Below are 57,671 nucleotides of genomic sequence, written 5' to 3' on the forward strand. Positions count from 1 at the left end.
CCGCCGCCAAGGTCCAAGCATTGGTTCCATCGTGTTTCCGCGTGGGTATCGCTGCGCTCCACCCACCCTACGGCGGACGGTCTTGTAGGGTGGGTGGAGCCGTAGGCGATACCCACCAAACCCCGCCGACACCGCTGCCACGGCGCGGCGCGCACGCAAAAAACGGGGCGGCCTTGGGCCGCCCCGCTTCACTCAAGCGGCTACGCTTATTCCTGCAACAGCGCCGCCCTGCGCTCAATCCCATTCGCGTCCACCTTCAAGGCCTTGGCCAGACGCTCGCCGTACTGGCGGTCCGCCTTGTAGAAGTGCGACAACATCACATCGCGGGTCTCGGCATTGCGCACCTTGGCCAAGTCGCCGGACAGATTGCGAATCAGGTCCGCCTGGTCCTGCGCGCTCAGCGAGCGGTAGAACTCGCCGGCCTGCTGGAAGTTCAGCGTTTTGGCGATGGCCTCTTGCTGGGTGTTGCCCTGCAAGGGCAGGCGGCTGTGCTTGAACTGCGGGTCTTGCGGCTTGGGAGCCAGCCGGCTGGGCTCGTAATTGACGCTGCCCTGACGGCCGGAGGCGTTTTGCGCGCCGTCCTGATTGTTGTTCACCACCTCAACCCGCGGGCGGTTGACCGGCAGCGCCTGGAAATTGGTGCCGACGCGGTGCATCTGGGTGTCCAGATAGGAGAACAGCCGGCCTTGCAGCAAACGGTCTTCCGAGGCCTCGATGCCCGGCACCAAGTTGGCCGGCGACATCGCCACTTGCTCGGTGGCTTCGAAGAAGTTGGCCGGCACCTGGTTCAGCGTCATGGTGCCCACCTTGCGCTCCGCCACGCCGGTCCACACCTTGGTGGGGTCTAGCGGGTTGAAGGCGAAACGGTTCATGTCCTCAGGCTGGATCAATTGCACGTACAAATCCCAGGACGGGTAGCGTTTCTGTTCGATGCTTTGCAACAGGTCCGCGGTGGCGTGGCCGACCGATTGGCCTTGCACCTTGGGCAGTTCGTCCGGGCGCAGGTTGCGCTCGCCCTGATGCGATTTCCAGGTGAACTTGGCGTATTGGGAGCGGCCGTCGGCAGCCACCAGTTTCAGTGCGTGCACGCTGCTGCCGTTCATTTCGCGGTAATTGGCCGGGGTGCCGTAGTTGGAGTACACCCGGGTCAGCATGTGGGTGGATTCAGGCAGGTGGGAGAAGAAGTCGAAGACGCGGTTGGGGTCTTGCTCATTGCTCACCGGGTCCGGCTTCAGCGAGTGCACCATGTCCGGAAACTTGATCGCGTCGCGGATGAAGAACACCGGCAGGTTGTTGCCCACTAGATCCCAGTTGCCTTGCGCGGTGTAGAACTTGGTGGCGAAGCCGCGCGGGTCGCGGTCGGTTTCCGGCGCGCCGCGGCTGCCTATCACGGTGGAGAAACGCACGAACACCGGGGTTTGCTCGCCCTTGCGGAACACCAGGGCGCGGCTGACGTCCTGCAAGCCCTCGCTGGCGACGAAGACGCCGCCGGCGCCCACGCCGCGCGCATGCACCACGCGTTCCGGGATGCGCTCGCGGTCAAAGCGCTGCAGCTTTTGCAGCAGTTGAATGTCTTGCAGCAGGGTGGGGCCGTTGGGGCCGGCGGTTTGGCTGTTCTGGTTGTCGCCCACCGGCGCGCCGTTGTCTTGGGTGAGGTTGGCGGCCTGGGTCAGAGCGGCGCTACAAGCCAACGCCACGGTGAAAAGCTTGCGGTTCACGGAAAAGGTCAGAGCGTTCATCTGGACTCCCAATAAATTTTTAAGACATTCACTAAGGGAGCGGCCATTATCGGAACTGACGATAGTTTTGTTAAATCTTAAATTACAATTTGTTTGATAGTGTTTATTAATGGAACGAAGACGGCCTCATTTCTCGGCCAACAGCCGCTCTATGCGCCGGTCCGGCACTAGCCAGATCAGAGCCATCAGCACGTACATCGCCGCGGACAGCCATTCCCAGTAAAAGGCGGCGGCGATGCCGATCAGATAGCACAGCGGGGAGATCTTGCCCTTGATGTCCTTGCCCAGCGCCTCGGACAGCCGGGTGCGGTTGCCGGGCAGGCACAGCAGGGATTGCTGCATCAGCCACCAGGCCAGCGCGCACATCAGCAGCACCACGCCGTACAGGGCCAGCGGCAGCGGGGCGAAGTGGTTTTCCCCCATCCAGCCGGTGACGAAGGGGATGAGGGATAGCCAGAACAGCAGGTGCAGATTGGCCCATAGCACGCGGCCGTCCACGCGCTGGATGGCGTGATAGAAATGGTGGTGGTTGTTCCAGTACAGGCCCACGTAGATGAAGCTGAGCACGTAGCTGAGGAAGACCGGCCAGCGGTCCTGCAACGCCGTCCAAGTGGTGTCGTGCGGCACTTTCAGCTCCAGCACCATGATGGTGATGATGATGGCGAGCACGCCGTCGCTGAAGGCTTCTAGCCGGTTCTTTCCCATGATATCCCTATCAGCTGTTTCAAGTGGATGATAGGGCAGTATAGACGGCTTTCAGAGCGTGTTTACGATCTAGCGAGCAAGAGCGAGACAAGGCGAAAACGGCTGAAGAAGCGGAATGTACATGTGGTACATGAGCATTCTGAAGTCGTTTTCAACGCCGTATCGCCGACGCGCAGCAGATCGTAAACAGGCTCTCAGCCCGGCTGCTGGGTTGGCGCCGGGCGGTAAGGCAGGCGGATGCGGGTGACGTAGCGTTCGTCGTCCAGCCGGACGCTGAGCGAGGCCTCGGCGTCGAAATACAGCTCCAGCCGCTCGGCCAGGTTGTCCAGCGCCATGTGGTGTCCGAATGTGGCCGCCGCCGGTTCCGGGTTGACCGGATTGCTCAGCGTCAGCTCCAGCACTTGCTCATGCTGGCGCGCCTGGATGCGGATCTCGCCGCCGTCGGCCAGCCGTTCTATGCCGTGGAACACCGCGTTTTCCGCCAGCGGCTGCAGGATCAGCGGCGGCAGCGCGGCGTCCAGCGGCGCTTGCACGTCCCAGCTCACTTGCAGGCGCGCGCCCAGCCGCTCGGCCTCGATCGCCAGATACATGGCCGCCAGTTCGATTTCGCGGCCCAGCGTGGATTGTCGCGCCGGGTCGCCCAGTTGGGCGCGGAACAGGTCGGCCAGGTTTTCCAGCACCATTTCCGCCTTGTCAGGCTGTTTGCCGATCAGGGCGATGGCGGCGTTGAGGCTGTTGAACAGGAAATGGGGGCGGATGCGGGCCTGCAACGCGATCAGTCGCGCTTCGGACAAGGCCGGGGACAGCGCGCGCGCGCGCAGATTGAGGTAGTGCTGCATCAGCCCGCCCACCGCGCCGGCCAGCAGCACCTGGCCCCAGGGCATGGGCGCCAGCGGGTTGAGCAGGCGGCCGCAGAAGGCGAAGGACAATAGGCAGATGGCGGCGGCGGCCAGCGCGGCGCGGCGCCCGTGGTGGAGGCGGCGGCCCAGCAAGGCCAGCAGGCCCAGGCTCAGCAAGGCGCCGGGCACGAGCAGGCTGGACAGGCGCAGCAAGCGCCAGGGCAGCGGTTCTCCGCCCTCGTCCAGCAGCAGGCCGCCCAGCAGGAACAGGCCCAGCAGCAGCAGCGCGCGCAGCAGCACGCCCAGGTTGCGGTAGTCGGGCAGGTCGGGCGAGGGCGGTAGCGGCATGGCGGCGCGGGGAGGGGTGAAATAGGATAGCAGCATCATAGCAAGGAAAACCCGCACTGGCCGAAGGCGCTCGCCGCTGGCATAGTAAGAGATTCCCGGCAGCGTTGCGCGTGTCCGGGGTTTCGCCAAGTTTTTCGTCCGCAGCCATCGTAGAAAGCATTGCCATGCAAGATCAACACGCCTGGTCCGGCCGTTTCTCGGAGCCGGTATCCGAACTCGTCAAGAAATACACCGCCTCGGTGGATTTCGACCGACGACTGGCCGAATTCGACATCGAGGGCTCGCTGGCCCACGCCGCCATGTTGCAGCGCGCCGGCGTCTTGTCCTCCGAAGACCTGGAAGCGATCCGACGAGGCATGGGCGAAGTGTTGGACGATATCCGCGCCGGCCGCTTTGAGTGGAGCGTGGATCTGGAAGACGTGCACATGAACGTGGAGCGCCGGCTGACCGACAAGATCGGCGACGCCGGCAAGCGCTTGCATACCGGCCGCAGCCGCAACGACCAGGTGGCCACCGATATCCGCCTGTGGCTGCGCGCGCAGATCGACGCCATTGTCGGCCTGATCGGCGAGCTGCAGCACAGCCTGCTGGACCTGGCCGAGCAGCATGCCGAAACCGTGCTGCCCGGCTTCACCCATTTGCAGGTGGCGCAGCCGGTGACCTTCGGCCACCACATGCTGGCCTATGTGGAAATGCTGGCGCGCGACGCCGAGCGCATGAGCGATTGCCGCAAGCGCGTCAACCGCCTGCCGCTGGGCGCGGCGGCGCTGGCCGGCACCACCTTCCCTATCGATCGCCATTACACCGCTCAGCTGCTGGGCTTCGACGATGTCTGCCACAACTCGCTGGACGCGGTGTCCGACCGCGATTTCGCGATTGAATTCACCGCCGCCGCCAGCCTGGTGATGGTGCATCTGTCGCGGCTGTCCGAGGAGCTGATCCTGTGGATGAGCCCGCGCGTCGGCTTCATCGACATCGCGGACCGCTTCTGCACCGGCAGCTCCATCATGCCGCAGAAGAAGAACCCGGATGTGCCGGAGCTGGTGCGCGGCAAATCCGGCCGCGTGGTGGGCCATCTGATTGCGCTGGTAACGCTGATGAAGGCGCAGCCGCTGGCTTACAACAAGGACAATCAGGAGGACAAGGAACCGCTGTTCGACACCGCGGACACCTTGATCGACACCCTGCGCATCTACGCGGACATGATGCGCGGCGTCACCGTCAAGCCGGAGGCGATGCGCGCGGCGGTGCTGCAAGGCTTCGCCACCGCCACCGATCTGGCCGATTATCTGGTGAAGAAGGGCGTGCCCTTCCGCGACAGCCACGAGGTAGTGGCGCTGACGGTGCGCCACGCCGAGCAGCAGGGCGTGGACATCGCCGACCTATCGCTGGCCAAGCTGCGCGAGTTCTCGCCGCTGATCGAAGACGACGTGTTCGCCGTGCTGAGCCCGGAAGGCAGCCTGGCGCAGCGCGACCACGTGGGCGGCACCGCGCCGCGCCAAGTGCGCTTGCAGATTGAGCGCCATCGCCAACGCTTGCAGCAGCCGCGCTAAGCGCCCCGCATGGCCGTCAGGCCGCGCCCCGCCCACCCCGGCGGCGCGCGGCCTGATTGCGTTTTGGGCTGCGTTGATTGCGGCAATTTATATCAAATACAAGTCAATCAAAGACATTTTATTAAATAAATCTTTCTAATTAGCTTTTCTGTCTCCGGCTAAACCGTTATCTTTAGCGCCAGACTTGCGGGAGCTTTGAAAAATCGCGACGGCGGCCGGGCACGCGCCGAGCGGCCATGCCCGCCTATCCCTCATCCTGGCAGTCCCCGTCCATCCATGCTGTTCTCGCCAGCGTCAGCCGTGTCGCGGATTGGCGCGCGTCGTCATGGCCGGACGCCGGGCTGCTTCTTGTCATTCAGTCACGCCGGGGAACCATGTGTTTTGTCGCCATCGCTTCCGTCACCTGATCAGCCGAGGCAATCAGTTCCGCGGCAGCCTCAACGCCGCGGAATGGGCCTTGGTCTTGCTGGTGGCCGTGTTGCCGGCGGCGATAGGCCTGCCCCTGACCTGGAACCGCTACCAGCTGGATGTGCAGGCGCAGCTGCAAAGCGCTGCGGGGCGCGCGGTCAATTCCGTGGACCGGGTGTTTGGTCAGGTGGATCGCTCGTTGCGCGAAGCCGCGCCGCTGGCCGGCCTGCCCTGCGCGCAGGCGCGCGGCAAACTGGTGTCGCTGGCGGCTTTCGACCCCTATATCCGTTCGCTGGGGCTGATGGACGGCCGCCGCCTGTACTGCACCTCGGTGCTGGGCGCGCAGGACACGGTGCTGCCCTTCACCCCGTCGGCGCCGCAACAGCTGATCCATCGCCAGGGTTCCGGGCCCCTGTATCCCAAGCGGCCCTTCCTGATGCGTTCTTTGCTGGGAGAGCGGGGACAGGGCATTGTCGCCAGCGTGGAGCTGGCCTATTTCAGCCCCTTGCTGCCCTGGCAGGCCGACGACGGCCACAGCGGCTCGTTGCTGGTGTTGAACCACAAGGAAGCGGTGCAATCCACCTTGCCGGGCGTCGCCGAGGTGCCGGGCAGCGCGGTGCTGCGCGTGATCGCGGCGTCTCAGCACTATCCGCTGGCGGTGCACAGCTGGGTGGACGCCGAGTACCTGTGGCGCGGCGCGTCGGCGCGTCTGCTGCGCGCCTTGTTGTTGTTGATGCCGGTGGGCGTGGTGGGCGCGGCCCTGCTGCTGGGCTATCTGCGCAAGCGCGGCTCGGTCAGCGGGGAGATACTGCTGGCTTTGCGCAATCAGGAGTTCCTGCCTTACTACCAGCCAGTGTTCGACGCTTGCGGCCATCGCTGCATGGGGGTGGAAGTGTTGCTGCGCTGGCAGCATCCGCGCCAGGGCCTGGCGCCGCCGGATTTGTTCATCCCGGTGGCGGAAGCCTCCGGCATGATCATCCAGATCACCCGCTACCTGATGCGGCGGGTAGCCGCGGACATGGAGTCGCTGTCCTTGCCCGAGTGCTTCTTTGTGGCGCTCAATCTGTCGCCCAGCCATTTGCAAGATGCGCAGCTGGTGGAGGACTGCCAGGCGTTTTTGCAACACTTCTCAAAGACGCCGCCGCGCTTGGTGTTGGAAGTGACCGAGCGCGAGCCTATCCAGGTGACGCCGCAAAGCCAGCAGGTGATGGCCGAGCTGCGACGGATGCGGGTGCAGATCGCCATCGACGACTTCGGCACCGGCCACAGCAGCCTGGCCGAACTCAACCGCATTCACGCCGACCATCTGAAGATAGACCGCGTGTTCGTGGCGGCGATAGGCAGCGATTCCATTGCCAACCGCATTCTGGAAATGATCATCGACCTGGCCAAGCAACTGCGCATCTCCATGGTGGCCGAGGGCGTGGAAACCGAACAACAGCGCGCCTATCTGCAGCAAAGCGGCGTGCATTACCTGCAGGGCTATCTGCTGGCGCGGCCGATGCCGCTGGAGCAGTTGCGCGATTTCCTGTGGGGGCGACGGAAGGGCCAGCCGGCTTCCTGAGTAAAAAATGCGCAATAAACGAACACTATTGGCCGATATCAAGTCGGAATAGTGGTTCTGTTTGCCGCTGACCCGCAAAATATGTTACTAAAGTGACGTGATTTTCGATTCCGAATAGTTATGAGCCGCTCACCCCGTCACGACAAGATTCTGCAGCTGGTCCGCGAAAACGGCTTCATGCCGATCGAAGAGCTGGCCAGACTGCTCGATGTCACCCCGCAAACCATTCGCCGCGATATCAACCAGCTGTGCGAGGCCAATTTGTTGCGCCGTTACCACGGCGGCGCCGCCTTGGGCAGCAGCGTGGAGAATGAGGACTATTTCGCGCGCAAAGGAAAATTCCAGAGCGAAAAAGCGCATATCGCGGACATGATCGCCAGCAGCATTCCCGATCATGCCTCGCTGTTCATGAGCATAGGCACCACCATAGAGGCTGTGGCCCAGGCGCTGACCAGCACGCACAAAGGCTTGCGGGTGATCACCAACAACATTCACGTTGCCTCCATCATGTCCACCAATCCGGATTTCACGGTGATGATCACCTCCGGCACGGTGCGCGCGTCCGATGGCGGCATCACCGGCGTGGCCACGCTGGACTTCATCAATCAGTTCAAGGTGGACTACGCCATCATCGGCGTATCCGGCATTGAACCGGATGGCTCGCTGCTGGACTTCGATTACCGCGAAGTGCGGGTGGCGCAGGCGATGATGTCCAACGCCCGTCACCGCTATCTGGCGGCGGATCACAGCAAGTTCGGCCGCAACGCCCTGGTGCGCATGGGCCACATCAGCGAATTCCACACCGTGTTCACCGACGCGCTGCCGCCGGAGCCGGTGACCAAGCTGCTGGAAGAACAGGGCGTGCGCCTGGTGCTGACCGAGGCCTGATGACCCGCGTGTAAGAGCCTGTTTACGATCTCGCTCTTGCTCGCGAGATCGTGAACAGGCTCTAAGCGTGCGCGAAAAAAGCCGGAGCGTCCTTGACGCCCCGGCTTTTTCATTGCCCGCGTCAGGTTCAGCTTGGCATGGTTTCCACCCGGTTGCGGCCGTTGGCCTTGGCCCGGTACAGCATTTCGTCGGCCTGCTGCACCAGCTCCGTGCTGTTGCCGGCGGTGTCCAGCGAGCTGATGCCCACGCTGAAGGTCTGACGGAAATCGCCGTCCGGCGCGCGCTGCTGAATCTGGCTGAAGTCCTGACGCAATTGGTCCATCAGTTCACGCGCCTGCGTCTGATTCGTGCCCGGCAGCACGATGGCGAACTCCTCGCCGCCGTAGCGGCCCACCAGGTCGCTGCTGCGCAGCCGTTCCTTGAGAAAGCGCGCCAGATTGATCAGCAACTCGTCGCCGGCCGGGTGACCGTGGCTGTCGTTGATGGTTTTGAAGAAATCCAGATCCAGCATGGCCAGCGACAGCGGCCGTTGATCGCGGCGCGCGCGCTGGATGCCGTACTCCAGTTGGCCGTGCAGATGGGAGTGGTTGAGCAGGCCGGTGAGGCTGTCGTTGATGATGTAGGAGCGCAGCTTGCGGTAACGGCGCGCGCGGTTGATCACGGTGACGATGAGCTCCTCAGGCGCCACCGGTTTGGTCAGGAAACCGTCTATGCCCAGGGTCAGCGCGTCCAGCTGCACCGCTTGGCGTTTTTCCACCGACAGGAACACCACGGGGATGCCGTCCAGCAGCCGTTGCTGGCGGATCACCTTGGCCAGCTCCATGCCGCTGCATTGCGGCATGTACATGTCCATCAAGATCAGGTCCGGGCGGAACTGCTCTATCATGTCCAGCACCCGTTCCGGCTGGGTCTCCTCTCGGGTTTCCACCCCCTGGGCGTTGAGCACGCTGGAGTAGAGCCCGGCCAGCGACTCCATGTCTTCCACGATCAGCACGCGCAGGGGCTCGCGTTTCTCGCCCAAATCTCCGAAGCTCAGTTGATCTATCAGCTGATGCGCTTGCAGCGGCCAGTCCAGCAGGCTGCCGGCGCCGGCGCGCACCGCCGCCAGCCTAGCCTGGAAATCGTGCAGCGGCGAGGTCAGGATCAGCGGACAGATGCTGCTGATGGTGGGCGCCAGCAAGAGGATGGGGTCGTTGGCGGCGAATTCGGTGAAGGCCACCACGGCTTCCGGCGCCATGTCCTGCAAGGCTTGGGCCAGTTTGGCCGCCTGCTGGATCACTTTGGCGTGGATGCCGTAGCAAGACAGCTGCTGGATCAGCGGCGTGGCGTCCACGTCTTGCGGCAGCCATAAATAGAGAGTGACCAGATCGCCGCTCAGCAGCTTCTCGTAGTCGATCTCCGGCAGGCCGTCCTTGCGCTCCATCATGCCCAACTGGCTGACCAGGCCCAGGTGGTGGCGCAGGCGGTTGTATCGTTCGCTTTCCGACGGCGCGGTCTGCGGTTGTTGGATCCAGCCCTGCAGCAAGCGCGACAGGGTTTGGATTTCCCCCGTGATTTCGTTGAGGTCCTGCTCGCGCACCATATCTTCCAGCCGCAGGATCAGCGACAGCAGGTGGGCGGCCAGCGGTCGTTCCCAGCGAGTGACCAGCAGGTGGCCGATGCGATCGATTTCCTGCGCCAGATGCACGCGTTGTTTGAAAGCCTGATGTTGCGACATGATCAAGTGTTCCCCGGTGGACCCGGTTGTCCGATATTCAAGTTCTGAAGCCGCGCCTTGGGCGCGCTGTTATAATTCGCCGTTGGATTGCAACGGCCTGGCAAAAATTTTTAATGAACGTTTTTTACGAAGAGAGCGGCGGCTTTAAGGTCGGCAGCATCGTTTCGCGCAATGACGCTAGTCTGCAAGTGGATACCCAGCATGGCAAGCGCGCCAAGATCAAGGCCGCGAATGTTTTTCTGGAGTTTAGTTCCGCATTGGGCGATTTTCTGCCCATAGTAGAGCAACTTGCCGCGGATATTGACCTGGATTTCCTGTGGGAATGCTGCCCGGACGACGAGTTCGGCTATGAGGCGTTGGCGGCCGATTACTGGGGCCGCGCGCCGTCGGCGGCGGAGGCCGCCGCCATCGTGTCGCGCCTGTACGGCGCGCCGATGTATTTCTACAAAAAGGGCAAGGGCCGCTACAAGAAGGCGCCGGAAGACGCGCTGAAGGCGGCGCTGGCCGGGCTGGAACGCAAAAAGCGCGAGCAGGAGCAGATCGACCAATGGGTGGCGGAGCTGAAAGCCGGCCAACTGCCGGAGGCGATCCGCGGCCAGCTGATGACGCTGTTGTGGAAACCCGACAAGAACACGCTGGAGTTCAAGGCCTTCGACCAGGCCTCGCGCGAGCTGAGCCTGCCGCCGCTGCGGCTGGCGGACAAGGTGGGCGGCATCTCTTCGGTGCCGGATTACCTGATGGCCGGCTTCATGCTGGAGTTCTTCCCCAAGGGCCGCGGCTTCGGCAAGTACGAGTTGCCGGCGCTGCCGGAGGACTTGCCCTTGTCGCCGGTGAGCGCCTTCTCCATCGACGACGCCAACACCACCGAGATCGACGATGCCTTGTCGGTGCAGGACCTGCCCAACGGCAATAAGCGCGTGGGCATCCACATCGCCGCGCCGTCGCTGGGGATAGAGATAGGCTCTCCGCTGGAGAAGCTGGTGCTGTCCCGTCTGTCCACCGTGTATTTCCCCGGCGACAAGATCACCATGCTGCCGGACGATCTGGTGGACATGTTCACCCTGAAGGAAGGGCACGACTGCCCGGCGCTGAGCCTCTATGTGGAGGTGACGCCGGAGTTCGAGCCGGTCGCCTACGAAAACCGCATTGAAAAGGTGCATATCGCCGCCAACCTGCGCCACGCCGCGCTGGAGCAGTTCTTCAACGAAGAAACGCTGGCTTGCGATCCGGGCGTGGACTATCCGTTCAAGCAGGAGCTGATCTGGTTCTGGCAATTCGCCGAGGCCTTGGAGAAGCGCCGCGGCAAATACGACCCGACCCGGCCGGTGCAGATGGACTACAACTTCGACGTGGTCGACGGCAAGGTGTTGATCACCTTGCGCAAACGCGGCGCGCCGATGGACAAGCTGGTGTCCGAGCTGATGATTCTGGCCAACAGCGAGTGGGGCCGGATGCTGGCCGAGGCCGACATCCCCGGCATGTACCGCGCGCAGAGCATGGGCAAGGTGAGGATGACCACGCGGCCCGAGCCGCACACCGGCTTGGGCGTGGCTCAATACGCGTGGGCCACATCGCCGTTGCGCCGCGCCACCGACTTCATCAACCAGCGCCAGCTGATGTCGATGATCCGCGAGGAGAAGCCGCAGTTCGAGCAAGGCGACGCGATGTTGTTCGCCATCCTGCGCGATTTCGACACCACTTACTCCGCCTACCTGGGCTTTCAGGACCGGATGGAGCATTTCTGGTGCCTGCGCTGGTTCAGTCAGGAAGGGGTGTCCAATCCTACCGCCGCCTTCATCAAGGAGGACCTGGTGCGTATCGACGGCTTGCCGATGCGGGTGCGCATCCCGGGCCTGCCGGAATTGGCGCGCGGCGACCGCATCCAGCTGTCGGTGATTCGCATCGACGAGCTGATGCAGGAGATCGAGCTGCGCTGCGTCGGAGTGCTCGGCCATGTCGATGCCGCCGAGGACGAGGAGACCGAAGCGGAGACGACGGGCGAGGCGAGTGGCCAGGCTGGTTGAGTCCGCAATGCGAGACGTGCGAAAGGCGGCCTAGGCCGCCTTTTTTGCGTCCGGCTGGACGGTTCCTAGAGCAGTTTCAACGCTGTATCGCCGATGTGCAGTAGATCGTAAACAGCTTCTTAGAACATCTCGTCCAGCGAGGTGCAGGCCTCGCGCAACTCCGGCAGCGCTTCCGCCAGCGCCTCGCGGTGCAGGCCGGCGCGTTCCATCACGCTGGCCGGCAAGGTGGCCAGCATGTCTTCCTCGCTCATCTCGTGGCAGAAGCCGGAAATCATGAAGGACGCCAAGCCGATCAACAGCGCGTACGGCGACACTTCCTCATTCAGCAGGTCGTGCTGATTGAAGATGGCCTCCTGGATTTCGTCCGGAAAATTCCAGCGCCGCGCCAGCTCGGCTCCCACCTCGGTCAAATCCATGCCCAGCAGCATGCGCTCGGTGGCCACCCGGTCGGCGCCGCCGGCGACGATGCGGTCTATCTGCAGCGCCTGTTCCGGCACCGCCACATAGAGCACCAGTTCGCCGATATTGGACAGCAGGCCGCAGGTATAGCCTAGTTGCGGGTCCAGCTTGGCCAGCCTGGCCAGCCGCTTGGCGGCGTTGGCCATCGCGAAGCTGCGCTGCCAGAACGCTTTCATGTCGAAGCCCTGGATGCCCAGCGTGGCGCCGGTGACGCCGGAGGCGATCACCAGCACCCTGAGATTGTCGAAGCCGAGCAGAATGATGGCGTCGTCTAGAGAGCCCACGCGTCGGCTGCCCCCGAAGCGCGCGGTATTGGCCAGGCGCAGCACGCGCGCGGTCAACACCTGGTCATGTCCCACCTTGTCGGTAATTTCATCGATGTTCACGTCGGTGCGGTGAAAACTGGCCACCAGCTCCTGGACCACCTTAGGCACCATGGGCAGCTTGCCCGACGCTTTTTCAAATATTTCCGCCACTTGCATATGGGTCTCCAATATGAGGGTCTGTTGACGCCTGTTTTCCAGCGGAAAAACAGGCGTCAACAGACCCAACGGTGCCGGCGCGGGCGTGGGCCGGCGGCGATGAAGTCCTGCTCCTTGAGCTTAGGCAATTGGCGGGGGAAAGGAAGGACAAAACCGGACAGGGGCGCGCCAGCGGCGGACTGCCCCAAAAAAAACAGGGCCGGGAGGCCCTGTAAAGAAGCAACGTCGTTTAATTCCTCTGCAGCTGGCTGGCTTCCCGCGCCAGCTGGGTGATGCGGTCCCAATCGCGGTTGGCGATGGCGTCGTCCGGCGTCAGCCAGCTGCCGCCCACCGCCAGCACATTGGGCAGCGCCAGGTATTCCGGCGCTTTCTTGATGTCGATGCCGCCGGTGGGGCAGAAACGCAGATCGGAAAACGGGCTGGCCAGCGATTTGAGCAGCTTGACGCCGCCCACGGCCTCGGCCGGGAACAATTTCTGGATGGTGAAGCCTTCGTCTTGGGCGCGCATCGCCTCGGACGGGGTGGCCACGCCGGGAATCAAGGTCAGATTGGCGGCGCGGGCGGCGGCGCCTAGCTCCGAGGTGAAGCCGGGGCTGACGCCGAACTGCGCGCCGGCGTCGATGGCGGCTTCCACATGGGCGCGGGTGCGCAGCGTGCCGGCGCCCACGATGGCGCCCGGCACTTCGTCGCGCATGCGGCGCATCGCCGCCAGCGCGGCCTTGGTGCGCAGCGTCACTTCCAGCACGCGCACGCCGCCGGCCACCAGCGCCTGGGCCAGCTCCACGGCCACGGCCGCGTCGTTGACGATGATCACCGGAACAACCGGGCCTTGGCGCAGCAGGGTCAATGCGTCCATATTCATTTTCTCCAAGAAGCGGGGTGGAAGTCGGGATGGCGGAAGCTGGTGGCGCCGGCTTCGGCGTGGTCTGCCACCGAGCGGAATACCGCGAACAAGTCCCGGCCCATGCCAAAATCATTATGCGTCAGGTCGGCCTGCGCCTGTTCGCGCGCGGCCCATTCGGCGTCGTCCACCAGCACGGTCAACTCGCCGCTATTGGCGTCCAGCCGCATCGGGTCGCCGTCGCGCACTTTGCCGATCGGCCCGCCGGACAAGGCTTCCGGCGAGACGTGGATGGCGGCCGGCACCTTGCCGGAAGCGCCGGACATGCGGCCGTCGGTGACCAGGGCCACCTTGAAGCCGCGCTCCTGCAAAATGCTCAACGCCGGGGTCAGCTTGTGCAGTTCCGGCATGCCGTTGGCGCGCGGCCCCTGGAAGCGGATCACCGCGATAAAGTCTTTTTCTAGCTCGCCGCGCTTGAAGGCGGCCAGCATGTCGTTTTGGTCGTGGAAGATCAGCGCCGGCGCTTCCACCAAGCGGTGTTCCGGTTTGACCGCGGACACCTTGATCACCGCGCGGCCCAGTTTGCCGGACAGCAGCTTGAGGCCGCCGTCTGCGGAGAAGGGGTCGGCGGCGGTGCGCAGCACGCTGTCGTCGCCGCTGTCGGTGGGCGCGTCGCGCCATTTGAGCTCGCCGTTGTCCAGCCACGGCTCTTGAGCGTAGCGCGACAGGCCGCGGCCCGCCACGGTGCCCACGTCTTCGTGCAGCAGGCCGGCGGACAGCAGTTCGCGGATCACGAAGCCCATGCCGCCGGCGGCGTGGAAGTGGTTCACGTCGGCCTTGCCGTTGGGGTAGGCGCGGACCAAGAGCGGCACCACGGCGGAGAGTTCGTCGAAATCGTCCCAGTTCACGGCTATGCCGGCGGCGCGGGCAATGGCGACGATGTGCATGGTGTGGTTGGTGGAGCCGCCGGTGGCCAGCAGGCCGACGATGGCGTTGACGATGGACTTCTCATCTATCATCTCGCCCACTGGAGTGAAGGCCTTGCCCTGGGCGGCGATCCGGGCCGCTTGATGGGCGGCGGCGCGGGTCAGCGCCTCGCGCAGCGGGGTGCCCGGATTGACGAAGGCGGCGCCGGGCAGGTGCAGGCCCATGATCTCCATCAGCATCTGATTGGAGTTGGCGGTGCCGTAGAAAGTACAGGTGCCGGGGCCGTGGTAGGACTGGCATTCGGATTCCAGCAGCGCGTCGCGGCCCACCTTGCCTTCGGCGTACAACTGGCGCACCTTGGCTTTTTCATCGTTGGCGATGCCGGTGGTCATCGGGCCGGCGGGAACGAACACCGCCGGCAGGTGGCCGAAGGACAGCGCGCCTATCAGCAGGCCAGGCACGATCTTGTCGCACACGCCCAGATAAAGCGCGGCATCGAACATCTGGTGGGACAGCGCCACCGCGGTGCTCATCGCGATGATGTCGCGCGAAAACAAGGACAGCTCCATGCCCGGCTGGCCCTGGGTCACGCCATCGCACATCGCCGGCACGCCGCCGGCGAACTGAGCGGTGGCGCCGGCCGCCAGCGCCGCTTCCTTCAGCTGCGCCGGATAGGTTTCCAGCGGCTGGTGGGCGGACAGCATGTCGTTGTAGGAAGAAACGATTGCCAGATTGGGGCGGTGTTCTTCCTTAAGATGTATCTTGATGCCGTCGGGCATGGCGGCAAAGGCGTGAGCCAAGTTGGTGCACGACAATTGCGAGCGCTCCACCCTTCCCTGATGGGCTGCTGCGCGCAAGCGGTCCAGGTAGGCGGCGCGCGTTGCCTGGCTCCGGTTGACGATGCGCTCGGTAACGGCGGACAGGGTGGAATGCAAGGCCATGATGACGTTCCGTGTTGAAGTGGGTTGATAGTAGTTTTACTACACTCAAAATGCAAGACGCGCTCCAGCGCCGTCTGGCCATGATACGCCCGGCGACGCTGGGCAACACCCGCCGTTGCTGCGATTGAGAGAATTGTTTGCTTTGAGGCAAAAGGTGTTGCAAAAGCGGCCTGCGTCAGCGTGATGACATGGACAAGGCAAAAGCTGGTGGTAATATAACTACATCTACAAACATCTCGAGATGGAAGATCAGGATGGATACCCGTACTACGCCAACCCCGGCCTTCGATATGGTGTTGTTCGGCGGCGCCGGCGATCTGGTGATGCGCAAGCTGCTGCCCTCCTTGTATCAGGCGCACGCGGCCGGCCTGCTCAATCAGCAGGGCCGCATCCTGGCGCTGGGCCGCAAGGAACTGAGCCGCGACGACTACCTGGCCTTTGTCGAGAAGAACTCGCGCCAGCACGTCAAAGCCCATTTCGACGCCGCCGCCTGGGACAGCTTCTGTGCGCGGATCGAATACCTGAAAGTGGACGCCTCGCAGCCGCGGGATTTCCCGGCGCTGGCGGACAAGCTCAAGGGCGACGACGGCCGCGTGGTGGTCTGTTATCTGGCCACCGCGCCCAATCTGTTCGCCGGCATCTGCGAGAACCTGGCGGCGGTGGGCCTCAATAGCGGCAATGTGCGCGTGGTGCTGGAAAAGCCGCTGGGCACCGACCTGGATTCCTCCAACGAGATCAACGACGACGTGGCGCGCTTCTTCAAGGAAGAGCAGCTGTACCGGATCGACCACTACCTGGGCAAGGAATCGGTGCAGAACCTGATGGCGATCCGCTTCGCCAACGCGCTGTTCGAGCCGCTGTGGCGGCGCGAATGGATACACGACGTGCAGATCACCATCTCCGAAGACTTGGGCGTGGGCAGCCGCGGCGATTTCTACGACGGCACCGGCGCGCTGCGCGACATGGTGCAGAACCACCTGCTGCAACTGCTGTGCATCGTGGCGATGGAGCCGCCGGCCAATATGGAAGCCGACGCGGTGCGCGACGAAAAGCTCAAGGTGCTGAAGGCGCTACGCCCGTTCAGCGAGCAGGACGTGGCGGCCAAGACCGTGCGCGGCCAATATAAGGCCGGCGCCGTGGGCGGCCAGCCGGTGGTGGGCTATCTGAACGAGCAAGGCATCCCCGCCGACAGCCAGACCGAAACCTTCGTCGCGCTCAAGGCCGAGATCGACAACTGGCGCTGGGCCGGCGTGCCCTTCTTCCTGCGCACCGGCAAACGGATGCAGGAGCGGGTAGCCGAGATCGTCATCAACTTCCGCGACGTGCCGCACCAGCTGTTCAACGGCCCGATGAGCGGCAGCCACACCGCCAACCGGCTGGTGATCCGCCTGCAGCCGGAAGAAAGCATCCGCCTGTACTTCCTGGCCAAGGAACCGGGCGACAATATGCGCTTGCAGCCGGCCTATCTCGACCTGGACTTCTACAAAGCCTTCAAAGTGCGCCGCGCCGACGCCTACGAGCGCCTGCTGCTGGACGTGATCCGCGGCAAGCTGGCGCTGTTCATGCGCCGCGATGAATTGATCGAAGCCTGGCGCTGGGTAGAACCCATCATGGACAGCTGGAGCCGCAGCAGCAATCTGCCGCCCAAGCAGTACACCGCCGGCACCTGGGGTCCGGCGGCGTCCAGCGCTTTGCTATCGCGCGATGGGATAGGCTGGCACGAGGAATGCTGATCCATCTGCTGCGCGTCCCGATCTCGAATGCTGCGGTGCTCGCCGTACCATTGTACGGCTGCGCGTCTCGCTTCGACCTTGGGCCGCTCGCGACGATGGCTGCTCCATGCTGACCGTTTGCTGCGCGTTCCGATCTCGAATGCTGCGATGCTCGCCGTACTACCGTACGGCTGCGCGTCTCGCTTCGATCTCGAGGCGCTCGCGACGATGGCTGTCCCATGCTGACCGTTTGCTGCGCGTCCCGATCTCGAATGCTGCGGTGCTCGCCGTACTACCGTACGGCTGCGCGTCTCGCTTCGACCTCGAGACGCTCGCGACGATGGCTGCTCCATGCTGACCGTTTGCCGCGCGTCTCGATCTCGGGGCTGCGATGCTTGACCTTAACTTCTTACCCGCGGAGCGCCGCTGATGAACTGCGTAGAATTTTCCGATAGCGAGCAACAGTCCACCGCGCTGGCCAATAGCGTGGCCTCGCGGCTATCCGCCGCCATCGCCAGTCAGGGCGCCGCCGTGTTGGCGGTATCCGGCGGCAAATCGCCGATTCCCTTCTTCCACATGCTCAGCACCATGGCGATAGACTGGTCCAAGGTGACCGTCACCCTGGTGGATGAGCGTTTCGTGCCGGACAGCCATCCGGACAGCAATGCCGCGCTGGTGCGCGCCCACTTGCTGCGCGACCGCGCCGTGGAGGCGGGCTTTCTGCCTTTGGTCGGCGACGCCGCGGACATCGACGCCGAGGTGGCGCGCGCCAACGCCGGCTTCGTTCCGCCCACCGTCGCCATCCTGGGCATGGGCGAAGACGGTCACACCGCCTCGCTGTTCCCCGGCACCGACGAGCTGACGGCCGGGCTGGACCCGGCGTCCGCCGCGGCCTTCCTGGCGGTGACGCCCAAGACCGCGCCGCACCGCCGGGTGTCGATGAGCTACGCCGCGCTCTTGCGCGCCGGCTGTCTGATTCTGTCCATCCAGGGCGACAAGAAGCGTCAGGTGCTGGACGCCGCCGCCAAGGGCGTCAGCGACGCGCTGCCCATCAGCCATTTCCTGGCCCAGAACAAGGTGGAGCTGGATGTCTACTGGTCTGCCTGAGCAATGGCCGCGGCTGCTGGCCGACATCGGCGGCAGCAACGCCCGCTTCGCGCTGGAAACCGCGCCCGGCGTGATAGAGGACATCGAGGTGCTGCCCTGCGCCGGCCATCCCACGCTGCTGGACGCGGTGCGCGCCTATCTGGACCTGGCCGGCGCGCGCGCGGTCGCCCACGCGGCTTTCGGCATCGCCAACCCGGTGCTGGGCGACTGGGTGCAGATGACCAATCACCATTGGGCCTTCTCCATCGAGGCCACGCGCCGGGCGCTGGGCCTGACCACGTTGTTGGTGATCAACGATTTCACCGCGCTGGCGCTGGCCCTGCCGCATCTGCCGGCCAGCGAACTGCTGCAAATCGGCGGCGGCGAGGCGGAGGCCGGCGCGCCGCTGGCGCTGATCGGCCCCGGCACCGGCCTGGGCGTGTCGGCGCTGATTCCCTATCCGGGCGGCCATGCGCCCTTGTCCGGCGAGGGCGGCCACGTCGGCTTCGCCCCGTTTGACGAGCGCGAGGCCGATATCTGGCGTCACGCGATGCGGCGCTTTGGCCACGTGTCCGCCGAACGGCTGCTATCCGGCTCCGGCATCCCCTTGATTTACCAAGCCTTGTGCGAGCGCGCAGGCGAAACGGCCGCGGAATTGGACCCGGCCGAGGTCACCGCGCGCGGCTTGTCCGGCGCCTGTCCGCGCTGCCGCGAAACCCTGGAAGTGTTCTGCGGCATGCTGGGCGGCGCGGCGGCGAATCTGGCCCTGAATCTCGGCGCCCGTGGCGGCGTGTATCTAGGTGGTGGTATCGTGCCGCGTCTACGCGGTTTTTTTGAACAATCACCATTCCGCCGCCGCTTCGAGGATAAGGGACGGATGTCCGGCTATCTGGCCGCGATTCCGGTCTATCTGATCGTCAGCTCCTACCCGGCCTTGCCGGGCGTGGCCGCCCATCTGGCGGCCGAACTGGCGAGCGCCCGCGCCCGACCCCGGGCGCATCCTGACGACGGCGCGGCAGGAGAGTAAATACATGCTTGAACGTATCAGGAGCCAATTGGAGATCCTGTCCTCGGCCGAGCGCAAAGTGGCCGAGCTGGTGCTGGAACAGCCTTACACCGTGATCCAGGCGGCGGTGGCCGACATCGCCAAGAACGCCGGCGTCAGCCAGCCCACCGTGATCCGCTTTTGCCGTACCGTGGGCTGTTCCGGCCTGCCGGATTTCAAACTGAAACTGGCCGGCAGCCTGGTCACCGGCGTGCCCTATGTGCACTCCAGCGTGCGCCCTGAAGATCCAACCTCGGAAATCGTCGCCAAGGTATTCGACAACACCGTGTCCGCGCTGCTCAAGTGCCGCAACGATGTCAATCCGCAGTCGATAGAGTCCGCGGTGAGGTTGCTGACCGACGCGCGCCGCATCGAATTCTACGGCCTGGGCAACTCCGGCATCATCGCCGCCGACGCCCAGCACAAATTCTTCCGCTTCGGCATCCCCACCGTCGCCTATTCCGACACCCACATTCAGATGATGGCGGCGTCGGTGCTGGGCCCGGGCGACGTGCTGGTGGCGATTTCCAGCTCCGGCCGCACGATGGAGTTGCTGGAAGCCGTGGACGTGGCCTTGGCCGCCGGCGCCAGCGTGGTGGCGCTGACCACCAGCGGCTCGCCGCTGGCGCGCCGCGCCACCGTGGCCTTGATCGCCGACACATTGGAAGACAATGAAACCTATAGCCCGATGATTTCGCGCATCGTGCACCTGGTGCAGATCGACATCCTGGCGGTGAGCGTGGCGCTCAAGCGCGGGCCGGGCCTGATCAGCCAGCTGGAAAAAACCAAGCACAGCCTGAAGAACCGAAGGCTGGACAACAAAACCGAAGAGGATTGACCATCATGAGCGAACTGACCGAACTGCCGGCCTGGCAGGCACTATGGGACCATTTTGCCGAGGCCAAGCACCAGCACATGCGCGATTTGTTCGTCTCCGATCCGGAGCGAGCGGAGCGCTATGCGCTGGAGGTGGGCGGCCTGTTCCTCGACTATTCCAAAAACCGCATTACCGACGACACCCTTAAGGGCTTGATGCAGCTGGCGCGCGAGTCCGGGCTGCCGGCCAAGATCAAGGCCATGTTCAAGGGCGAGAAGCTCAACAGCACCGAAAACCGCGCGGTGTTGCACGTGGCGCTGCGCAACCGCACCAACTCGCCCATCCATGTGGACGGCGAGGACGTGATGCCCAAGGTCAACTCGGTGCTGGAGCGCATGGGCAAGTTCGCTCACGCGGTGCGCTCCGGCGAATGGCTGGGCTATACCAACCAGCCCATCACCGACATCGTCAACATCGGCATCGGTGGCTCGGACCTGGGCCCGTTGATGGTCTGTAGCGCGCTCAAGCCCTTCGGCCACCCGCGGCTGAACATGCACTTCGTCTCCAATGTGGACGGCGCCCAGCTCAAGGAAACGCTGAAGAAGGTTCATTCCGAGACCACGCTGTTCGTGGTGGAGTCCAAGACCTTCACCACGCAAGAGACGCTGACCAACGCGCTGACCGCGCGCGACTGGTTCCTGCAGCGCTCGCGCGATGAAAGCGCGGTGGCCAAGCATTTCGTGGCGGTGTCCACCAACCAGAAGGCGGTGGCGGATTTCGGCATCGACCCGTCGAACATGTTCGAATTCTGGGACTGGGTGGGCGGCCGCTACAGCCTGTGGTCGGCGATCGGCCTGCCCATCATGCTCTATCTGGGCGAGGAGAACTTCACCGAACTCCTCAACGGTGCCCACATCATGGACCAGCATTTCAGAAACGCGCCGTTCGAACAGAACATGCCGGTGCTGCTGGCCATGATTGGGGTCTGGTACATCAATTACTACGGCGGCGGCAGCCATGTGATCGCACCCTACGATCAATACCTGCACCGCCTGCCGGCCTTCATCCAGCAGCTGGACATGGAGTCCAACGGCAAGCAGGTGATGCTGGACGGCCAGCCGGTGAACTTCGAAACCGCTCCCATCATCTGGGGCGAGACCGGCATCAACGGTCAGCACGCCTTCTTCCAACTCTTGCATCAAGGCACCCACATTTCGCCGATCGACCTGATCGCCTCGGTGCAAAACTGTTCCAGCCTGCCCGGCCACCATGAAATCCTGCTGGCCAACGTGTTCGCGCAGGCCGAGGCTTTCATGCGCGGCAAGACCGCGGACGAGGTGCGCGCCGAGCTGAAGGAGCAGGGCCTCAAGGGCGAGGCGCTGGAAGCGCTGGTGCCGCACAAGGTGTTCGGCGGCAACCGCCCCACCAACACCCTGCTGATGAGCCGTTTGAACCCGCGCAATCTGGGCTCGCTGATCGCGCTGTACGAGCACAAAATCTTCGTTCAGGGCGTGATCTGGCATATCAACAGCTTCGACCAGTGGGGCGTGGAACTGGGCAAGCAATTGGCCAAGACCATACATGCGGAACTGACCGGCAAGCTCAAGCACGCCGAGCACGACAGTTCCACCCGCCGTTTGATCGAGCTGTACCGCCAGGTCAACGCCGACGACTGCAAGTGCTGAGCCGGACGGCGGACCAATGAAAACGCGAGGCCTTGGCCTCGCGTTTTGTTTGGGTCACGCGCATCGCTGCGCACGATCTGCTGCGCTTCGTGAGATGCCCCACGGTGAGTACGGCTTCAGAATGCTCATGTACCACTTGTGCACTCCGCTTCTTCAGCAGCAACGCCTTGTCTCGTCTTAGCTCGCGAGATCGTGAACAGGTTTTAAGACTACGGCGACGGACAAGCTCGGGGGGAGGCGGCATCGCCTCCCCCCGACCGTTTGGGCTGGCGTTTGGCGTGGATATCGTTAAACTATTCATCAAATGCCGGCTTAGCCGGCATTGGCTTGTCCGCTCTCAGCCCGCGTCGGCGCGGCGCATCAACCCGGAATCCCGTCATGGAAAAGATGGTGCAGTACGAAGTTCACTCCTTTATCAGCTTCACTCTGGCGATCATGCTGTTGTTCATCGGCAAGGCCCTGACCCTGCGCTACGAGATCCTGCGTCGCTACAGCATTCCCGAACCGGTGATCGGCGGTTTCGCCTGCGCGGCGGCGGTCACCTTGCTGTACTTTGCGTTTGGGGTGCAACTGAGTTTCGACTTGCAGATCCGCGACTACTTGCTGCTGTATTTCTTCGCCGCGCTGGGCTTGAAGTCGGACCTGGCTTCCTTGCGGCGGGGTGGCAAGCCCTTGGCCATCCTGCTGGCGCTGGCCAGCGTCTTCATCGTGTTGCAGAACCTGCTGGGCATGGGGATGGCCGCCGGCTTCGGCCTGAATCCCAAGGCCGGCCTGATGGTGGGCTCGGTGGCGCTGACCGGCGGCGTCGGCACCACGCTGGCGTGGGCGCCGATTTTCAGTCAGACGCTGGGCATAGGCAATGCGTTGGAATTGGGCATCGCCAGCAATACGGTGGGCCTGATCGCCGCTTGCGTGATCGGCGGCCCGCTGGCTCATTACCTGATCCGGCGCCACCGGCTGACCCCGTCCGCCGACACCGCGCTGGAGGTGGGCACCGTCTATGCGCAGAAGCACGCGACGCTGTCCTACTACGATGTGCTGTGGGTGTGGATGTGGTTGAACCTGGCGCTGATGCTGGGCTACGGCTTTAATCTGGGTTTTGTCGCCGCCAAGCTGACGCTGCCGCCTTTTGTCAGCTGCCTGATCGCCGGCATCCTGATCCGCAACCTGGGCATGTGGCTGCTGGCGAGACGCGGCCTGCGCGCGGAGCCGGCTTCCGGGCTCAGCCTGGCGCTGATTTCCGATATCTGCCTGGGCATGTTCCTGACCATGGCGCTGATGGGGATGCAGTTGTGGGAACTGCACGGCTCGGTGCTGTTCATCTTGAGCACGCTATGCCTGCAGGTGCTGCTGACCATAGGCTTCGCGTTGTGGGTAGTATTCCGCTGCATGGGCGGCGATTACGAGGCCAGCGTGATTGCCGCCGGCTTCGGCGGCATCGGCCTGGGCTCCACCGCCACCGCCATTGTCAATATGAGCGCGGTGACGCAGCGTTATGGCGCCGCGCATCTCGCGTTTCTGATCGTGCCGCTGGTGTGCGGCTTCTTCATCGACATTGTCAACGCGCTGATCATCGGAGCGATGGCCGGGGTGTGAGCCGGCCCCGCGCGGCCATGGGCACAGGACCGGCCGCGCGGCGGCAAGGCGCTTACTTGCCTACGACTTCCTGCTCCACCACCATGTCCAGCACCCAGCGAATGGACGAGGCGTCGGCCGGCGGATTCTCCACCTTGAACTCCTTCAGGCGCAGGCGGTAGGCGATGCCCGGTTCGGGCTTGAAGCCTTCGATCTCGCCATAGTGCAGCTGCCACGGCTGGTCCTTGCTTTCGCGGATCTGCAGGCATTGCATCGGCGCCACGCCGGTGCAGGGCTTGCGCTCGGCCGCCACGTAGACGAAGCGGGTGACGCCGCCTTCCAGCGAGGGCTGGCGGTCAAAGCTCAGCGTCTTGTCGCCGGCTTGCAGGGTCAGTTTGTCGCCGTCCAGCTTGACCGCGGGCTTGGCGCCCAGGAAGGCGGCCAGCGCGCGGTCGCGCTCCATCGCCTCCGGCGGACACATCATCAGCGTGCTGGCCAGTTGCTTGCTGACCAGCTTGCCGCTTTCCAGCGACACCGGGCCGAACATGCCGTTGCAGCCGGCGCGGGCGGACACGCCGCCGTCCTTGAAGCTCAGGGTGATCGGGTGCTCGGCGGCGGCTTGTTTCCATTGGCCGGCCAGCGCGTCCAGTTTGATATCCGCTTGAGCGTCCATTTTGGTTCCGGTTTGCGGGGTGGCACAGGCGCTCAGGGCGGCTGCGGTCAGTGCGGCGAGCAAAAGCGATTTTTTCATTATCGATGTTCCGTGGTTAAGGGCAGGGACGGGACGCACTTGGAGCGCCCGCCGTTCTCAAGAGTTCAGCGCAGCTTGCTGACTTCCTCGCTGTAGACGATGCGTTCCAACGTCCAGCGCGAGCCGGCGTCGGCCTGCGCCGCCGGTTTCAGCTTGATGTAGTAGCTGACGCCGGGCTTGGGGTGGAAGCCGGCGATTTCGCCTTGCAGCGGCCGCCAGCTCTGCTCGGCGCGTTCGCGCACTTGCAGGCAGTCGCGGGAGGCTTCGCCGTTGTGGCAGGCCTGGCGTTCGGGCGCCACGTACAGGTATTGCAGCTTGGCCGGCTGGGCCGCCGGGTCGGCGTTAGGCGACAAGCGCACGAAGCGGTACTCGGCGCGTTCCGATTTCAGCACCAGCTTCTGCGCGCGGCCGTCCGGCAGCACGCGGAAGGGGCTGGAGAGGAAGGCGATGAAGTGTTGCTCCATCTCCATCAGCGGCGGCCGGCAGGCCATGCGGGTGGTAGCCACCTGCGCCTTGCCCTGGGCGTCAACGGTGCGGATGAAGCGGTTGCAGCCGGCGAAGCCGGTCATCTTGCCCGGCTGGAAGGCCACGGTGGGCGGCTGGCCCGCGGGCGCGGGTTCCACCATCCGCCATTCGGTTCCCTGCAGATTGGGCATGGCCAGCGCCGGCAGCGGCAAGGCCAGCGCGCCCAGCCACAGCGCCGCCAGGCGACGGGCGGAGAAGCCTGTATTTTGCATTGCCATACTCCATGTATAAACAAAAACTAATATTTGTTTACAATACACCTGATAACCGCCGCTTGTGAAGCGCGGCGGCATGGAAAAGCAGGGCTCGAAATAGACGGAAACAAAAAACCGCCCAAGCTTAAAACATTGGGCGGTTTTGAAATGCCGGAGGCATTAGGCGGCGCCTTAGAGCCTGTTCAAAGTCTCGTGAGCAAGAGCGAGACAAGGCGAAAACGAGCGAAAAAGCGGAATGTACAAGTGGTACATGAGCATTTTGAGCTCGTACTCACCGTGCAACGCTTCACGACGCGCAGCAGACATTGAACAGGTTCTTACAGCTGCTCCACTCCCCTGAGCAACTCCTCCACCACCTTCTTGGCGTCGCCGAACACCATCATGGTCTTGTCCATATAGAACAGCTCGTTGTCCAGACCGGCGTAGCCGGCGTTCATCGAGCGTTTGACCACGATCACGCTGCGAGACTTATGAGCGTCCAGGATGGGCATGCCGTAGATCGGGCTGGTCTTGTCCTTCTGCGCGGCCGGGTTGACCACGTCGTTGGCGCCTATCACCAGCACCACGTCGGTGTTGGAGAAGTCGGAGTTGATTTCCTCCATCTCCTGCACCTGCTCGTAGGGCACCTCGGCCTCGGCCAGCAGCACGTTCATATGGCCCGGCATCCGGCCCGCCACCGGGTGGATGGCGTAGCGCACGTTGACGCCTTTCTGGTGCAGGATTTCGGCAAACTCCTGCAAGGCGTGCTGAGCGCGCGACACCGCCAGGCCGTAACCGGGGACGATGATCACGCTGTCGGCGTTGGCCATCAGGAAAGCGGCGTCCTCGGCGGAGCCGGACTTGTGGTTCTTGGGCCCGCCGTCGCCGGCGCCGCCCCCCGAGGCCGCCTCGGCGCCGAAGCCGCCCAGCAGCACCGCGACGATGGAGCGGTTCATCGCCTTGCACATGATGTAGGACAGAATCGCGCCGGAAGCGCCGACGCAGGCGCCGGCGATGATCAGCACCGGGTTGTTCAGCGTGAAGCCGATGCCGGCGGCCGCCCAACCGGAGTAGGAGTTGAGCATGGACACCACCACCGGCATGTCGGCGCCGCCGATCGGAATGATCAGCGTCACGCCCAAGGCCAGCGCGATGGCGAGCATGGTCAGGAAGGCGGCCTGGCTGTCGCTGAGGAAATAGACCACGCCGAAGCCGACCATGGCGACGGCCAGTAGCAGATTAAGCAGGTGTTGGCCTTTGAAGTTCACGGCCTTGGAGCCGAAGCGGCCGGACAGTTTGCCGTAGGCGATCACCGAGGCGGTGAAGGTGATCGCGCCGATGAAGGCGCCGATGAAGAGCTCCACCTTTTGCACCTGGGTGTGTTCTACCCCGCTGTGGAAGATGGCCGCCACCGCGATCAGCACCGCGGACAAGCCCACCAGCGAGTGCATCGCCGCCACCAGTTCCGGCATGCCGGTCATCTGCACGGTCTTGGCTTTCCACGCGCCGATGGCGCCGCCCGCGACAATGGCGGACGCGATCAGCGCCAGCACCGGCTTGTCCATGATCAGCAAGGTGGTGGCCACGGCGATGAGCATGCCTATCATGCCGTAGAGGTTGCCGCGCAAGGCGGAGGCCGGACTGGACAGCCCCTTGAGCGCCAGGATGAACAACACCGCGGCGATGAGATAAAGAATTGCGGACAGGTTTTCCATCTTGGTCCCTTATTTCTTCTTTTTCTTGAACATGTCCAGCATCCTCTGAGTGACCAGGAAGCCACCGAAGATGTTGATGCTGGCGAGGAAGATGCCGATGGTGCCCAACACCGAGGTGAGGGTGATTTCGGAACCGTTGATGTCCACCACCTGCAGCATGGCGCCGACGATGATGATGCCGGAAATGGCGTTGGTCACCGCCATCAGCGGGGTGTGCAGCGCGGGGGTGACGTTCCAGACCACGTGGTAGCCGACGAAGACGGCCAGCACGAAGACGGTGAGGCTGGTGATGAAGGGATCGACCATCTTGTTCTCCTTAGTCGGCGGCGGGGAAGCGGACCTGGCCGGCGTGGGTCACCAGCGTGGCGGACAGGATCTCGTCTTCCAGATTGAGGTTCAGGCCTTCCGGCGTCAGCAGCAGGCCGAGGAAGGTCAGCAGGTTCTTGGCGTACAGGCTGGAGGCGTCCGCCGCCAGCAGGCCGGGCAGATTGGTCTGGCCGACGACGGTGACGCCGTTGTCCAGGCGCACGGTTTCGCCGGGGCGGGTCAGCGCGCAGTTGCCGCCGGTTTCCGCCGCCAGGTCCACGATCACCGAGCCCGGCTTCATCGCCGCCACCACCTCGGCCGACAGCAGCTTGGGCGCCGGTTTGCCCGGGATCAGCGCGGTGGTGATCACGATATCCGCCGCCTTGGCGTGCTTGGCCACCAGCTCGCCCTGACGCTGGCGATAGCTCTCGGACATTTCCTTGGCGTAAACGCCGCTATTGGCCATTTTCTCTTCCTCGCTCATCGGCACTTCGATGAACTTGGCGCCCAGCGATTCCACCTGCTCCTTGGTGGCCGGACGCACGTCGAAGGCCTCCACCACCGCGCCCAAGCGCTTGCCGGTGGCAATGGCCTGCAGGCCGGCCACGCCCACGCCCAGAATCAGCAGCCGCGCCGGCTTCACCGTGCCGGCCGCGGTCATCAGCATGGGCATGAAGCGCGGATAGTGCTGAGTGGCCAGCAGCACCGCGCGGTAGCCGGCGATGTTGTTCTGGCTGGAGAGCACGTCCATGCTCTGCGCGCGTGTGCTGCGCGGCAGCAATTCCAGCGCGAAGGCGGAGACGCGTTTGGCGGCCATCGCTTGCAGATTGTGGTTGTGATAGGGGTTGAGCTGGCCGATCAGCGCCGCGCCGTCCTTCAGCGCGGCGATGCCGTCTTCGTCCAGCGGGCGCACCGTCAGCACGATATCGGCCTGGGCCAGCGCCGCGGCGCGGTCCGCCGCGATGGCGGCTCCGGCTTCCTGATAGGCCGCGTCCGGCTGCGCGGCCGCGAGGCCGGCGCCGCTTTCCACCGTGACGGCGTGACCGCCGGCGACGAGCTTCTTCACCGTGTCCGGCGTAGCGGCCACGCGGTGTTCACCGGCCAGCCTCTCGGCTGGGATAGCGATATGCATGGTCTTCCTTTCCTGCGATTAGATAACAAAGATTCCAGATAGCGAACGCCCGTGCGGCGCAAAATCGAACGAGCGTTTGAATTCAATTAAAGGCATGCGGGATTTTTCCGCGCAACACTTATATTGCCGACCGTATACCGTCGGACAATTTCGACGGAGAAAGGGCCGGATGCTAGCAAAACCCTACAGCAGCGATGTGACGTGAATCAGACAGAGGCCAGTCAACGGCTGTTGGAGCGTAAATGCGGAAGAAAGACGGCGAAGCGGCCGCGGGCGGGCAGGCGGAACAAGGCGCGGAGGCAAGTACGGCCGGTCGACGCGCATATGCTGCCGGCAAGGCTTATGCAGGACACTAGCGTTGATGGCGCGGCTTGTAAAGCTGCGACAAGCGCCAGTTGCCAGCCTGGGCGAGCGCCCGCGGCGGGCGGCGTCGGCTGTTGCGCGCGCGCGACGGCGGGGCCGGCTAGAAAGCCGGACGCGGCGCTTCCGCCAACAACCGTCCCACGGTACCGTCCTGCAGCATGGAGCGCATCGCCAGCGCGATGCGGCGCTTGTGCGGGGAGCGCGGGGACAGGCCGATGCGGCGCGGCTCCGGGGAGTACAGCAGCAGCGGCGCGCGCCTTACGTATTGGCGGAATTCGGGGTCGGCGGCCAGCTCGGCGGTTTGGCGTTCGTCGGCGATCAAGGCGTCGATGCGGCCGGCCTTGAGCTTGCGGAAGTTGGAGTCCAGCGACGGGGCCGGCTCGCGCCGCACGCGCAGGTCGCTGTCGAATTCGTCCTGGTAGCGCACGCCCTCCACCACGCCGATCAGAAAGGGGTAGAGCTGACGATAGCTGCGCAGTGGCCGCGGGTCGTCGGCGCGCTGATACAAGGCCAACCGGCTGCCGGAGGCGAAGGCGGGTTCGATGAAGTCGATGAACTCGCGGCGGGCAGGGGTGTTCTTCACCCCAATCACCACATCGGCCTTGCCCTGGCGCAGGTATTGGAGACAGCGAGTCAGCGGGCAGGGGAGGAAGACCAGCCGCAGCTTGGCGCGCCTGGCCATCTCCCGCATCAGCTCGGTGTACGGGCCTTGCGGCGCGCCGTGCGCGTCCATGGTCTTCCAGGGCGGGAACAGATTGTAGGCGAAGACCAGCGCCGGCTCCGCCGCCGCGCACTGCATGCCTGCCAGCAGGCAGACCAGGGCCAAAAGGGACTTGAGTTTCACAATGATGAACAGGTGCGAACGGGCGTCGGCGGCCCCACGCCGCCGACTGCAGCCAGAGAGCCATTATCGGATGGCTGGGCGCGGCGCGGGCGGAAAAATTTACCGTTCCGAAAAAAACCATGGAAACAGTATGGTATTGGAAATGTCCGCATTGGCAACCTGTCCCATTGGCTGGCGCGGCGCGGATCGGCGCGGATTGCCGCGCGTCGGCTTGCCGTTTGCCGTGGATGAACGGTAGGCTGTTGATTGTAAACATGTTTAACGAAGGTGCGCCATGGGTTTCATCATCGCCGCGGGCGGGGGCTGAGCATGCGGGATTTCAGCTTTGTGCTGCTGCCCGAGTTTTCCATGCTGGGTCTGCTGGCAGCCACCGAGCCCTTGCGCGTGGCCAACCGCTTTCACGGCGGCGCTTATCGCTGGCGGCTGTTGAGCGCCGATGGTCGGCCGGTGGTCGCCAGCAACGGCATGTCCTTGGCGGCGCATGGCGCCTGGGGCGAGTCGGAGGCGGCCGACGCGGTGTTGGTGGTGGCCGGCTTTCATCCGCTGCGCCACGGCAGCGCCGGCCTGCTGGCGTGGCTGCGCGGACAGGACGCCGCCGGCCGGGTGCTGGGCGGCATCGACACCGGCTGTTTCATCCTGGCCGAGGCCGGACTATTCCGGCAGCAGCGGCTGACCCTGCACTGGGAGGCGCTGCCGGCGTTCCGCGAGCGCTATCCCTTGCTCAACGCCACGCAGGAGCTTTACGAACTGGGGCCGCGGCGGATCAGTTCCGCCGGCGGCACCGCCTCCATCGACATGATGCTGGCCTTGATGGCGCGCAGCCATGGCCATGATCTGGCGGTGCAGGTTTCGGAGCAATTCGTGCTGGGGCGCATCCGCGCCCAGAGCGATCATCAACGACTGGAACTGGGCGCGCGTTACGGCGTGCACAGCCGCAAGCTGATCCAGGCCCTGGCCCTGATGGAAAAACATATGGACGCGCCACTGGACAGCGAGGCCTTGGCGGCCGGGGTGGGCGTGACGGCGCGTCAGCTGCAACGCTTGTTTCGCGCCCAGTTGGGCGCGGCGCCCAATGTCTTTTACCTAGGGCTGCGTCTGGAACACGGGCGGCGCTTGCTGCGCCAGAGCGGGCTCAACGTCACCCAGGTCAGCGCGGCGTGCGGCTTCGAGTCCGCCAGTTACTTCGCGCGCGCTTATCGCCGCCGCTTCGGCTGCGCGCCCGGGGTGGAGCGGCGCGAGGCGTGAGGCGCTTCCCAGCGCTTGTTCAAAAGCGCGGCAGGCACGGAACAGGTTCTCAGCGCATCTCGATGCGGCGGCCGCAATCCTCGGGCCAGGGCTGGCCGGCTTGTCGCCGCGCCAGCGCGTCCAGGCTTTGCCGCACCGGCGCGGAGAACGGCGCGCTCCGGCCCTGCTCGGGGTCCACATTGAGCAGCATCAGCTCGCAGCCGGCCGCGGCGTCGGCCTCCTCGTCGCGATGCAGGCTCAGATAGAGCCGCAGCCGCTTGGCGTCATGGTCCAGTAGCCGGCCCTCCACCCGCAGCTCGGCTTGTTGGCGGATTTCGCGCAGATAGCGCAGATGCAGCTCCGCCGTGTACAGGGTGTGGCCGCCGCGCTCGCGCGCCGCGGCGTCCATGCCGATGCGCTCCATCAGCGCGTCCACCGCGTGGCTGAACACCAGCAGGTAATAGGCGTCGCGAACGTGACCGTTGTAGTCCAGCCATTCCGGCCGCGTTTGCGCGCGGAGCAGGACGAGGCGTTTATTCATGTGCGGCCAGCCCATGCTTGCGCTTGGCGGCCGCCACCGCTTCCATGATTCCGATCAGGCAGTCGTCGCGATAGCGCTCCATATCCGTGATGGAGCGTTGGCCCAACTGGCGCGCGCAACCGTCCACCACCCGGTCTATCAGCGCTTCGCTCAAGTCCGGGGCCGGCAGCCGGGTCCAGGGCAGTTGCAGCGCCGGGCCGAACTGGCTCAGAAAGTGGCGCATGCCGGCTTCGCCGCCGGCCAGGGCGTAAGTCTGGAAGGTGCCCATGAAGGCCCAGCGCAGGCCGGCGCCGAAGCGGATGGCGTCATCGATTTCGCCGGTGGTGGCCACGCCGTCGTTGACCAGGTGCAGCGCTTCCCGCCACAGGGCCTCCAGCAGCCGGTCGGCGATGAAGCCGGGCACCTCGTGACGCACGCGCAGCGGCCGCATGCCCAGCGCCGTATAGACGTGTTCCGCAGCGTCCAGCGCCTGCGGCGCGGTGTCGCGCCCGCCCAGCACCTCGACCAGCGGCAGCAGATAGACCGGATTGAAGGGGTGGCCCACCACGCAGCGCGCCGGACGGTGGACGTCCTGGTAAAACTCGGAAGGCAGCAGGCCGGAGGTGGAAGAGGCGATGATGACCGTCTCCGGCGCGGCCGCGTCGGCGCGGCGATGCAGCTCCCGTTTCAGCGCCAGCGTTTCCGGCGCGCTTTCCTGGATGAAGTCGGCGGCGGCGGCGCAGTCTTCCAGCCGGGAAACGAAGCGCAGCCGCTCGGGCGCGGCGCCGGCGGCCAGGCCGCGGCGTTCCAGCGCCGGCCAGGCGCGCTCCACTTGGGCGCGCAGACGCGCTTCGGCTTGCGGCGCGGGGTCCCAGGCCAGCACGTTGCGGCCGGCCGCCAGCGCGCGGCAGGCCCAGCCGCCGCCGATGACGCCGGTGCCCAGCAGGCCCAAGGTGGCGATGTCGGTACGGTGCATCTCAATCTCCTTTTTCGCCGCGCGGCGGCAGGCCCAGGTGGATCCGGCCTTCCGCCGGCGTCAGCACCCGCGCACCCATCAGGTCCAGTAATTGGCGAGCCTTTTCCACCAGCGCGCCGTTGCTGGCGTACACCCCTTTGGCCAGATACAGATTGTCTTCCAGCCCCACCCGGACATGGCCGCCCAGCAAGGCCGCTTGCGCCACCATGGGCATTTGCAGCCGACCGATGCCAAAGGCCGCCCACTGCGCGCCCGGCGGCAAGCTGTCCACCATGGCCTTCATCGTGGTGGTGTCGGCCGGCGCTCCCCAGGGAATGCCCAGGCAGAGTTGGAACAGCGGCGGCGCGTCCAGCAGCCCCTCGCTCAATAATTGTTTGGCGAAGCGCAGGTGGCCGGTGTCGAACACTTCCAGCTCCGGCTTGACGCCCAGTTGCTGAATGCGCCGCGCGCCGTCGCGCAGCTGCCCGGGCGTGGCCACGTAGATGAAGTCGCCATCGCCGAAGTTGAGCGTGCCGCAGTCCAGGGTGCAGATTTCCGGGCGCAATTCCTCCACATGCAATAGGCGCTCCAGACCGCCGACCAGATCCGTGCCCGGCCCCAGCGGCAGCGGCCGCTCGCCGGGGCCGATCTCCACGTCGCCGCCCATGCCGGCGGTCAGGTTGAGAATCATGTCCACGCCGGACGCGCGGATGCGCTCCACCAGCTCCCGATACAGCGCCGGCTCGCGGCTGCCCTTGCCGGTGAGCGGATCGCGCACATGGCAGTGCACCACGGTAGCGCCGGCGCGGGCCGCCTCCACCGCGGCGGCGGCGATCTGCTTGGGTGTGACCGGGATCGCCGGGTGCTTGCCCACGGTGTCGCCGGCGCCGGTGACGGCGCAGCTCAGCACGATGTCCCGGTTCATGGCCCGTTTCCTTCGCCTTGGCGCAGATAGGCCTGGACCGCGGGCAGGCCGGGTTTGCCGTCAAAGGAGGAGACGCCGTCCAGCCAGCGTTCCAGCGGCTGAGGGTTGGCTTGCAGCCATTGGCGCGCGGCGCGCGCGGGCGGAATCCGCTTGAGGATGGCGTTCATCACCTGGTTTTCCATGTCCAGGCTGAAGCGCAGCTGGCTGATCAGCTTCCCGGCGTTGGGACAGCGCTGCATGAAGCCGTTGGCCACCACGGTATAGACCTTGGAGCCGCCGTATTCAGCGCCGAAGGCCTGGTCGCCGCCGGCCAGATAGCTTAGCCGCATCAGGTAGTTCATCGGATGCGGCTCCCAGGCGAGGAACACCACCATGCGTTTTTGCCGGATGGCGCGGGATACCGCGGCCAGCATGCCGCTTTCGCTGGACTCCACCAGAGTGAAGCCTTTCAGGCCGAAATCGTTGTTGGCGATCATCCGCTTGATGATGGCGTTGCCCTGGCTGCCGGATTCTATGCCGTAGATCTTGCCGTCCAGCTGTTTGCGAAAGCGCGCGATGTCGGCAAAGGTGCGCAGGCCCTGTTCCGCAAGCTGGTTGGGCACTGCCAGCGTGTATTTGGCGCCGCTCAGATTGGGTTCGGGCAAGACTTGCAGCGCCTTGGCCTGTAGAAAGGGCGTGATGGCCGGCGTTTGCGACGGCACCCAGTAGCCGAGATACACGTCGATCTGCTGATTCTTGAGCCCGGTGAAGGCGATGGGTTCCGAGGCGAGCTGAGTGCTGGGCTGGTAGCCCAAGCCTTGCAGCACGGCGGAGGCCAGGCCGGTGGTGGCCGCGATATCGGTCCAGCCGATGTCGGCGAAGCGGATCTTGCGACAGCTTTCCGGCTCCGCGGCCCAGGCCTGGGCGGCCAGCGCGCCGCACAGCAGCGCCAGCCAGGGGGTAGAGAGTTTCATGTCGGCTTCTCCCGCAGGCGGTTCCGTCGCCGGCGGACAGCGCCGGGCCGCTGGGTTGGAAGGCATGGCCGTGACCATGTTGACGCCGCGGACTCTGAGGGAGCCTGGGCGTAAGGACCAATCTAGGCGGGCGGCGCCGAATGTTAGCGCACGGGAGCGACCAATGCCGTCACTAGGGCGACCGGGCCGGCCTCGATAAACGAGGCCGGCGCCGTTTACGGAACCCGAGTTTACGGAGTCAGGTACTGGCTGCCGTCATAAGCGCCGATGAAGGTCCAATTGCCGTTGCTGACGCCGGTGGTGGGAAAGTAGCCGTAGTTCGCGTTCTTCAGCACAAAGTAGTCGCGGGTGGAGCGATAGGGATTGTCGTAGACATAGACGTCCCCCACCGTGCCCGTTCGACTCTCGCTCCAGCTGTTCAAACGGCTCTTGCGCTGCGAGGTCAGCATCGCCAGGTCGTAGGACTGGGTGGCGGACAGCGGGGCGCCGTTGTAGCTGTCCAGGAACTGCCAGCCGGCGTTGCTGCCGCCCTCGGTCGGGAAGTAGCCGTAGCGCGCGGTTTTCAGCTGGAAGTAGTCGCGGGTGTTGCGGTAGGGGTTGTCGTAGACGTAAACGTCTCCCGGCGTGCCCGTGCGGCTCTCGCTCCATTTTTGCAGCGATCCCTTGTTGTACGCGGCCAGAATCATCGCGTCGTAGCCTTGCGCGCCGGGGCGGCGCAGCTGGATGGCGCTGCCCAGCGTCATCTGGGTGACGCCGTCGCTGACGGTGACGCGAATCGGCGCGTACGCGCCTTGCAGCGCTTGCGCGGGCGCGGTCAGCGTCGCCGTCGCGCTGTTGCCGGGCGAACCGCCGAAACCGGGCGGCAACTGCCACTGGTAGCGCAACGTCTTGCCGCCGGCGTTGCTGACCCGCGCCTCCACGCTGAACGCGCCGCCGGCGTTGACAGAGGCCGGCAGCGATACGCGGCCGGCCAGGCCCTGCTGCTCAAGCGGGTAGCGATAGAGCAGGTTTTCGTCGCGGTTCAGCCAGATCGGCAGCGACAGGGCGGGCAGGCTGCTCAGGGTTTGCCGGGTGGTCGTGTTGGCCTTCAAGCCCCATTTGTCGAAAAACGGGGCCAGGCTGTGGCCGGCGACGCGGCTGGTTTCGATGATGAAGCGCTGGCGCTTGTCCTCGTCGCTGGCGGGCAGCTCGGCGAAGGGCATGCTGCGGTAGCGCTGCCCCAGCCGGCTGTAGAAATCCTTGCCAAAAGCCAGGTCCAGCTGCCAGAACATTGCCGCGCGCACGAACAAGTCCGCTTGCGCGTCGTAAGACGGCTGCGCCTGGTTCAGGTGCTGGCGCACCAGGTCCCATTTGCCGCCGGTTTCCAGCCGCGAACGCTGGCCCAAGGCCCGCTGCACATAGAGCGAGGTCAGGTTCACCGTTACCTCGGTCTGGTCGTTCCAAGTCATCGCCGGCATCTGGTAGTGATGGCCCAGCTCATGCCAGGGGCCCCAACCGTCCTGCTGCAGCAATTTGGAATTGGCCACCGAGCCGGCGCCGCCGACATTGGTGCCCAGCCAGTAATTGCTGGCCGACATATAGCCGCCGCTGCTGTCCGGTTTGGTGACGAACTGGTACTGGAACGGCGTCGCCGCGTGCGGGTAAGGGTTGCCGGCGGCCAGGCCGTATTGTTCCTCGGCCAGGGTGACGATGCGGTCCCACAGCGTCATGGTGGCGGCCGGATCGTCCACTTGCTGGCGCAGGATGGACTGCGGCATGGTCACGATCATGCGCTTGCCCACCAGCTCCGCGTAGGGCTCGGCCGACAGGCGGTTCAGCATGGCGTTCCAGTCCGCGCTGCTGTGCTGACCCAGCACGAAACGCGGTATTTCACGGCCGCCGCTTTGCAGCGTCGCCACGATCTTGCCGCTGCCGGGCTGGCTGCGCGGCGCGAAATAGATCACGCCGTCGTTCTGCGCGGTGATCTGGTTGAGGCCGGGGCGCAGCTGGACCACCTGATTGGACGGCATCGCGCTGTTGGCGTTGGCGATAGGCACCAGCCAAAGCTCAGGAGGGAGATTGGACGGCGTGCCCTGGTAGGCGATATTGACGCTTAGCGCTTCGCCTTTGCGCGCCCAATAGCCGGTGGACTGGGTGGGATGGGTGAGAAAACCGCGGCGGTGCGCCAGCAGCCACTCGCTGGGATCGCCGCGTTGTTCCAGCGTCAACTGGCGCGGCGCGTCGGCGACGGCGGGCAGAGAGAACAGACTGGCGGCCATAGCGGCGCCGAGCCACAGACAGGAACTGAGCTTAGATGCGTGCATATTTCTCTTATTCCATCAGGCCATGCCGGACTGCTGCGGGCGCTGGGCACGGCCTGTCCAGTTGCGGGTTGCGCCCTGGTCCCCGTTGGCTTGATGGGGGGACCTACCCACTGGAGTCCGCTTCTTATTCCAAAGTTCTTGTTTTATTCAGGTAAATATTTACTTTGGGCTGATTGGCTTTTTCAGTACATGGACATTTCTAGTGGCGAACTCGGCTAACCAGACCCGCAGTTCAAAGCCTCGCGAGCAAGGGCGAGACAGGGCGTTGCCCCCGGGAAGCGCAGCGGGCTTTGAACCGGTTTTCAGCGCCGCGCCGCGCTCAGCGCACCACCAGCGCTTTCACCCGCCAGGCCAGCTTGGCGTCGATGTCGGCGGTTTGCAGTTCGCGGAAGTCGTTGAGCGGATACATCATCCATTGGCTGAAGCCCATCTCCTCCAGCGGCCGGCCGTTGATGCGCAGCGCCAGGATGGGTTGATAACGGTTTTGGTCCCCAGGCGGAATCACCACCTTGTACTGGTCTTCGGTCACTACTTCCACCGGCCGCCCGGCCGCGCCCACGACGCGCAGGATGGCGGAGAGCGTGGGACCGGTAAAGGCGGACTTGGGCGTCCAGGTAGTCTTGGTCTGGATGGTGCGTTGCTGCAAGCGTTCCAGCTCGGCCTTGCTGAAGTGGTATTCGCCGGCGCTGGCTTGGTTGGATACCTTGATCTGGCCGGAGACTACCAGGGCCGGAGGCGCGCCGGCCCAGGAAGGGGCGGCGCAGAACAAAGACAGGAGGGCGGCAAAGGACAGGATGGATCTCATGGGGATGGACTCCTGAAGGGGGAATGTCGATGAAGATGACATTCTAACCTTGAGAATCTATTGTCATGCTTGCCGTCGCGCAATAAAACTAAGTCCATCCTGAGTTTGGAGCCTTCATCGCCCAGCGAGATTTAGATACTAACTGTGGAAGTCATTTTTAAATCAATTAATGGACGTAATTGGGATAGTTTTGTCTTGCATTAATTAGGTTGCCATTTGCATATTATTTTATGATGTGGTTTATTTATATAAATATCTGTCGCCAAATTTAGATATTAATATATTTACTCTAGAATAACTGTCAAATAGGACAGTCAATTCAAACAAAAAGCCTGTCTATAATCTCGCCCCTTCTGAGTAGTTCAATGTCATGTGTTGAGCCTGCTCGATCACCGAAACAAATGCCGCGCCGTCCAACTCTCCGCGTTGCTTTTCATTGTCGGTTTTAAATTGCCCTTGGTTTTTATAGGGCAGCCATTCAATTACCTTGATATTTTATGAGTCAAAACGCAATTCAATCCTTGCTGCCTATTTCCCGAGGCCGCGCGCTGGGCTTTTGCCTATTGCTGGCCACTTTTGAACTGCTGACGTATATCGGCAGCGATATGGTGATGCCGGCCATGCTGCAAGTCGTCGCCGACTTGAACGCCGACGCCCGCCACGTGCCCACGGCGCTCAACGCCTACCTGCTGGGCGGGGTGGCTCTGCAATGGCTGATTGGCCCATTGTCCGACCGTTATGGCCGCAAGCCGCTGCTGGTGGCCGGCGCCGTTGGCTTCGCCCTGGCTTGTCTCGCCGCCGTCGGCAGCCGCGATATCGAGCTGTTCAATCTGCTGCGCTTCATCCAGGGCCTGTCTCTGGGCTTCGTGATGGTGGTCAGCTACCCGGCGCTGCAAGAAGCGTTTCCGGAAAAAGACGCGGTGCGGCTGATGGCCTTGCTGGCCAATATCGCGCTGCTGTCGCCGCTGATCGGCCCGCTGCTGGGCAGCTTGTTGCTGGGCCTGTTGCCGTGGCGCGGCTTGTTCGCGCTGATCGGCGTATTGGCGGCCTTGGTGGCAGTCGGCCTGTGGCGCTGGATGCCGGAAACCCTGGGCGTGGAGCGGCGCGACGGCAGCCGGCTGGCGGCAAGCCCGCTGCGCCTGGGCCGCAGCGCGCGTCAGTACGCGGCGCTGCTGCGCAACGTCCCCTTCATGCACGGCAGCGTGGCGTTGGGCCTGCTGTCCATTCCACTGGTGGGCTGGATCGGTCTGTCGCCGCTGCTGCTGATGCGCGGCCTGGGCTTGTCCGGCATCGAATATGGCCTGTGGCAGCTGCCGGTGTTCGGCGGCTTGATCGCCGGCAATCTGACCTTGAACCGGCTGGCGGTCAGCCTGGAGCTGGAGCGGGTACTGCGGCTGGCGCTGTGGCCCTTGTTCGGCGGCCTGGCGGCGATGCTGGCGCTGACTTGGTCCAGCGGCGCGCTGCCGGCGCTGGCGGCGGGCCTGACGCTGTACGCCTTCGGCCTGGGCCTGGGCCACGCCACCCTGTACCGCTTCACCCTCTACGCCAGCGACAGCGGCAAGGGCGCGGTGGCGGCGATGCTGGGCATGATCTCCACCGCCTTGCTCGGCCTGGGGTGCAGCGCGCTGGCCTGGCTGGGCGCAGGCGCCGGCCTGCAAGCCTTCGCCGGCTGGGCCGCGCTGGGCGCCGGCCTGGCGGCCTGGCCGCTGTGGCGCTTGCTCAAGCAGCGCGCTTACGCGCTGCAAGCGGCTTGAATCCCCTTCCTCATTCCCGGAGCTCCACCATGCTGAACCATGTCGACGCGCTGTGCGCGCTGGAACACCCTTATCGCGCCGATGCCGACGGCGACCGTCTGTTCGACGCCGCCATGCGCGAACTGAGCCATTACCACTGCGAACACACGCCCGGCTATCGCCGCTGGCTGCAGGCCAACGGCCTGGACGCCGCGGCGCTGGACGGTCTGGACGATTGGTCGCGGCTGCCGCCGCTGTTCGCCAACTACTTCAAGCGCCAACTGGTGGTGAGCGCCGCCGGCCAGGACGCGCTGGAGCTGACCTCCTCCGGCACCACCGGCCAGAAAAGCCGCATGCGCTACGACGCGCGCAGCCTGGGCGCGGCGCAAAGCATGGTGGACCGCATCTTCCGGCATTACGGCTGGGACACGCCGCAACAGCCGTGCAACTACCTGCTGCTCAGCTACGAGCCGGCCGGCGCCATCACCCTGGGCACCGCTTACACCGACCAATTCCTGTGCAAGTACGCGCCGGTGAACCAGGCCTGTTACGCCTTGCGCCACAACGGCCACGGCAATGAGTTCGACCCCTTCGGCGTGATCCGCGCCTTGCAGGACTTCGCCGAACAAGGCCTGCCGGTGCGCATGCTGGGCTTCCCTGCCTTCCTGTGGTTTGCGCTGGAACGGATGCGGGAACTGGGCCTGCCGCCGCTGCAACTGCACCCGGAATCGCTGGTGTTCCTGGGCGGCGGCTGGAAAACCCACGCGGACCGAGCCATTCCCAAGGCCGAGCTGTACCGGCGGCTGGGCGCGCAACTGGGCATCCCGGACGCGCGTTGCCGCGACGGCTACGGCGCGGTGGAGCACCCGGTGCCTTACGTGGAGTGCGAACGCCACCGCTTCCACCTGCCCAGCTACGCCCGCGCCGTGATCCGCGATACCGCCAGCCTGCGGCCGCAACCCTACGGCGCCGCCGGCTTCCTCAACTTGCTGTCGCCCTACATCACCTCCAGCCCGGCCCACAGCATCGTGATGGGCGATCTGGCCGTGCTGCATCCGGCCGAGAGCTGCGGCTGCGGCCTGGCCACCGACTGGTTCGAACTGCTGGGCCGCGCCGGCACCAGCAAGAGCCGCAGCTGCGCGGTGGCCGCCTCCGAATTGATCAAGGAATCCTGATATGTATCTATTAAACGGAACACTGAACGCCGCCGTGGACGCCGCCGCCGCGCTGACGCAATTGCAAGCTGGCCTGCCGGCCGCGCTGGCCCGGCCGCCGGCCTTGGACGCGGTGCTGGATTGCGCCGAGCGCTTCGCCGCCGCGCTGCCGGCACGGGCGGAGGCCCTGGGCCTGGACGCCGCCACCGTCGACGCGCTGCAAGGCTTTTGCCGGCGCGAGGCGCTGGAAGCCAAGGTCGGCCGCGAGCTAGGCGAACAGGCCTTCTCGCTGCGCCGCTTCGACTACCGTCAGCCGCGCTTCGAAAGCTGGCGGCCGCTGGGCCTGGTGGCCCACATCACCCCGGCCAACGCGCCGCTGCTGCCCTTCATGGCGGTGTTGGAAAGCCTGCTGGCCGGCAACGTCAACTGGCTGCGCCCCAGCGGCAGCGACCAAGGCCGCAGCGCGCGGCTGCTGGCCGATTTTCTGAGTCACGACGCCGCCGGCGTCCTGGCCGCCCACGTGGCGGTGCTGCCGCTGGCCACCGATCAACTGGCCGGCTTGCTGGCCCGCGCCGACGCCGTGTCCGCCTGGGGCGGCGATGCCGCGCTGGAGGCGATCCGCCGCCAAGTGCCGGCCGGTTGCCGCTGGATACCCTGGGGCCACCGCATCAGCTTCGCCTACCTGGACCCGGCCGCTGCGACGGAGGCCGATTACGACGCGCTGGCCGACGACGTCTGCCGTTTCGACCAGCAAGCCTGCTCCAGCCCGCAATGCCTGCTGGTTGATAGCGAGGACGAAGCCGTCTTGCGCGGCGCGGCCCAGGCCATGGCCGCCGCGCTGGCGCGCCGCGCGCCGGCCTGGCCGGCCTTGCAGCCGGACGTGCAGGAAGCCGCGGAAATCTCCAGCCAGCTGGCCATGTTGCGGCTGGACCAGTCGTTTGCCGGCGTGGCCGGCGCGGTGGAGCAGGGCGAGGGCTGGCGCGTGGCCTGGGCGCAGCGCCAGGAACTGGCGGCCTCGCCGCTGTTCCGCACCCTGCAACTGCGGCCGGCGCCGCGCGCGCGGCTGGTGGAACTGCTGCTGCCCTGGCGCACCCATTTGCAAAGCTGCGGCCTGATCGCCGCGCCGGAACAGCTGCCGGCGCTCAGCCGCCTGCTGCTGGACGCCGGCGTTGGCCGGCTGTGCCCGGCGGGAGCGATGCACGACGGCTACGCAGGCGAGCCGCACGACGGCGTCTACGCGCTAAGCCGGCTGACGCGGCGGGTGTCGGTCAGCCTGCGCGACGGCCAACTGCCCGGCCATGCGACGCTGGACGCCTTGCCGCCGCCGCCGGCCGGCCTGGACGCGCTGCCGGTGATGGACAAGGCGGCCTTCCAGCAAGCTGAAATGGGGCCGGCCGCCCAGCTGTTCTTCCGCAGCGGCGGCAGCAGCGGCGAACCCAAACTGGCCGGCTTCAGCTACCGCGACTACCACCGCCAGATGCAGGCGGCGGCGGACGGCCTGTTCGCCGCCGGCCTGGACCCGGCGCAAGACCGGGTGATGAATCTGCTCTACGGCGGCAATCTCTACGGCGGCATGCTCAGCTTCTTCACCATCCTGGACAAGCTGGGTGTGCCGCAATACCCGATGGGCGGCCCGGTGGACGACGATTTCAGCCAGATCGCCCACTTCATCGTGTCCCGCGGCGTCAACACCCTGGTGGGGATGCCGGGCACCTTGCAGCGCCTGTTCGAATGCGAGGAAACCGCGCTGCGCGCCTACGGCGGCGTGCGCAAGCTGTTCTGCGGCGGCGAACACATCAGCGACGGCCAACGCCAGTTCCTGGCCGGCTTCGGCGTGGAACTGATCCGCTCCGCGATGTACGGATCGGTGGACGCCGGCCCGCTGGGCCACGCCTGCGGCCACGGCTGCGGCGGCGAATTCCATCTCTTGGCCGACATCCAGTGGCTGGAAATCCTGGAACAGGACAGCGACCGCCCCGCAGCGCCCGGCGCCGTCGGCCGCCTGGCCTTCACCTCGCTGGCGCGCGAAGGCCAGCCGGTGCGGCGCTACGACCTGGGCGATCTGGGCCGCTGGCTGCCCGGCCACTGCGGCTGCGGCCTGCCGGCGCCGCGCTTCCAGCTTACCGGCCGCCACGGCGCGCTGCTGCGCGCGGGCACCATCTTCGTCAATCCAACCGAGCTGTCCGCGCCGCTGGGCCTGGCTTTGCAATGGTTGGTGGACCACGCCGCCAACGGCTGCGATCGCATCCGGGTGCTGGCCGACGGCGACGCCGAGCAGGTGCGCGCCCGTCTGCTGCAACACCCGATGCTGAACGAGGTCGTCAGCGGCGGCCTGCTGCAACTGGAAGTCATCGCCGCCCCGGCCGGCCAGTTCCAGCGCCATCCGCAAAGCGGCAAGACCCCGCTGGTGTTGGACCTGCGCCGCAACACGGAGCCGGCGCGATGAAGGCCGCCACGGAGGCCGGGCTGCGCCGGCTGGTGGAACACGCCCGCGCTCATTCGCCGTTTTTCGCTGAGCTGTACCGCGAGCTGCCGGCGGACTGGACGCTGAGCGATCTGCCGCTGATCGAGCCGGCGGACTACTGGCGCCAATGCCAGCCATTGGAAAACTGGCCGGTGCTGAGCGGCCCGCTGGCGGACGGCCATGTGTTCAAGACCGGCGGCTCCACCAGCGAGGGCAAGCTGTCGGTGTTCCGCCGCGACGAATGGCAGGCCTTCGTACGCGCCTTCGGCCAGGGCCTGGGCCGGCAACTGCTGCCCGGCGACCGCGTCGCCAACCTGTTCTTCGCCGGCGATCTCTACACCAGCCTGCTGTTCATCCACGGCGCGCTGTCGCACTCGCCGGCGCCGGTGGTGGAGTTTCCCTTCACCTGCAATGTCGAGGACGCCGCGCTGGCCGACGCCATCGACACGCTGGACATCAATGTGCTGGCCGGCGTGCCGGTGCAACTGGTGCGCTTCGCCAGCTGGCTGCAACAGGCCGGCCGCACGCTGCCCGGCGTGCGCTGCCTGCTCTACGGCGGCGAAAGCCTGTTCGCCGAGCAACTGGCCCTGTTGGGCCGGGTGTTTCCCAATGCCCGTATCGGTTCCATAGGCTGCGCCAGTGTGGACGCCGGCCTGATCGGCGCCGCCGGGCCGGATTGCGCCCAGGGCGAACACCGCGTGTTCGACGCCGACACCATCGTCGAAATCATCGACGAGGCCAGCGGCCTGCCGATCACGGAGCCGGACCGCAAAGGCCTGCTGGTGGTCAGCAATCTGCAACGGCGGCTGATGCCGGTGATCCGCTACCCCACCGGCGATCTGGCCTGCTGGCGCGAGCCGGCCGGGCGGCCGGAACGCAAGTTCGCGCTGCAAGGGCGCGCCAGCCGCGGCCACCGCGTGCGCGTCTGCACGCTGTCCTTGTTCCCGGACGAGCTGGACCCGCTGTTGCGGGGGCAGGACGGCGTGCTGGCCTGGCAACTGCTGGTGGGCCGCCGCGACGGCGTGGATACCCTCAGTCTGCGGGTGGCCAGCGAATACGCGCCGGCCCCGGCGGCGGAGCCGCTGCGCCAACTGCTGCTGGAGGCGCAACCGGCCCTGGCCGAACTCTGCAGCCAAGGCCTGCTGCACTTGGACGCTGCCTATTGCGCGCCGGAGGCCATGCTCACCCATCCGCGTTCCGGCAAGCTGATGCGGGTGGTGGACCAGCGCCGCTACGACGAGGTGGCGGCATGAGCATAGCCATCCGCGATTTCCAGGCCGACGACGCCGCCGGCGTCAGCGCCTTGTTCCGCGCCATTTACGGCGAACACTACGTCTATCCCGACGTCTATCTGCCGTCGATGATACGCCGCCACAACGCCGCCGGCCGCTGGCATTCCGCCGTCGCCGTGCGCGATGGCCGAGTGCTGGGCCACGCCGCGCTGTGGCGCGACCCGCATTGCCCGGGCAGCGCCGAGCTGGCGCTCAACGTGGTGCACCCGGACGCGCGCGGCCAGGGCCTGGCCACCGCGCTGGGCCGCCATCTGCGCGCCCAAGGCGTCGCCCTGGGGCTGGGCATGCTTACCATCAAGCAAGTGTCGTCCCACGGCCAGAGCCAGCGTCTGGCCAAGACTCTGGGCTTCCACACCACCGGCCTGCTGCTGGACTACGTGGCCTCGCCTTTTGGCCAGCCGCAGCCGGAAAGCATTGTGTTGGGCTGCCTGCCGCTGCAAAGCCGGCCGATCCCGGCCTTGAACTGGCCGGCGGCGTGGCGGGAATGGCTGACGCCGCTAAGCCGCGCCTTCGGCAGCGCGCCGCCGCCGGCGCAGGCACCGGCCGGCGGCCTCAGCATCGCCAGCCACGGCCGGCGGCTGGAAGTGGTGCTGGAGGACATCAGCGGCGGCCGGCTGCGGGAAGTGGCGGCGCTGCCGGCCGGGCGCTTGGTCTACGTCAGGCTGGCGCTGGGGCCGGACGCTCCACGCGCGGCCGCCGCCTTGCAACAGGAGGGTTTCGTCTGCGGCGGTCTGGTGCCTGGCCCGGAGGGCAGCTGGCAGGCGCTACTGCTGCGCGGACACGGCCGGCAGGAACTGGCGCTGAGCTGCCCCTTGGCCAATCGTCTGCATCAGTTGAGCCGGCAGGTGGCGGCGGCCGTTGCCGCCTGAGGCCGACAGTTCAAGCTCGTGGCCCGAAACGCCGCCAGCGCGCGTCCCGGCGGCGGGTCTTGTCGGCGATGGCCTGCCGCAGCAAGGCTAGCTGATAGGCGCGCCGGAGCAACACCGCCTTGAGCAGGACCCCGCCCAGCAGAAAGCCGGCGACGCCGGCCAGCGCCAGCATCAATAGATCATGCCCATTCCAATGGCTGTATGGTATGGAGAACTGGAACAGACGGTTCAAGGCCGAATCTTGATCGGACAGCTTTTCCCACACCGCCAAGGCGAAGCCGGCGATGGAAAACAGAGCGAGCTGCTCATGGCTGCCGATGAGGGCGCCGATGCGGCTGCCGGCCTGATCCTGCTTGTCTTGCAGCGCCTGCGCCGCCTGTTCCAGCGCGGATTGCCGGTAAGGCCGCAATAGCGCCGCCTGGAGCCGGTCATGCTCCAGTTCCTTTAACAAATCGCGCTGGGCTTGGCGGTGAAAACAGAGCAACAAGGCTAGGCCGGGCAGGCTGTTGACGATGATGGAGAGCAAGGGTAGCACCATGCACAGCAGCGCCAGGATTTGCGCTGTCCAGACGCCAAAGCGGGGCAAGGGCGCAGCAAGGTGCCATAGGACTAGAACCAGCAGCGCCGCGAGCAAGCCGCCGGAGCTCAGCAAGGCCAGCAGCGCGTAGCGCGCGCAGCCGCGTTCGAAGGAGCTTTGCTTTTGTTTGGCGCTGATGGGGCGCAGGCCGTGCAGTCGTTGCAGCACGGCGTCGGGATCATGCAGTGGGTTGTGGTGGGTGATGGTCATGAGGGAAAGGGAGGCGGCCGAAACCCGGCATCCTAATCCAAACGGCATGCGGCGTCAGCGGCAGGCGCTTGAGTTTTATCGGCAAAGCCGGGATGGCCGTTCCATGATGAAGGGCGTGAGCTTCAAACGCGCAAGCGTTGAAAGTTAATGGTGTAAAATGAATTAATAAAGCCAATCAATTCCACTTCGTCATGAATATCTCCCTTCGCCACCTGCGCGCCTTTTCGGCCGTCGCCGAAGCCGAAAGCTTCACCGCTGCCGCCCGCCAGCTGTTTTTGACGCAATCCACGCTGACCAAGACCATACGCGAACTGGAGCAGGAGATTGGGCTGACGCTGTTTGAGCGCACCACCCGCAAAGTGGCGCTCACCACTCAGGGCAACGCCTTTCTGCCAGTGGCCCGCCGGCTGCTGAATGATTTTGAACTGCTGTTGTCCGATCTGCGCGAAAAATCCGCCGGCAGCAGCGGCAGCGTCTACGTGGCCAGCGGCATGGCCTTTGCGTCCAGCGTGCTGCCGGAGGTGCTCAAACGGCTGAGAAGAGACTACCCGTGCATCCATGTGCGCCTGCTGGACGACACCAGCGGCGGCGTGGTGCGCCGCATTGAATCGGGCGAGGTGGACATCGGCATCGGCTCTTATGTGGGCGCGGCCGGAGACAAGCTGGACAAGCGCAAGTTGCTGTCCGCCCGGTTGGGGGTGATGTTTCCGCCTGGCTTTGAGCCGCCGGCGGGGCCGCTCAACTGCCAATCCTTGCGGCAATGGCCCTTGCTGCAGGACGAGAGCGACACCAGCATCATGTCCGCGTTGGAGCATAGCCATCCCGAGCTATGGCAGCAGGTGGCCAGCAAGATCACCGTCACCAATCTGGACATGCAGTTTTGCCTGATCCGCGCCGGGGTGGGCGCGTGCGTGTTGTCGGCGCTGGCCGCCTCCCACCCGTCGGCGCGGGATCTGCCCTACCGCTTGTTTGAGGCGGCCGAGCTGCAGCGGGATGTCCACGTGTTCACCCGGCGTGGCGTGCCGCTATCGCCGGCCGCCTTCACCTTTTTGCAGGTGCTGGATGAAACCTTGCCGGCTATCGACTTTCATCCAGGGGTGACATTGGCGGTGTAGCGGCGCGGGAGGGGAGGGCTTATTTGCCGATGCAGAAGCGGCTGAAAATCACCCCCAGCAGATCGTCGGCGCTGAATTCGCCGGTGATCTCGGACAGCGCGTTTTGCGCCATGCGCAATTCCTCTGCGAAGATTTCCACTTGCTCCCAGTCCGCGTGGGCCAGCTCCAGGTGTTCGGCGGCGCGGCGGATGGCGTCCAGGTGGCGCTGGCGCGCCAGGAACACGCCTTCGCCGCCGCCGCTATAACCTATCATCTCCAGCAGCTTGGCCTTGAGCAGATCCACGCCGGCGTGGGTGCGCGCGGACAGGCGCACCAGCGGGTGGCCTTCTTCATCGGCCAGGCCCGGCGCTTCGCCGGACAGGTCCACCTTGTTGAATACGTGCACGCGCGGCAGCGCGGCCGGCAGCCGTTGCAGGATGGCCTGCACCTCGCCGGTGAGGCCGTCGCGGCTGTCCGCCAGCACCAGGGCCAGGTCCGCGCGTTCCACCGCCTGCCAGGTGCGTTCTATGCCTATCTTCTCCACCACATCGTCGGTGTCGCGCAGGCCGGCGGTGTCGATGATGTGCACTGGCACGCCGTCGATGACGATTTCCTCGCGCACGGTGTCGCGGGTGGTGCCGGCGATGTCCGTCACGATGGCGATGTCGTCGCCGGCCAGCGCGTTCATCAGGCTGGATTTGCCGACATTGGGCTGACCCACCAGCACCACGTGCATGCCTTCGCGCAGGATGGCGCCCTGCTTGGCGGTGGCCTGCACCTGCACCAGCCGGCCGCGCAGCCGTTCAAGCTTGCCCAGCGCATCCGCCTGCTTGAGGAAATCGATTTCCTCTTCCGGGAAGTCCAGCGTCGCCTCCACCAGCATGCGCAGGGTGATCAGCTCGTCCACCAGCACGTGGATTTCCTTGGAAAAGGCGCCTTTCAGCGATTTAAGCGCGCTTTTGGCCGCGGTTTCGCTGCTGGCGTCGATCAAGTCCGCCACGCTTTCCGCCTGGGCCAGGTCCAGCTTGTCGTTGAGGAAGGCGCGTTTGGTGAATTCGCCCGGTTCCGCCAGCCGCGCGCCCAGTTCCACGCAGCGCGCCAGCAGCATTTTCAGCACCACCGGCCCGCCGTGGCCTTGCAGTTCGATGACATCCTCGCCGGTAAAGCTGTTGGGGCCGGGGAAGTAGAGCAGCAGGCCGTTGTCCAGCGGCTGGCCGTGGGCGTCGACGAAGTCGGTGTACAGCGCATAGCGCGGCTTGGGCGTTTTGCCGCCGCTGACGGCGGCGGCGAAGGGCAGCAAATCCTTGCCGGACACGCGGATGACGCCAACGCCGCCGCGGCCGGGAGCGGTGGCGATGGCGCAGATGGTGGCGGAGGTGTAGCTGAGGTTCATGGGCATTCCTTGGAATCTGGGCCGCGGCCCCCGCGCGGCGGGGCGTCGTGGCGAATACGCTTCAATTATCCAGCAAAAAACCCGGCCATGCGGCCGGGTTTGGGGTTCAGAGCGCGCGGGGCAATCAGGATTGCAGCGCGGCCTTGTTTTTCTTCTCGATGCTCTTGTTGATCTGCCACTGCTGGGCCATCGACAAGATGTTGTTGACCACGTAGTACAGCACCAGGCCGGACGGGAAGAAGAAGAACATCACCGAGAAGGCCACCGGCATGATCTTCATCATCTTGGCCTGCATCGGGTCCGCCGGCGGCGGGTTCAGGAAGGTCTGCAGGAACATGGTGGCCGCCATGATCACCGGCAGCAGATAGTACGGGTCCGGGCGGGCCAAGTCGGTGTACCACAGAATCCACGGCGCCTGGCGCAGCTCAACCGAAGCCAGCAGCGCCCAGTACAGGCCGATGAACACCGGGATCTGGATCAGCATGGGCAGGCAGCCGCCCAGCGGATTCACCTTCTCGGATTTGTACATCTCCATCACCGCCTGCTGGAATTTCATGCGGTCGTCGCCGTACTGCTCTTTCATGCGCTCAAGACGCGGCGCCAGCGCCTTCATCTTGGCCATGGAGCGGTAGGACGCGGCGGTCAGTGGGTAGAAGATGGCCTTGACGGTCAGGGTCAGCAGCACAATGGCCCAGCCCCAGTTCTGCACCAGCAGGTGCAGCTTGGTCAGCAGCCAGAACAGCGGGGAGGCGAAGATGTGGAAGATGCCGAAGTCCTTGGCGTATTCCATGCCGTCGGCCAGCTTGCTGATCACATCGTACTCTTCCGGGCCGGCGAACAGCGGCACGGACACGCTCAGGCTCTGACCCGGGGCGATGGTGGCGTAATCCACCAGCGCGGCGGCGGAGTTCAGGCCGTTGCTCTGCTTCAGCTCAAAGCGGCAGGACTTGTCGTCCTTGCACACGCTGGCGCCGTCCAGCGGCTTCAGGATCCAGGCGGACATGAAGTAGTGCTGGATCATCGCCACCCAGCCGTCGCTGCCGGTCTTGGCGTAATCGCCCTTGCCCTTGGCCAGGTCGTCGAAGCTCACCTTCTGGAATTTGTTTTCCGAGGTGTACACCGCCGGGCCGGTGAAGGTGTGGGCCAGGCGGCCTTCGCCTTCCGGCGTTTGGCTGTCGCGCAGCAGGCGGTAGTAAGCGGTGGCGGCCAGCGGCGCGGCACCGCCGTTGGCGATGTCGTAACGCACGCCGATCTTGTAGCTGCCCTTGGTGAAGGTGTAGATCTTGCTTACCTTCACGCCGTTGGCTTCCGGCGCGGTCAGCTTCACTTCCAGCTTGTCGCCGGAGAGCTCGTAGCTGGTTTTTTCAGCGGTGAACACGGTTTTGTGGGTGGGCAGCGCCGGGTTGCTGGCGGCCACCAGGCCGGTTTGCGCCACATAGACGCGGCCGTTCCGGTCCGTCAGCAGATCAAGCGGCTTTTTGCTGTCCACGGCGGAATCGTGCTTCAACAGCGTCAGCTGGCGCAGATCGCCGCCCACGGTGTCGATCTCCGCCTTCAGCACATCGGTGTTCACCGTGATGCGCTGGCCGGAAGTCAGTTTGTTGGAATCCACCGGCTGGGCGTTGTGGGACGCGCCGTTGGCGGCCTGCGGCTGTGTGGCGGCCTGCTTTTGCGCGGCGACTTGCTGCGGCGTCGGCTTGGGCGCGAAAAACTCCTGCCAACCTAGCAGGATGCCCAGGGACAGCATGATGAAGATTATGAGGCGCTTGGAATCCATCTTTCGATACCGGATTTAAGTTCAGGGAACTGGGTCGTAGCCGCTGCCGCCCCAGGGGTGGCAACGTCCGATGCGTCTGGCGGCCAGCCAGCCGCCCTTGAGTGCGCCGTGCTTTTTCACCGCTTCGATCGCGTAGCTGGAACAGGTGGGCTGGAAGCGGCAACGCGGTGCCAGCCACGGGCTGATAGCCAGCTGGTAAAAACGGATCAGGAGGATGAAGAGGCGCGACATCGTGCCAGTTTAGCAAACAGAGAAGACAAAGCCGTGATCACTTCAGTTCGCTCGGCGCGAGTAAAAGGCACCTTGGCGCGGACCACGAAGTCCATGTCCGGCAGCGTTTGCCGGTTCAGGCGGAACCATTCGCGCACCGTGCGCTTGATGTAGTTGCGACGCACGGCCCGCTTGTGGACCTTGCGGCCCACCACCAGGCCCAGCCGCGCGTGCCCCAATTCATTGGGTCGGGCTGATACCTGGAACGTGGCGTTGCTGCGCGACATCCGCAAACTAAAAACGGATGAGAACTCATCCGTTTTTAATAGCCGGTGCGCACGGCGAAAGCGGTAAGCCGACAATGGCTTATACGGCCAGACGCTTGCGGCCTTTGGAACGACGGGCGGCGATCACTGCGCGGCCGCCGCGGCTTTTCATGCGGACCAGAAAGCCGTGGGTGCGTTTACGACGGGTATTGGAGGGCTGGTAAGTACGCTTCATGATTGGAATTCCTGTTTCGAAACGGAAATAAACGCGTGATTTGACAGGATAAACGCCGGTTTGTCAATGAGGAATTTTCTAAGCACCTGTGGATAACTTTGAGAAAAACCGTTAGAATGCCAAGGCTTACCGTTCCGAGTTCGCTGCGCAATTATTGAACGCGCGCCGGGGCGGAACGCCAACCCTAGAGAAGCACTGCCAAAATTCAGCCCCACCCACTGGAGCAACGCGCGCCCGCGCAAGCGCGGCGCGGGCCGATCCAGGAATTTTGCCAGCGGTTCTCGGGGGCCGCCCCATCCCTGCATCGCCCGCCTTGCGGCCCGGCGCTGCGCGGGCCGCGGCCCTTGAATCATGCCGAACACACGTCGTCCGCCCCGCGTACGGGGCGCGGCGGCTTCTCCCGCCGCTTGGCCGTACAGCCGACAGCGGGTTTTTCGCTTTTACTTGCGTATATGTAATGACCGAACTGGATCAATTTTGGCCTGGCTGCCTGGCCCGCCTGGAGGCCGAACTGTCTTCGCAACAGTTCAACACCTGGATCAAGCCGCTATCGGCCGAAACCACGGAAGAGGGCATCGCGCTGTTTGCGCCCAACCGCTTCATCATGCAGTTCATCAAGGACCGCTTCCTGGCGCGCATTGAAGAGCTGGCGGTGGAGCTGGTGGGCGAATGCTTGGTGGAGCTGCGCCTGGGCGCGCCCGCCGGCCGGCCGCTGGCCGCGCCCGCGATGGCGCCGGCCAAAGCCAAGCCCGCTCCCAGCGTGCAGGCGCCCAGCGCGCCGTCCCAGGCCAAACAGGCCGCGGTCAAAGCCATTGGCGGCAGCCACGAAAGTACCCGGCTCAACCCCTCGTTCACCTTCGACACCCTGGTGACCGGCAAGGGCAACCAGCTGGCGCGCGCCGCGGCCATGCAAATTGCGGAAAACCCGGGCGACCAGGCCTACAACCCGCTGTTCGTCTACGGCGGCGTGGGCCTGGGTAAGACCCACTTGATCCAGGCCATCGGCAACCACGTGTTCCAAAAGAACCCGCAAGCCAAGATCCGCTACATCCACGCCGAACGCTATGTGGCCGACATCATGCGCGCCTACCAGCACAAGGCCTTTGACGAATTCAAGCGCTACTACCACTCGCTGGACTTGCTGCTGATCGACGACATTCAGTTCTTCGCCGGCAAGAACCGCACCCAGGAAGAATTCTTCTACGCCTTCAACGCGCTGATCGAGGGCGGCAAGCAGGTCATCATGACCTGCGACAGCTACCCCAAGCAGATAGAAGGCATGGAAGAGCGGCTGATCTCCCGCTTCTCCTGGGGCCTGACCGTGGAAATCCAGCCGCCGGAGCTGGAAATGCGCGTGGCCATCTTGATGAAAAAGGCCGAGGCCGACAGCATCAAGCTGGACCACAACGTGGCCTTCTTCATTGCCCAGAACGTGCGCTCCAACGTGCGCGAACTGGAAGGCGCGCTCAAACGCGTAGTGGCCTACGCCCGCTTCACCAATCAGAACATCTCGCTGGAACTGGTCAAGGAAGCGCTCAAGGACATCCTGGCCGCCGGCAACCGCCAGGTGACCGTGGACGCCATCCAGAAAACCGTGGCCGAGTACTACAAGATCAAGCTGTCCGACATGCACAGCAAAAAGCGCAGCCGCGACATCGCCCGCCCGCGCCAGGTGGCGATGGCGCTGGCCAAGGAACTGACCCAGTTGTCCCTGCCCAATATCGGCGACGCCTTTGGCGGTCGCGACCACACCACCGTGCTGCACGCCTGCAAGACCATTGCCGAAATGCGCGGCAACGACGCCGATATCGCTCACGATTACGACACGCTGCTGGCCATGCTGCGTAACTAAGACCATGAAGCCTAACTTGAACCGACTCACAAACACCCAACGGGAGCCCGCCCCATGCTGATCCTGCAAGCCGAACGCGATGCCCTGCTCAAGCCACTGCTGGCAGTCACCGGCATTGTCGAGCGTCGTCACACCCTGCCCATCCTGTCCAATGTGCTGATAGAGAAAAAGGGCGGACAAGTGGGCTTCCTGGCCACGGACCTGGAAATCCAGATCACCACCGCCAGCAGCGACGAATTGCCGGGCGAAGACTTCCGCCTGACCACCTCCGCCAAAAAGCTGCAGGACATCCTGCGCGCCATCCCGGGCAACGCCACCGTGACCCTGGAACAACTGGACGGCGGCCGCCTGACCCTGAAAGCCGGCAAGAGCCGCTTCAACCTGCAAACCCTGCCGGCAGACGACTTCCCGCTCTTGTCCGTGGGCAGCGCCAGCGACTCCAGCTTTAGCCTGAGCCAGCGCGAACTCAAGCGCCTGATCTCCCAGGTGCAATACGCGATGGCGGTGCAGGACATCCGCTACTACCTGAACGGCCTGTTGATGCAGACCGACGGCAACCAAGTACGCCTGGTGGCCACCGACGGCCACCGCCTGGCCTTTGCCTGCGCTGACGTGGAAGCCAACCTGCCCAAGTCCGAAGTGATCCTGCCGCGCAAGACCATCATCGAGCTCTACAAGCTGCTGCAGGACATCGACGACCCGATCAACATCGAAGTGCTGGCCAACCAGGTGCGCTTCAGCTTCGGCTCCACCGTCATCATCAGCAAAGTGGTGGACGGCAAGTTCCCGGACTACAACCGCGTCATCCCGCTGGACAACGACAAGATCTTCCTGATCGAACGCCTGGAATTCCTGCACGCCTTGCAGCGCGCCGCCATTCTGGCCAACGAGAAATTCCGCGGCGTGCGCCTGGTGCTCAAGCCCGGCTCCATGTCCATTCTCTGCACCAATAGCGAGCAGGAAGAAGCGGAAGAAGAACTGGAAATTGCCTACCAGGGCGGCGAGCTGGAAATCGGCTTCAACATCAACTACCTGATGGACGTGCTGACCAACCTGCCGGCGGACACCCTGCAAATGGCCTTTGGCGACTCCAACCGCAGCACCCTGGTCACCATACCGGACGTTAGCAACTTCAAGTATATCGTCATGCCCATGCGGATTTGACGCCGGCCGCCACCCGGCAGCCCGCCGGCGGCGGAGGCCCCGCCCCCGCCCCGGCAAACGGATTTTCAGATTGACCGGCAGAGGCCGGCCGCGCGGCGCCAGGAGTCACTCCCGGACCGCTCGGCCCCTCTCCATATAGAAAGCAGCAGATGAGCGAACAGGAATACGGCGCGGATAGCATCAAAGTCCTCAAAGGATTGGATGCCGTACGCAAACGCCCCGGCATGTATATTGGCGACACCTCGGACGGCACCGGCTTGCACCACATGGTGTTTGAAGTGCTGGACAACGCCATTGACGAAGCGCTGGCCGGCCATGCCGACACCATCAAGGTCATCATCAACCCCGACAACTCCATCACCGTGGAAGACAACGGCCGGGGCATCCCCACCGACATCCACCCGGAAGAGGGGCGATCGGCGGCGGAAGTGATCATGACCATCCTGCACGCCGGCGGCAAATTCGACAGCAACAGCTACAAAATCTCCGGCGGCCTGCACGGCGTGGGCGTTTCCGTGGTGAACGCGCTGTCCGATTGGCTGCGCCTGAAAATCTGGCGCGACGGCAAAGTCCATGAAATGGAATTCCGTCGCGGCGACGCCGTGGCCCCGCTCACTGTTACCGGCCACACCAACCACCGCGGCACCGAAGTCACCTTCCGCGCCAGCGAAGAAACCTTCGGCCTGGTGGAATTTCACTTTGACATCCTGGCCAAGCGTATCCGCGAACTGTCCTTCCTGAACCAGGGCGTGGGCATCAACCTGATAGACAAGCGCAGCGGCAAGGAAGAAAACTTCGCCTTCTCCGGCGGCGTGGCGGGTTTCGTGGAATACATGAACCGCAACAAGAACGTGCTCCACCCTAAAACCTTCTACGGCCTGGGCGAAAAAGAAGGCATGACCGTGGAAGTGGCGATGCAGTGGAACGACTCCTACCAGGAAAGCGTCCAGTGCTTCACCAACAACATCCCCCAGCGCGACGGCGGCACCCACATGACCGCGCTGCGCCAGGTGATGACCCGTACGCTGAACCAATACATTGAAGAGAGCGAAGTCGCCAAAAAAGCCAAGGTGGACACCACCGGCGACGACATGCGCGAAGGCCTGACCTGCGTGCTCTCCGTCAAACTGCCGGACCCCAAGTTCTCCAGCCAGACCAAGGACAAGCTGGTTTCCAGCGAAATTGGCCCGGTGGTCAACGAAATCATCAGCGAAGCGCTGAAGAGCTACCTGCTGGAAAACCCGGCCGACGCCAAGATCATCTGCGGCAAGATCGTGGAAGCCGCCCGCGCCCGCGAAGCCGCGCGCAAGGCCCGCGAAATCACCCGCCGCAAAGGCATCATGGACGGCCTGGGCCTGCCCGGCAAACTGGCGGACTGCCAGGAAAAAGACCCCAAGCTGTGCGAACTGTACCTGGTGGAGGGTGACTCCGCCGGCGGCTCCGCCAAACAAGGCCGCGACCGCAAATTCCAGGCCATCCTGCCGCTGAAGGGCAAGATCCTGAACGTGGAACGCGCCCGCTTCGACAAAATGCTGCAAAGCCAGGAAGTGGCCACCCTGATCACCGCCATGGGCTGCGGCATTGGCAAGGACGAGTACAACCCGGACAAACTGCGCTACCACCGCATCATCATCATGACCGATGCCGACGTGGACGGTGCGCACATCCGCACCCTGCTGCTCACCTTCTTCTACCGCCAAATGAACGAACTGGTGGAACGCGGCCACATCTACATCGCCCAGCCGCCGCTGTACAAGGCCAAAGTGGGCAAGCAAGAGCGCTACCTCAAGGACGACACCGAGCTCAACCAGTTCCTGCTGCAACTGGCGCTGGAAAAAGCCGAACTGATCCCGGCCGAAGGCGCCGCCGCATTGTCCGGCGACACCCTGGGCGAAATTGCCCGTCAGTTCCTGCTGACCCGCTCCGTGATTGAACGCGAAAGCCGCGTGATTGATCCGCTGGTGCTGGAAGCCATGCTCAAGAGCGGCCCGCTGTCCCTCAGCAGCCAGCAAGAAGCGGACGCCGCGCTGGCCAAACTGAGCGCGCTGCTGCCGGTGGAAGCCATTGAACTGGAACTGCTGCGCGATGAAAAGAACGACGGCCACCTGATCAAGATCATCCGCAAACTGCACGGCAACGTGATGGTGACGGTGATGGACCAGGACTTCCTGGAATCCGGCGACTACGCGGAAATGAAGAAAACCGGCGACATGCTCAGCGGCCTGCTGCGCGAAGGCGCCCACGTCAAACGCGGCGAAACCGTGAAACCGGTGGCGGAGTTTGGCGAAGCGCTGGACTGGCTGCTGGCGGAAGTGAAGAAGGGCATGAACATCCAGCGCTACAAGGGCCTGGGCGAGATGAACCCGGAACAGCTGTGGGAAACCACCATGGACCCCACCGTGCGCCGCCTGCTGAAAGTGCGCATTGAAGACGTGATGAGCGCGGACGACGTGTTCACCACCCTGATGGGCGACGAAGTGGAACCGCGCCGGAACTTCATCGAGGGTAATGCCTTGATTGCGCGGAATATTGATGTGTGAGGTGTAGGATCCCACGAAGAGCTAGATTTTTGGGATTTCTAACACAGCCTGCGCTGTGAGAAGAATGGCCTCCAAGTTTGGGGGCCATTTTTACTGATGCTGAGCCGCAGTATTGGTGGCATCTAGTGGTGTCAGGTCGTAGCGGAATCTATAGAATTCACGAATATTGAGCACAGAAATAGACATAATGAACACGCATGAACGTCAGATCGAGCATGATTTCATCGCCAAGCTCAGTGAGCTCAAGTACACCGTGCGATCAGACATAAATGATCGCGCTGCGCTTGAGGACAATTTCCGCAAAAAATTCGAAGCGCTGAACCGCGTCCGCCTCACGGACGCCGAGTTCAAACGGCTACATGACGAAATAGTCACCCCGGATGTCTTCACCGCAGCCAAGACCCTACGCGGTATCAATGCCTTCACCCGCGATGACGGCACGCCACTGAACTACACGCTGGTGAACATCAAGGACTGGTGCAAAAACCACTTCGAGGTCATCCACCAGCTGCGCATCAACACCGACAACAGCCACCACCGCTACGACGTGATCCTGCTCATCAACGGTGTGCCCTGTGTGCAGATCGAGCTGAAAACCCTGGGCGTCCATCCGCGCCGGGCCATGGAGCAGATCGTCGAATACAAGAACGACCCCGGCAACGGCTACAGCAAGACACTGCTCTGCTTCATGCAGCTCTTCATCGTCAGCAACCGCGATCGCAGCTACTACTTCGCCAATAACAACGCCCGTCACTTCGCTTTCAATGCCGACGAGCGCTTTTTGCCCATCTATGAGTTTGCCGGTGAAGACAACCGCAAGATCACCCAACTCGACGAGTTTGCCGAGCACTTCCTGAAAAAGTGCGACCTTGGCCGCACCATCAGCCGCTACATGGTGCTGCTCGCGGGCGAGCAGAAGCTGATGGTCATGCGACCCTATCAGGTCTATGCCGTGCAGCACATTATCAAATGTATCGACGAAGACAATGGCAATGGCTTCATCTGGCATACCACGGGTAGTGGCAAGACGCTCACCTCCTTCAAGGCCTCCACGCTGCTGAAGGAAAACGAGCACATTTACAAGTGTGTGTTCGTCGTAGACCGCAAAGACCTCGACCGCCAGACGCGGGAGGAATTCAACCGGTTCCAAGAAGGTTGCGTCGAAGAAAACACCAACACCGCCGCCCTGGTGCGCCGCTTGCTGTCAGAGGACTACGCGGACAAGGTCATCGTCACCACCATCCAGAAGCTGGGCCTGGCGCTGGACGAAAACAGCAAGCGCAACAAGCAGCGCAGCAAGAACGGCCAGGCCACCTACAAGGAGCAGCTCGAAGCGCTGCAAGATAAACGCATTGTCTTCATCTTTGACGAATGCCACCGTTCGCAGTTTGGCGACAACCACCAGGCCATCAAAGCGTTCTTCCCGAAAGCGCAGCTGTTCGGCTTCACCGGCACGCCGATATTTGGTGGAGAAAAAGGCAACGCCACTCGTATAAAAATCGATGGTGAGGTGGCCTCGTATCAGACCACCGAAGAGCTTTTCCATAAGCAGCTCCACGCCTACACCATCACCCACGCCATCGAAGACGGCAACGTCCTGCGCTTCCACATCGATTACTTCAAGCCCGAAGGCAAAAAGCCGCCCAAGCCCGGCGAGGCCATTGCCAAGAAGGCCATCATCGAGGCCATCTTTGCCAAGCACGATGCGGCTACCGGAGGACGTCGCTTCAATGCCGTCCTCGCCACCGCATCTATCAACGACGCCATCGAATACCACGCGCTGTTCAAGACCATGCAGGCGGACAAACAGGCCGCTGATCCTGACTTCAAGCCGCTGAATATAGCCTGCGTCTTCTCCCCGCCCGCTGAGCTCGCGGAGAACGAAGAGGCGAAGAAGGACATCCAGCAGCTTTCTAGTGACCTGCAGCAGGAGCAAGAGGACAACAAGGTAGAGCCGGAGAAGAAAAAGCA

The 57,671-nt window shown here is 64.4% G+C and carries 46 protein-coding genes (1 of these 46 running past the window's edge); 21 read left to right on the top strand and 25 right to left on the bottom strand.

Annotation, left to right across the window (positions count from 1 at the left end; genetic code table 11):
• Window positions 1-206: 206 nt before the first annotated feature.
• The 3 genes from HA052_RS07505 to HA052_RS07515 form a co-directional block, all read right to left on the bottom strand.
• Window positions 207-1,739, bottom strand: coding sequence for a catalase (locus HA052_RS07505; RefSeq protein ID WP_166451446.1), 1,533 nt, complete (start codon window positions 1,737-1,739; stop codon window positions 207-209).
• A 126-nt stretch (window positions 1,740-1,865) separates the two neighbouring features.
• Window positions 1,866-2,444, bottom strand: coding sequence for a TMEM175 family protein (locus tag HA052_RS07510; protein WP_081549254.1), 579 nt, complete (start codon window positions 2,442-2,444; stop codon window positions 1,866-1,868).
• 194 nt (window positions 2,445-2,638) lie between these two features.
• The gene (locus HA052_RS07515; RefSeq protein WP_166451447.1) at window positions 2,639-3,670 is read right to left on the bottom strand and encodes a sensor histidine kinase; all 1,032 of its coding nucleotides are present in this window, start codon (window positions 3,668-3,670) and stop codon (window positions 2,639-2,641) included.
• 125 nt (window positions 3,671-3,795) lie between these two features.
• Between HA052_RS07515 and argH the strand changes: the two genes are divergently transcribed.
• From argH to HA052_RS07530, 3 genes are all read left to right on the top strand, one after another.
• Window positions 3,796-5,184 carry an argininosuccinate lyase gene (gene argH / locus HA052_RS07520; protein WP_166451448.1) on the top strand — a complete coding sequence of 463 codons (1,389 nt, stop codon included), beginning with the start codon at window positions 3,796-3,798 and terminating at the stop codon, window positions 5,182-5,184.
• A gap of 376 nt (window positions 5,185-5,560) precedes the next feature.
• Window positions 5,561-7,156 carry an EAL domain-containing protein gene (locus HA052_RS07525; RefSeq protein ID WP_166451449.1) on the top strand — a complete coding sequence of 532 codons (1,596 nt, stop codon included), beginning with the start codon at window positions 5,561-5,563 and terminating at the stop codon, window positions 7,154-7,156.
• Between the two features lie 120 nt (window positions 7,157-7,276).
• On the top strand, window positions 7,277-8,044 hold the full coding sequence (locus tag HA052_RS07530; RefSeq protein WP_019103455.1) for a DeoR/GlpR family DNA-binding transcription regulator: 768 nt from the start codon (window positions 7,277-7,279) through the stop codon (window positions 8,042-8,044).
• Window positions 8,045-8,171: 127 nt separating this feature from the next.
• On the opposite strand, the gene HA052_RS07535 is transcribed toward HA052_RS07530, so the two are convergent.
• Window positions 8,172-9,761: a GGDEF domain-containing protein gene (locus tag HA052_RS07535; RefSeq protein ID WP_240937303.1), complete on the bottom strand. Its 1,590-nt coding sequence runs from the start codon at window positions 9,759-9,761 to the stop codon at window positions 8,172-8,174.
• Window positions 9,762-9,874: 113 nt separating this feature from the next.
• Between HA052_RS07535 and HA052_RS07540 the strand changes: the two genes are divergently transcribed.
• A complete protein-coding gene (locus HA052_RS07540; protein WP_166451450.1) occupies window positions 9,875-11,785 on the top strand; it encodes a ribonuclease catalytic domain-containing protein in 1,911 nt (636 codons plus the stop codon).
• 119 nt (window positions 11,786-11,904) lie between these two features.
• Here HA052_RS07540 and HA052_RS07545 read toward each other — a convergent pair whose 3' ends face one another.
• The 3 genes from HA052_RS07545 to edd form a co-directional block, all read right to left on the bottom strand.
• Window positions 11,905-12,726: an HDOD domain-containing protein gene (locus HA052_RS07545; RefSeq protein ID WP_081549263.1), complete on the bottom strand. Its 822-nt coding sequence runs from the start codon at window positions 12,724-12,726 to the stop codon at window positions 11,905-11,907.
• 229 nt (window positions 12,727-12,955) lie between these two features.
• Window positions 12,956-13,582, bottom strand: coding sequence for a bifunctional 4-hydroxy-2-oxoglutarate aldolase/2-dehydro-3-deoxy-phosphogluconate aldolase (locus HA052_RS07550; protein ID WP_166451451.1), 627 nt, complete (start codon window positions 13,580-13,582; stop codon window positions 12,956-12,958).
• 2 nt (window positions 13,583-13,584) lie between these two features.
• Window positions 13,585-15,435 carry a phosphogluconate dehydratase gene (edd, locus tag HA052_RS07555; RefSeq protein WP_166451452.1) on the bottom strand — a complete coding sequence of 617 codons (1,851 nt, stop codon included), beginning with the start codon at window positions 15,433-15,435 and terminating at the stop codon, window positions 13,585-13,587.
• 254 nt (window positions 15,436-15,689) lie between these two features.
• Between edd and zwf the strand changes: the two genes are divergently transcribed.
• The 6 genes from zwf (at window position 15,690) to gltS (ending at window position 23,376) form a co-directional block, all read left to right on the top strand.
• On the top strand, window positions 15,690-17,168 hold the full coding sequence (gene zwf, locus HA052_RS07560; RefSeq protein WP_081549269.1) for a glucose-6-phosphate dehydrogenase: 1,479 nt from the start codon (window positions 15,690-15,692) through the stop codon (window positions 17,166-17,168).
• 408 nt (window positions 17,169-17,576) lie between these two features.
• Complete coding sequence (gene pgl / locus HA052_RS07565) at window positions 17,577-18,254, top strand: 6-phosphogluconolactonase (RefSeq protein ID WP_166451453.1); 678 nt, start codon at window positions 17,577-17,579, stop codon at window positions 18,252-18,254.
• On the top strand, window positions 18,235-19,260 hold the full coding sequence (locus tag HA052_RS07570) for a glucokinase (RefSeq protein WP_081549273.1): 1,026 nt from the start codon (window positions 18,235-18,237) through the stop codon (window positions 19,258-19,260). The genes pgl and HA052_RS07570 overlap by 20 nt, the downstream gene beginning before the upstream one ends.
• Window positions 19,261-19,264: 4 nt before the next feature.
• Window positions 19,265-20,116, top strand: a complete 852-nt coding sequence (gene hexR, locus HA052_RS07575; protein WP_081549275.1) for a transcriptional regulator HexR — start codon at window positions 19,265-19,267, stop codon at window positions 20,114-20,116.
• Window positions 20,117-20,121: 5 nt separating this feature from the next.
• Complete coding sequence (gene pgi / locus HA052_RS07580) at window positions 20,122-21,780, top strand: glucose-6-phosphate isomerase (RefSeq protein WP_166451454.1); 1,659 nt, start codon at window positions 20,122-20,124, stop codon at window positions 21,778-21,780.
• A gap of 378 nt (window positions 21,781-22,158) precedes the next feature.
• On the top strand, window positions 22,159-23,376 hold the full coding sequence (gltS, locus tag HA052_RS07585; protein WP_081549279.1) for a sodium/glutamate symporter: 1,218 nt from the start codon (window positions 22,159-22,161) through the stop codon (window positions 23,374-23,376).
• Window positions 23,377-23,428: 52 nt separating this feature from the next.
• On the opposite strand, the gene HA052_RS07590 is transcribed toward gltS, so the two are convergent.
• The 6 genes from HA052_RS07590 to HA052_RS07615 form a co-directional block, all read right to left on the bottom strand.
• Window positions 23,429-24,106, bottom strand: coding sequence for an META and DUF4377 domain-containing protein (locus HA052_RS07590; RefSeq protein ID WP_166451455.1), 678 nt, complete (start codon window positions 24,104-24,106; stop codon window positions 23,429-23,431).
• A 65-nt stretch (window positions 24,107-24,171) separates the two neighbouring features.
• Window positions 24,172-24,843 carry an META and DUF4377 domain-containing protein gene (locus HA052_RS07595; protein ID WP_166451456.1) on the bottom strand — a complete coding sequence of 224 codons (672 nt, stop codon included), beginning with the start codon at window positions 24,841-24,843 and terminating at the stop codon, window positions 24,172-24,174.
• 320 nt (window positions 24,844-25,163) lie between these two features.
• The gene (locus tag HA052_RS07600; protein ID WP_166451457.1) at window positions 25,164-26,540 is read right to left on the bottom strand and encodes an NAD(P)(+) transhydrogenase (Re/Si-specific) subunit beta; all 1,377 of its coding nucleotides are present in this window, start codon (window positions 26,538-26,540) and stop codon (window positions 25,164-25,166) included.
• A 9-nt stretch (window positions 26,541-26,549) separates the two neighbouring features.
• A complete protein-coding gene (locus HA052_RS07605) occupies window positions 26,550-26,846 on the bottom strand; it encodes a proton-translocating transhydrogenase family protein (RefSeq protein ID WP_019101645.1) in 297 nt (98 codons plus the stop codon).
• A gap of 10 nt (window positions 26,847-26,856) precedes the next feature.
• Window positions 26,857-27,978, bottom strand: a complete 1,122-nt coding sequence (locus tag HA052_RS07610; RefSeq protein WP_166451458.1) for a Re/Si-specific NAD(P)(+) transhydrogenase subunit alpha — start codon at window positions 27,976-27,978, stop codon at window positions 26,857-26,859.
• A gap of 463 nt (window positions 27,979-28,441) precedes the next feature.
• Window positions 28,442-29,185, bottom strand: coding sequence for a transporter substrate-binding domain-containing protein (locus HA052_RS07615; RefSeq protein ID WP_166451459.1), 744 nt, complete (start codon window positions 29,183-29,185; stop codon window positions 28,442-28,444).
• A gap of 309 nt (window positions 29,186-29,494) precedes the next feature.
• Here HA052_RS07615 and HA052_RS07620 point away from each other — a divergent pair, with 309 nt between their 5' ends.
• The gene (locus tag HA052_RS07620) at window positions 29,495-30,430 is read left to right on the top strand and encodes a GlxA family transcriptional regulator (RefSeq protein ID WP_166451460.1); all 936 of its coding nucleotides are present in this window, start codon (window positions 29,495-29,497) and stop codon (window positions 30,428-30,430) included.
• Window positions 30,431-30,479: 49 nt separating this feature from the next.
• On the opposite strand, the gene HA052_RS07625 is transcribed toward HA052_RS07620, so the two are convergent.
• The 6 genes from HA052_RS07625 to HA052_RS07650 all read right to left on the bottom strand — a co-directional run bounded on the left by HA052_RS07625 (window position 30,480) and on the right by HA052_RS07650 (window position 36,870).
• Window positions 30,480-30,950 (bottom strand): thioesterase family protein, encoded by a 471-nt coding sequence (locus HA052_RS07625; protein ID WP_166451461.1) that lies wholly within the window; start codon window positions 30,948-30,950, stop codon window positions 30,480-30,482.
• Window positions 30,943-31,905 (bottom strand): L-carnitine dehydrogenase, encoded by a 963-nt coding sequence (locus tag HA052_RS07630; protein WP_166451462.1) that lies wholly within the window; start codon window positions 31,903-31,905, stop codon window positions 30,943-30,945. The genes HA052_RS07625 and HA052_RS07630 overlap by 8 nt, the downstream gene beginning before the upstream one ends.
• A gap of 1 nt (window position 31,906) precedes the next feature.
• Window positions 31,907-32,809 (bottom strand): 3-dehydrocarnitine:acetyl-CoA trimethylamine transferase CdhC, encoded by a 903-nt coding sequence (gene cdhC / locus HA052_RS07635; RefSeq protein WP_166451463.1) that lies wholly within the window; start codon window positions 32,807-32,809, stop codon window positions 31,907-31,909.
• On the bottom strand, window positions 32,806-33,762 hold the full coding sequence (gene choX / locus HA052_RS07640; RefSeq protein WP_166451464.1) for a choline ABC transporter substrate-binding protein: 957 nt from the start codon (window positions 33,760-33,762) through the stop codon (window positions 32,806-32,808). The genes cdhC and choX overlap by 4 nt, the downstream gene beginning before the upstream one ends.
• 230 nt (window positions 33,763-33,992) lie before the next feature.
• Window positions 33,993-36,065: a M60 family metallopeptidase gene (locus tag HA052_RS07645; RefSeq protein ID WP_166451465.1), complete on the bottom strand. Its 2,073-nt coding sequence runs from the start codon at window positions 36,063-36,065 to the stop codon at window positions 33,993-33,995.
• A 319-nt stretch (window positions 36,066-36,384) separates the two neighbouring features.
• On the bottom strand, window positions 36,385-36,870 hold the full coding sequence (locus HA052_RS07650; protein ID WP_166451466.1) for a putative pterin-binding protein: 486 nt from the start codon (window positions 36,868-36,870) through the stop codon (window positions 36,385-36,387).
• 497 nt (window positions 36,871-37,367) lie between these two features.
• Between HA052_RS07650 and HA052_RS07655 the strand changes: the two genes are divergently transcribed.
• Genes HA052_RS07655 through HA052_RS07675 form a run of 5 tightly spaced genes read left to right on the top strand, consistent with a single transcriptional unit; the run spans window position 37,368 to window position 44,382 of the window.
• Window positions 37,368-38,624 (top strand): MFS transporter, encoded by a 1,257-nt coding sequence (locus HA052_RS07655; protein ID WP_206118815.1) that lies wholly within the window; start codon window positions 37,368-37,370, stop codon window positions 38,622-38,624.
• Window positions 38,625-38,653: 29 nt separating this feature from the next.
• Window positions 38,654-39,778, top strand: a complete 1,125-nt coding sequence (locus HA052_RS07660) for a LuxE/PaaK family acyltransferase (RefSeq protein ID WP_166451467.1) — start codon at window positions 38,654-38,656, stop codon at window positions 39,776-39,778.
• Window position 39,779: 1 nt separating this feature from the next.
• Window positions 39,780-42,203, top strand: a complete 2,424-nt coding sequence (locus HA052_RS07665) for an acyl-CoA reductase (RefSeq protein ID WP_166451468.1) — start codon at window positions 39,780-39,782, stop codon at window positions 42,201-42,203.
• The gene (locus HA052_RS07670; protein ID WP_166451469.1) at window positions 42,200-43,474 is read left to right on the top strand and encodes a phenylacetate--CoA ligase family protein; all 1,275 of its coding nucleotides are present in this window, start codon (window positions 42,200-42,202) and stop codon (window positions 43,472-43,474) included. The genes HA052_RS07665 and HA052_RS07670 overlap by 4 nt, the downstream gene beginning before the upstream one ends.
• Window positions 43,471-44,382 carry a GNAT family N-acetyltransferase gene (locus HA052_RS07675; protein WP_166451470.1) on the top strand — a complete coding sequence of 304 codons (912 nt, stop codon included), beginning with the start codon at window positions 43,471-43,473 and terminating at the stop codon, window positions 44,380-44,382. The genes HA052_RS07670 and HA052_RS07675 overlap by 4 nt, the downstream gene beginning before the upstream one ends.
• 10 nt (window positions 44,383-44,392) lie before the next feature.
• Here the strand turns inward: HA052_RS07675 and HA052_RS07680 are convergent, their stop codons facing one another.
• Complete coding sequence (locus HA052_RS07680; protein WP_166451471.1) at window positions 44,393-45,169, bottom strand: YuaM family protein; 777 nt, start codon at window positions 45,167-45,169, stop codon at window positions 44,393-44,395.
• Window positions 45,170-45,360: 191 nt separating this feature from the next.
• Between HA052_RS07680 and HA052_RS07685 the strand changes: the two genes are divergently transcribed.
• Complete coding sequence (locus HA052_RS07685) at window positions 45,361-46,284, top strand: LysR family transcriptional regulator (RefSeq protein WP_166451472.1); 924 nt, start codon at window positions 45,361-45,363, stop codon at window positions 46,282-46,284.
• Between the two features lie 19 nt (window positions 46,285-46,303).
• Here the strand turns inward: HA052_RS07685 and mnmE are convergent, their stop codons facing one another.
• From mnmE to rpmH, 5 genes are all read right to left on the bottom strand, one after another.
• Complete coding sequence (gene mnmE / locus HA052_RS07690) at window positions 46,304-47,656, bottom strand: tRNA uridine-5-carboxymethylaminomethyl(34) synthesis GTPase MnmE (RefSeq protein WP_166451473.1); 1,353 nt, start codon at window positions 47,654-47,656, stop codon at window positions 46,304-46,306.
• Between the two features lie 124 nt (window positions 47,657-47,780).
• Window positions 47,781-49,433, bottom strand: a complete 1,653-nt coding sequence (gene yidC / locus HA052_RS07695) for a membrane protein insertase YidC (RefSeq protein ID WP_081548752.1) — start codon at window positions 49,431-49,433, stop codon at window positions 47,781-47,783.
• A gap of 21 nt (window positions 49,434-49,454) precedes the next feature.
• Entirely contained in the window at window positions 49,455-49,664 is a 210-nt protein-coding gene (gene yidD, locus HA052_RS07700; RefSeq protein WP_043639818.1) for a membrane protein insertion efficiency factor YidD, read from the bottom strand.
• Window positions 49,640-50,005: a ribonuclease P protein component gene (gene rnpA / locus HA052_RS07705; protein ID WP_039753648.1), complete on the bottom strand. Its 366-nt coding sequence runs from the start codon at window positions 50,003-50,005 to the stop codon at window positions 49,640-49,642. Before rnpA ends, yidD begins: the two co-directional genes overlap by 25 nt.
• Before the next feature lie 4 nt (window positions 50,006-50,009).
• Complete coding sequence (rpmH, locus tag HA052_RS07710; RefSeq protein ID WP_019100333.1) at window positions 50,010-50,144, bottom strand: 50S ribosomal protein L34; 135 nt, start codon at window positions 50,142-50,144, stop codon at window positions 50,010-50,012.
• A 457-nt stretch (window positions 50,145-50,601) separates the two neighbouring features.
• On the opposite strand from rpmH, the gene dnaA reads away from it, so the two are divergent.
• The 4 genes from dnaA to HA052_RS07730 form a co-directional block, all read left to right on the top strand.
• On the top strand, window positions 50,602-51,996 hold the full coding sequence (gene dnaA, locus HA052_RS07715; RefSeq protein ID WP_166451474.1) for a chromosomal replication initiator protein DnaA: 1,395 nt from the start codon (window positions 50,602-50,604) through the stop codon (window positions 51,994-51,996).
• 54 nt (window positions 51,997-52,050) lie between these two features.
• Complete coding sequence (gene dnaN, locus HA052_RS07720) at window positions 52,051-53,160, top strand: DNA polymerase III subunit beta (protein WP_081548756.1); 1,110 nt, start codon at window positions 52,051-52,053, stop codon at window positions 53,158-53,160.
• Window positions 53,161-53,309: 149 nt separating this feature from the next.
• Entirely contained in the window at window positions 53,310-55,700 is a 2,391-nt protein-coding gene (gene gyrB, locus HA052_RS07725) for a DNA topoisomerase (ATP-hydrolyzing) subunit B (protein ID WP_166451475.1), read from the top strand.
• A 187-nt stretch (window positions 55,701-55,887) separates the two neighbouring features.
• Window positions 55,888-57,671 carry the 5' portion of a type I restriction endonuclease subunit R gene (locus HA052_RS07730; RefSeq protein WP_166451476.1) on the top strand. 1,258 nt of this gene lie beyond the right edge of the window, so only the first 1,784 of its 3,042 coding nucleotides appear in the window; its start codon is at window positions 55,888-55,890; its stop codon lies beyond the right edge, outside the window.

This window comes from Chromobacterium fluminis, assembly GCF_011602385.1.
GTDB lineage: Bacteria > Pseudomonadota > Gammaproteobacteria > Burkholderiales > Chromobacteriaceae > Chromobacterium > Chromobacterium fluminis.

Bases quoted from the DNA above. Each gene is read 5' to 3' on its own strand.
- gltS (WP_081549279.1), top strand. From the start codon at position 22,159: ATGGAAAAGATGGTGCAGTACGAAGTTCACTCCTTTATCAGCTTCACT.
- HA052_RS07570 (WP_081549273.1), top strand. From the start codon at position 18,235: ATGTCTACTGGTCTGCCTGAGCAATGGCCGCGGCTGCTGGCCGACATC.
- HA052_RS07545 (WP_081549263.1), bottom strand. From the start codon at position 12,726: ATGCAAGTGGCGGAAATATTTGAAAAAGCGTCGGGCAAGCTGCCCATG.
- HA052_RS07550 (WP_166451451.1), bottom strand. From the start codon at position 13,582: ATGGACGCATTGACCCTGCTGCGCCAAGGCCCGGTTGTTCCGGTGATC.
- HA052_RS07650 (WP_166451466.1), bottom strand. From the start codon at position 36,870: ATGAGATCCATCCTGTCCTTTGCCGCCCTCCTGTCTTTGTTCTGCGCC.
- rpmH (WP_019100333.1), bottom strand. From the start codon at position 50,144: ATGAAGCGTACTTACCAGCCCTCCAATACCCGTCGTAAACGCACCCAC.
- HA052_RS07515 (WP_166451447.1), bottom strand. From the start codon at position 3,670: ATGATGCTGCTATCCTATTTCACCCCTCCCCGCGCCGCCATGCCGCTA.
- yidC (WP_081548752.1), bottom strand. From the start codon at position 49,433: ATGGATTCCAAGCGCCTCATAATCTTCATCATGCTGTCCCTGGGCATC.
- HA052_RS07680 (WP_166451471.1), bottom strand. From the start codon at position 45,169: ATGACCATCACCCACCACAACCCACTGCATGATCCCGACGCCGTGCTG.
- HA052_RS07645 (WP_166451465.1), bottom strand. From the start codon at position 36,065: ATGCACGCATCTAAGCTCAGTTCCTGTCTGTGGCTCGGCGCCGCTATG.
- dnaA (WP_166451474.1), top strand. From the start codon at position 50,602: ATGACCGAACTGGATCAATTTTGGCCTGGCTGCCTGGCCCGCCTGGAG.
- HA052_RS07590 (WP_166451455.1), bottom strand. From the start codon at position 24,106: ATGAAAAAATCGCTTTTGCTCGCCGCACTGACCGCAGCCGCCCTGAGC.
- HA052_RS07530 (WP_019103455.1), top strand. From the start codon at position 7,277: ATGAGCCGCTCACCCCGTCACGACAAGATTCTGCAGCTGGTCCGCGAA.
- HA052_RS07660 (WP_166451467.1), top strand. From the start codon at position 38,654: ATGCTGAACCATGTCGACGCGCTGTGCGCGCTGGAACACCCTTATCGC.
- HA052_RS07620 (WP_166451460.1), top strand. From the start codon at position 29,495: ATGCGGGATTTCAGCTTTGTGCTGCTGCCCGAGTTTTCCATGCTGGGT.
- HA052_RS07540 (WP_166451450.1), top strand. From the start codon at position 9,875: ATGAACGTTTTTTACGAAGAGAGCGGCGGCTTTAAGGTCGGCAGCATC.
- dnaN (WP_081548756.1), top strand. From the start codon at position 52,051: ATGCTGATCCTGCAAGCCGAACGCGATGCCCTGCTCAAGCCACTGCTG.
- argH (WP_166451448.1), top strand. From the start codon at position 3,796: ATGCAAGATCAACACGCCTGGTCCGGCCGTTTCTCGGAGCCGGTATCC.
- HA052_RS07665 (WP_166451468.1), top strand. From the start codon at position 39,780: ATGTATCTATTAAACGGAACACTGAACGCCGCCGTGGACGCCGCCGCC.
- yidD (WP_043639818.1), bottom strand. From the start codon at position 49,664: ATGTCGCGCCTCTTCATCCTCCTGATCCGTTTTTACCAGCTGGCTATC.
- cdhC (WP_166451463.1), bottom strand. From the start codon at position 32,809: ATGAACCGGGACATCGTGCTGAGCTGCGCCGTCACCGGCGCCGGCGAC.
- gyrB (WP_166451475.1), top strand. From the start codon at position 53,310: ATGAGCGAACAGGAATACGGCGCGGATAGCATCAAAGTCCTCAAAGGA.
- HA052_RS07595 (WP_166451456.1), bottom strand. From the start codon at position 24,843: ATGCAAAATACAGGCTTCTCCGCCCGTCGCCTGGCGGCGCTGTGGCTG.
- HA052_RS07535 (WP_240937303.1), bottom strand. From the start codon at position 9,761: ATGTCGCAACATCAGGCTTTCAAACAACGCGTGCATCTGGCGCAGGAA.
- HA052_RS07670 (WP_166451469.1), top strand. From the start codon at position 42,200: ATGAAGGCCGCCACGGAGGCCGGGCTGCGCCGGCTGGTGGAACACGCC.
- HA052_RS07655 (WP_206118815.1), top strand. From the start codon at position 37,368: ATGAGTCAAAACGCAATTCAATCCTTGCTGCCTATTTCCCGAGGCCGC.
- HA052_RS07505 (WP_166451446.1), bottom strand. From the start codon at position 1,739: ATGAACGCTCTGACCTTTTCCGTGAACCGCAAGCTTTTCACCGTGGCG.
- HA052_RS07600 (WP_166451457.1), bottom strand. From the start codon at position 26,540: ATGGAAAACCTGTCCGCAATTCTTTATCTCATCGCCGCGGTGTTGTTC.
- HA052_RS07610 (WP_166451458.1), bottom strand. From the start codon at position 27,978: ATGCATATCGCTATCCCAGCCGAGAGGCTGGCCGGTGAACACCGCGTG.
- hexR (WP_081549275.1), top strand. From the start codon at position 19,265: ATGCTTGAACGTATCAGGAGCCAATTGGAGATCCTGTCCTCGGCCGAG.
- HA052_RS07605 (WP_019101645.1), bottom strand. From the start codon at position 26,846: ATGGTCGATCCCTTCATCACCAGCCTCACCGTCTTCGTGCTGGCCGTC.
- pgl (WP_166451453.1), top strand. From the start codon at position 17,577: ATGAACTGCGTAGAATTTTCCGATAGCGAGCAACAGTCCACCGCGCTG.
- edd (WP_166451452.1), bottom strand. From the start codon at position 15,435: ATGGCCTTGCATTCCACCCTGTCCGCCGTTACCGAGCGCATCGTCAAC.
- zwf (WP_081549269.1), top strand. From the start codon at position 15,690: ATGGATACCCGTACTACGCCAACCCCGGCCTTCGATATGGTGTTGTTC.
- mnmE (WP_166451473.1), bottom strand. From the start codon at position 47,656: ATGAACCTCAGCTACACCTCCGCCACCATCTGCGCCATCGCCACCGCT.
- choX (WP_166451464.1), bottom strand. From the start codon at position 33,762: ATGAAACTCTCTACCCCCTGGCTGGCGCTGCTGTGCGGCGCGCTGGCC.
- HA052_RS07675 (WP_166451470.1), top strand. From the start codon at position 43,471: ATGAGCATAGCCATCCGCGATTTCCAGGCCGACGACGCCGCCGGCGTC.
- HA052_RS07625 (WP_166451461.1), bottom strand. From the start codon at position 30,950: ATGAATAAACGCCTCGTCCTGCTCCGCGCGCAAACGCGGCCGGAATGG.
- HA052_RS07685 (WP_166451472.1), top strand. From the start codon at position 45,361: ATGAATATCTCCCTTCGCCACCTGCGCGCCTTTTCGGCCGTCGCCGAA.
- HA052_RS07510 (WP_081549254.1), bottom strand. From the start codon at position 2,444: ATGGGAAAGAACCGGCTAGAAGCCTTCAGCGACGGCGTGCTCGCCATC.
- pgi (WP_166451454.1), top strand. From the start codon at position 20,122: ATGAGCGAACTGACCGAACTGCCGGCCTGGCAGGCACTATGGGACCAT.
- HA052_RS07630 (WP_166451462.1), bottom strand. From the start codon at position 31,905: ATGCACCGTACCGACATCGCCACCTTGGGCCTGCTGGGCACCGGCGTC.